The following is a 54,871-nucleotide window of genomic DNA, read 5'->3' as shown; positions in this document are numbered from 1 at the left end:
CCCGAGCTTGACGGCGTGTCGCGGGCTTCTCGGCCGGATCTCCCGGCCGGCGAGGCACACGCGCCCCCGCCACTGCCCGGGCGTGCCCGCGCCGAACAGCGTCTCCAGCAGTTCGGTGCGGCCCGAGCCCAGCAGGCCGCCGAGGCCGACGATCTCCCCGGCGCGCACGGTGAGCGAGATGCCGTCGGGTTCGCGGCGGCCGGGCCGGTGCCGTCGCGGGCGCAGCGCGAAGTCGTCGAGGCGAAGCAGCTCCCCGCCGGTTTTCCCGTGCTTGACGCGAAAGAGCGCCTGCACCGGGCGGCCGAGCATCGCTTCGGTGACCTGCTCGACGGTCAGGTCGCGCGCGGTGAACCCGGCGGCGACCCGGCCGTTGCGCAGCACGGTGGCCCGGTCGGCGATCCGCCCGATTTCTTCGAGGCGGTGGGAGATGTAGACGATCCCCACGCCCGCGTCGCGCAGTTCGCCGATCACCTCGGCCATCCGCTCGACCTCGGCGCCGGTGAGCGCGGACGTCGGCTCGTCCATGATCAGCACGCGGGCGTCGAGGGCGAGTGCCTTGGCGATGGCGACGAGCTGCTGCTCGCCGGTGCGCAGCTCGCCGACCGCGCGTTTCGGGTCGAGCGCGATCCCGGTGCGGGCGAGCAGTTCCCGCGTCGCGCGGTGCGTCTTCTGCCGCGCGAGCGTGCCGGCCTTCGTGTGCGGCTCGCGGCCGAGGAAGATGTTGTCGGCGATCGAAAGCCCGGGCACGAGATCCAGCTCCTGCGGGATCATGGCGATGCCGTGGCGTTGCGCGTCGGCCGGTCCGCCGAAGACGACGGGCTCGCCGTCGATTTCGACGGTGCCGCGGTGCCCGGTGACGTCGCCGGAGAGGATCCGCATCAGCGTCGACTTGCCGGCGCCGTTTTCCCCGAGCAACGCGTGCACCTCGCCGCGGCGCACGGTGAAGTCGACGTGGTCGCAGGCGAGTGTGCCGCCGTAGGCCTTGCTGACGCGGCTCATCGCGACCAGCGGGGTACCCGGCTCTTCCATGACACCCCTCGCGTCGGCGGAAGATGGGAGTAATCGATTACTCGACGCTAGGGTGGGCGGGGTGGTGTGTCAAGCGTCACTTCGGGCGGACCTTCGGGCCGGCTCAGCGGGTCGAACTGGCCCGGACGATGAGCTGGGCCGCCATCGTCGTCGTGGTCGCCGGGCGGTCACCGCCGTCGGCGACGCGGTCGAGCAGCAGGCGTGCCGCCAGCCGGCCCATCGCGTAAGCCGGCTGGGCGACGACCGTCAACGCGGGTGAGATCAGGGTCGCCCACGGTGCTTCGTCGAACGAAACGATCCCGACGTCGCGGCCCGGGCGCAGGCCCAGTTCGGCCATCGCCTGCAGCACGCCCACCGCCATCGTGCTGCTCGACACGAGGAGCGCGTCCGGCCGATCGGGTCTCGCCAGCAGCTGGGTCGCGGCTTCGCGGCCGCCGGTTTCGCGGAATTCGCAGCGCCGTACCCACTTCGCCGAGTATTTCCGGCCTGCCTCGCGGAGTCCCTCGCGGTAACCGTCGAGCCGCTCGTCCGCCGTGGTGACGCCCGGCGGGCCGGCGACGCAGCCGATCCGCCGGTATCCGCGGGAAACCAGGTGCCGGACGGCTTCCCGGGCCGCGGTGTGCGAGTCCACGAGCACCGCGTCGCAGTCCGCCGAACCGAGGCGGCGGTCGATCGTCACGATCGGCGTGCGCTGCGCGATGAGCGGTCCGACATCGCTCTCGCGGGTGGTCGGCGACATGATCACGCCCGCCAGCCGCTCCTGCGCCGCCACCTCGACGTACCGGCGTTCCTTGGCGGTGTTCTCGTCCGAATTGCACAGCATCACCGAGAACCCCGCGGCCTGTGCCATGTCTTCGACCCCGCGCGCGATGGCCGTGAAGAAGGGGTTTTCGACGTCGGAGATGATCAGTGCGAGCACCGCGGTTTCGCGGCGGCGCAGGCTGCGCGCGAGGCCGTTCGGCGTGTAGCCGAGCTCCGCCACCGCGGCGGCCACCCGCTCGGCCAGTGCCGGGTCCACTGTGGACTTGCCGTTGAGCACCCGCGAGACGGTCGCGGTCGAGACCCCGGCCAGCGCCGCCACGTCCGAGATCGTCGCCACCGCGTCCTCGTTCGCTCTCGTCGTCCTCCGTGTTCAGGACCACCATAGCGCGTCGGTAATCGATTTCCCGCTCTGGTTCGGTGGAGAACCTGTCCGGCCGGATGACGGGCGGTGCCGAGCTGCTGGGCACGGGCGCGGCGATCGCGCTCGTGTCACTGGGCCGACCGGCGGCCGGTGGCGGCGCCCCGCCACCCGCGTCCCGCGGCGAGGCCCCGGTAGTGCTCCAGTGCCGCCACGGACTCGGTGACCTGCTCGAAGCTGGGCAGCGCGCGGACGTTCGCTACGAGCGTCATGTCCTTGCGCGGGATCTGCACGAAGCACACCTCGACGCCGGACCGTTCGGCCTCGGCGGCGACGAGCTCTCGCCAGCCCTCGAGGTCGAAGTCGTCGCCGAGCCATTCGTGCAGGTAGACACACCACTTCCCGCGCAGCAGCTCGCCCGCGATGGCTTCGACGCCGACCAGGTACGGCTCGGTCACGTGGTCGGCCATGACCGTTCCCCGGTACACCAAGGCACTGCAATCCCTCCTGCACCCGGCGGTGACCCCTACCGCCGGAAAGCGCTCTCTGGAGGGAGTCTCCCGCTCCCGCCGAGCAGCGCGAACCCCGGTGACCGATGACTGGCACCGGGGTTCGCCAACTTACCGGTGGATTTGGTTCACAGCAACCATTTCGCGAGATCACCGGAAAGCGCGTGCACAATCCGCGTGCGGATGCACGTGCCGAATCCGGTCACCGCAGGCACGTGCGCAGCAGGTTGGGCGAGCCGCCGAAGTAAGCGCTGTCGGCGACGTACAGCGTGTCACCGCGGACCGCGACCGACGTCGGGTTGGCCAGACCATCCGAAGTGGACAATATGGTGCGGGTGCCGTCGCGACCGACGGTGACGACCCGGTTCTCCTGGTTGACGGCCGCCACCACGGTGCCGCCGTGGAAGGCGAAGTCGTCGACCGGGCCGAGCCCGGTGACGACGACCCGGCCCGGTTCTCCGGTGAGCGGGAACCGGACCAGCGTGCCGCGGTCCAGGTTGGACACCCACACCGCGCCGTCGTGGACTTTCACGCCGTTCGCGCCGAAGCCGGTCACCGGGGCGAGCAGGTCGCCGCCGGCCCAGTCGGTGACCTGCCCGGTGCGCGGCGAGACGCGCCGGACGACCGAGCCGAACGAGTCGGCGACGAAGACGTCGCCACTGGCGGGATCGAGCGCGACGCCGTTCTGGAAGCCGGACGGTGGCAGCGCGGCCACCCGCACCGGCGCGGTTCCGGGCCGCACCCGGTAGAGACCCGTCGCCGCCGTGCCGGTGGAAACGGCGACGTACAGGTCGCCGCCGGGAGCCCGCACGATGCCGCCGAGGAACAGCTTCCGGTGCACCACCGGGACGTCACCATCGGCGGGGACGGGAATCCGGCCGATGACACTTACTTGCCCGCCGGGGGTTACCCGGCCGATTTCGCCGGTGTAGGCGAAGGTGAGGTCGGCGGAGCCATCGGGCTCCAGCGCGATGTTTTCCGGTTGCTGCCCGGCGGCGAGGTCGAGGGGAACGATCCTCGACGTCGCTTCGGCGGGCGCGGCCGGCAGGGCGAACACAGCGGCCGCGGCCAGCGCGACGCCGATCTGCTTGATATGCAAGGGAAACTCCGGTTCGTGAAGGGAACGGCGAAAAGAACCCCAGATCGCCGTGCCTTCGACCGTAGGCCTCTCACGTGTGCCGCCGCCAATAGCCCGGCTTGGGGCGGCCATCGGAAAACCGATCACAGGTCGCGCGCGAAGCAGCGCGAGAGCGGTTCTCCGCGGTAGGGCCCGTAAGCCTCGATCGGTTCGTAGCCTTCACGCTGGTAGAAGCGGATCGCGTCCGGCTGCCCGGTGCCGGTCTCCAGCAGCAGCCGCGTGACGCCGAGATCGCGCGCGTGGTCTTCGAGTGCGCGCAGCAGCGCGGCCGCGACGCCGGTGCCGCGGGCCGCCGGCTCGACGTACATGCGCTTGACCTCGCCCGATCCCGGGCCCAGCAGCCGGATCCCGCCGCAGCCGACGGCGGTCCCCGCCGTGTTCCTGGCGACGAGGAACACCGCGACGGTCTCGGCGGTCGGCAGGGCCCCGGGCTCGTGGTCGTCGGTGCCGTAGCGGGCGTCGAGCTCGGTCCGCTGGGCCTCGCGCAGGCGGACGGCGTCGGGATCGCCCCAGGTCACCGGGGTGATCGTCAGTGTGCAGTCGATCATCGGGTCGCACTCCCTGTTTCGTAACAGTCGTTACCGTAGCACCTGTTACGCTTCCCGGGAAGGAGGCTCGATGCCGAAGCAGCGTGACGTGCGGGCACAACGGGAACTGCTGTCGAACGCGACGTGGCAGGTGCTCGCCGAAGACGGCCTGCCGGGGTTGACGCTGCGCGCGGTCGCCGAGCGTGCCGGCTGCACCACCGGGCTGGTCATGCACACGTTCCCGACCAAGAAGGCGCTGCTGCTGCACGCGCGCGACCTGCTCTACGAACGCACCGCGGTCCGCGCCGACGCGGCCGAAGCGGCGAGCGCTGACGCAGCCGGCGCGTTGACGGCGGTGCTCGGCCAGGCCGTCGACCTGCCGCACGGCCACCACGAGGAATCCCGCGTGTGGGTGGGTTTCCTGGCCGCGGCCCTAGCCGACGGCGACCTGGCCGACCGCCACCGCGCGGCGAACCACTCGTTCCTGGCCCGGATCCGGCGGCTGGTCGCGGCGGTCCGTCCGGAATGGACAGACGACCGCCTCGAACGGGCGACGAAGGGCCTGGTGGCGCTGGTGGAAGGCCTGAACGTCCTGGCGGCGGCCGACCCGGAGGCCTACCCGGTGCCGGTGCAGCGGGAGGTGCTGGCCAGGGCGCTCGCCGAGATCACGCCGCCGGGCCGAAGCGGCGGCGGTAGGCGCTCGGGCTGAGACCGGTGTGGCGCCGCAGCTGCAGGCGCAGGTTCGCCGCCGTGCCGAAGCCGCTGGCCGCGGCGACGCGGTCGAGGCGGAGTTCGCCGCGCTCGATGAGGCGGCAGGCCAGCGTCACTCGTTCCGTCGTCAGCCACGCCAGCGGGGTGGTGCCCAGCTCCGCGCGGAACTTCCGGTGCAGCGTCGCCGGGCTGGCCGACGCGCGGGCGGCCAGGTCGGTGACCGTCAGCGGCGTGTCCAACCGCTCGAGCGCCCACGCGAGGACCGGCGCGAGTGACGTCTCCGGCACCGCGGGCACCGGCCGCGCGATGAACTGCCGCTGCCCGCCGTCGCGGTGGCCGGTGAACACCAGGCGGCGGCTGACCGCGTTGACGACTTCGGCGCCGTGGTCGCGGTGGATGAGGTGCAGGCCCAGGTCGAGCGAAGCCGCGCTGCCCGCCGCCGTGAGGACGGTTCCCTCGTCGATGAACAGCACGTCCGGCTCCCAGTGCACGCGAGGGAAGCGCTCGGCCAGCGAAGCGGCCCACTGCCAGTGGGTCGTCGCCCGCTTGCCGTCGAGGACGCCCGCCTCGGCGAGGGCGAACGCTCCCGTGCAGAAACTGACCAGCCGGGCGCCGCGGTCGGCGGCCCGCCGGATCGCCGCGATGATCGCCGGCGCCGTCGGCACGTGGGTGTCCGGCCGGGCGGGCACGATCAAGGTGTCCGCGGTGTCGGCGGCTTCGAGCCCGGCGACCCCGGACAGCGTGAACATGCCCAGGTTCATCCGCACTTCCGGCGTCGCGGCGCAGAGCGTGAAGTCGTACCAAGGGCGGTTCAGCTCGGGGCGCCGGAGCCCGAACAGCTCGGTCGCCACGCCCATCTCGAACGGGTTCGACTGTTCCGTGACGATCGCGACGACCCGGTGCGAGAATTCTTGCGGCATGTGCGATTCCTAGCACTCCCGGGCCGGGCACGCCAGGACGAGCATGGCGGCATGAACCCGATCGACCTCAACGAAGTCCTGGCGAGCTTCGACGCCGCCTGGAGCCCGCGGATCGTCACCCGCGTCAACGACTACGACATCCGCCTCGCCCGGTTCGACGGCGAGCACGTCTGGCACGTCCACGAGAACACCGACGAGTTCTTCCTGGTCCTGGACGGCGAGATCGAGATCGGCCTGCGCGATCCGGACGAACGCGTGGTCACGCTGGCCCGCGGCCAGGTCTTCGTGGTGCCGAAGGGCACGTTCCACAAGCCGTCGTCGAAGACCGGCGCGAGCGTGCTGCTGGTGGAACCGGCGGGGACGCTCACGGTCGGCGACGAGCACGACGAAGTGCCCGACCACGTTGACGTCACGACGGGCCATCTGGTCTAACGTCGGGGAATGCTCACTGTCGTACCGGTCGACCAAGCGTCCTGGGCGGATCTTCAGGCGATCTTCGGCGACCGCGGGGATCCGGCCCGCTGCCGGTGCCAGTACTTCAAGGAAACGCCCGCGCAGTGGCGGGCGGGCACCCCGCCGGAGCGCGCCGAGCGGTTCCGGGCGCAGACCGCCGAGCGCGCCACCGGGCTCATCGCCTACCTCGACGGCGAGCCCGCCGGCTGGTGCGCGGTCGAGCCGCGCACCGCCTACCCGCACCTGCTCGGCAGCCGCGTCGTCTGGGCCGGCCGCGACGAGGACCCGGGCGACGACAGCGTCTGGGCGGTGACCTGCTTCGTCACCCGCAAGGGCTTCCGGCGCCGCGGGGTGAGCGCCGCGCTGGCGAAGGCGGCTCCGAGCTTCGCTCGCGAGCGCGGGGCCCGCGCGGTCGAGGGTTACCCGATGCTGGTCGCGCCCGGGCAGCAGGTCGCCTGGCCAGCGGAACTGTTCGTCGGCACGGCCGGGATCTTCGCCGACGCGGGGTTCTCCGAAGTCAGCCATCCCACCGCACGGCGCGTCGTCATGCGGCTGACCTGCTGAGTCTCTCTCTGAAACGGCGTACTCTCGGCCGAATGAAACGGACATCGTTCGCGCAGTGGCCGTGCTCGATCGCGCGCACCATGGATCTGCTCGGGGACTGGTGGACCCCGCTGGTGCTGCGGGACGCCTTCTACGGCGTGCGCCGCTTCGACGAGTTCCAGCACGCGCTAGGGATCGCGCGCAACACCCTCGCCGACCGGCTCAAGCGGCTGGTCGACGAAGGGTTGCTGGAGAAGGTGCCCTACCAGGCCGAGCCGGTGCGCTATGACTACGTGCTCACCGAGAAGGGCCGCGACTTCTTCCCGGTGCTGCTCGCCATGACCCGCTGGGGTGACAAGTGGCTCGCCGCCGACGCCGGCCCGCCGATCACCGTGCACCACGTCTCCTGCGGGCACGACACGCACGCCGAAATCGCCTGCGCCGAGTGCGGCGAGCCGATGACGCCGGACGACACGCGGATGCGCCGGGGCCCCGGCTTCCCGCCGCGGCTGGCGCGCCGCCCGGACGTCGAGGACCGCTTCGCGCGGCAGGAGTGACGTTGACAGGGTAGGTCTATCTACGCAACTATCGTGGTCAGACGGCTCTTCGAGAGGAGTGCGACCACGATGGAGTGGACCGGGGCGAGGTACGCCGACCTGCCGACGGCCGAGGTCTCCACGTGGATCGACGCCGCGCCCGAGGACGTCTGGCCGGTCGTCGCCGACATCGGGCTGATGCCCGAGATGAGCGCCGAACTGCAGTCCGTCGCCTGGTGCGACGGCGCGGTCGGCCGCAAGTTCGTCGGCCGCAGCAAGCACGACGCCTTCGGTGAGTGGGAGACGACCTCCTACGTCGTGGAGTGCGAAGCGCCGCGCGTCTTCGCGTGGGCCGTGCAGGATCCCGACGAGCCGAGCGCGGTCTGGAAGTTCACCCTCGAGCCCGAAAACGGCGGCACCCGGCTGAGCCAGTGGATGCGGATGGGCCCGGGCCGGTCCGGGCTGTCGTACGCCATCGACCGGATGCCGGAAAAGGAACAGAAGATCGTCTTCGTCCGCATGCGGGAGTTCGAGACGGCGATGCAGAGCAACCTCGCCGCGATCAAGGCGCGGGTCGAAAGCCGATGAGAACGGCGACGACAGTCGAGTTCTCGAAAGACACGCGCACGACGCTGGATTTCGTTCTGGAGGCGGAAAAACTCGGTCTTGACGTCTGCTGGGTCGCCGAAGCCTGGGGCTCGGACGCGCCGTCCGCGCTCGGTTACCTCGCCGCCCGCACCGACCGGATCCGGCTCGGCTCGGGCATCGTCCAGCTCGGCACGCGTACGCCGGTCGCGATCGCGCAGGCCGCGTTGACGCTGGCCGACCTGTCCGGCGGCCGGTTCTCGCTCGGCCTCGGCCCGTCCGGGCCGCAGGTCATCGAAGGCCTGCACGGCGTTCCGTTCGCGAAGCCGTTGACGCGGATGCGGGAGACCGTCGAGATCATCCGCCAGGCGTTCGCCGGGGAGAAGATTTCGTTCTCCGGCCGGGCTTTCGAGATCCCGCTGCCCGGCGAGGCCCGGCCGATGCGGCTGTCCACCGCGCCGAACCCGGACATCCCGATCTACCTCGCGACGCTGTCGCCGAAGCTGCTGGAGCTCACCGGCGAGGTCGCGGACGGCTGGCTCGGCACCAGTTTCGTGCCCGAAGGCGCCGACGCGTACTTCACGCACCTCGACGCGGGACTCGCGAAGGCGGGCAGGCAGCGTAAGGACATCGACGTCTGCCAGGGTGCCGAAGTCGCCTTCGCCGACAACGAAGACGAACTGCGCGCCATGGTCGGCGGCCGCAAGAAGGAACTCGCCTTCAGCCTCGGCGGGATGGGCTCGGCCACCACGAACTTCTACAACAACGCCTACAGCCGTCAGGGCTGGGCGGACGTCGCCGCCGAGATCCGCGAGCGCTGGCAGGCCGGCGACCGCGACGGCGCCGCCGCGCTCGTCACCGACGAGATGGTGCTCGGCACGACGCTGATCGGCACCGAAGAAATGGTGCGGGAACGGCTGCGTGTCTGGCGTGACACCGGGATCGACACGGTCCGGCTGTACCCGGCCGGCGAAACGCTCGAAGCGCGCTTGACCACCCTCGGCCGCGCGCTGGACCTGCTGTGAAGGGAACGCCATGGGCGAGTGGCAGCGCACCGCGTGCAGTCTCTGCTACCTCAACTGCGGGCTGGAGGTGCAGCTCGACGGCCGGAAGATCACCCGCGTCCGCGGCGACAAGGCACACCCGCGCTCGGGCGGTTACCTCTGCCAGAAAGCCCAGCGCCTGACCTGGTACGGCGACCACGAAGACCGGCTGACGACGCCGCTGCGGCGTCGCCCCGACGGTACCCACGAGCCGATCGGCTGGGACACCGCGCTCACCGAAATCGCCGCGAAGCTGCACGCCGTCCGGGACGCCGACACCGCGGCCGGGCGGCCCGGCTCGTTCGCGTACGTCGGCGGTGGTGGCCAGGGCAACCACTCCGGTGGCGCGTATGGCGCGTCGCTGCTGAAGTGGATGAACTCGACGCGCCACTTCAACGCGCTCTCGCAGGAGAAAACCGGCGACTTCTGGGTCAACGGCCGGATGTTCGGCTCGACGAGCGTGCACACCGCCGAGGACGTCGAGCACTGCGACCTGCTGGTCGTGCTCGGCTGCAACCCCTGGCTGGCGCACGGGTTCACCAACGCGCGCCACGCGCTCAACACGATCAAGAACGACCCCGCGCGCAGGATGATCGTGATCGACCCGCGCCGCACCGAGACCGCGGAAATGGCGGAGCTGCACCTCCCGCTGCGCCCGGGCACCGACGCGTACCTGCTGGCCGCGATCCTCGCGCTGCTGCTCGAGCGCGGCGCCGAGGACGCGGAGTTCCTCGCCGCCCGCACCGAAGGCTTCGCCGAGGTCGCCGCGGTGCTGGCGAAAGTACCGGTGGACGAGTGGATCGCGCACGCCGAAGTGTCCCGTGTGGACGTCGAACGGGCCGTCGACCTGATGTGCGCGGCGAAGGCGATGACGGTTCGCGTCGAGCTGGGTATCCAGCAGGGCCGGAACTCGACGCTGAACAGCTACCTCGAGAAGCTGCTGTACCTGCTCACCGGGCACTTCGGCCGCCGCGGCACGAACAACCTGCACTCGTGGCTGCTGCCGCTGTGGGGAGCGACGACCGGGCAGCGCTCGGAGATCACCGGGTTCGAGTACATCGGCGGCCTGCTCCCGGCGAACACCCTGGCCGAGGAGATCCTCGCCGGCCACCCGAACCGGGTGCGCGCGGTGTGGGTCGAATCGTCGAATCCCGCGAACACGTTCGCGGGCACGCGGGACGTCGAACGCGCGCTGCGGGCCGCCGAGCTGTCGGTGGTCGTCGACGTCGCCTACACCGAGACCGCGGCGCTGGCCGACTACGTCCTGCCCGCGGCGTCCCAGCACGAGAAGTGGGAGTTCACGCTCTTCACCTTCGAATGGCCGACGAACTACTTCCAGCTGCGCCCGCCGTTGCTGGACCCGCTGCCGGGCACGCTCGTGGAAGCCGAGATCTACACGCGGCTGTTCGACGCGCTGGGCGTACTGCCGCCGTCCGAGGCTCTCGCCTCCTTGGCCGCCAGGCCGCGTCCGGAGCTGCAGGCCGGGATCGCGGCGCTGGTCCAGGAACTGCCGGAGCGGGCGGCGATGCTGCCCGTGCTGCTCTACCGCACCCTGGGCGCGTCGCTGCCCGGCGGCGCGGCGTCGATCGCGCCGCTGTGGGCGGGCTGCCACCGCGCGGCGAAGTCGATGACCGTGCAGGTGCAGCGCGCGCTGGGCAGTGACGCCACCGGGCCGCGGCTGGGGGAGGAGCTCTTCTCGCGCGTGCTGGCCGGCCCCACGCCGTTCTCGGCCCACGAGCAGGACGAGGTGTGGAGCCTGATGCGCCGCGAGCGCGTCCAGCTGGCCGTGCCGGAGCTGCTGGACTGGCTGGCCGCCCTCGACCCGGCCACCGACCGGCCGGCGCCGGAGTATCCGTTTTCGCTGCTCAACGGGCAGCGGCGGGCACACAACGCCAACCAGATCCTGCGTGACCCGCACTGGCGCCGCACCGATCCGGACGGCGCGCTGCGGGCACGTCCCGAGGAGCTCGCGTCGATCGGCGCCGAGCCGGGGGACTGGGTCGCCGTCGTGACGGCGGCCGGGCGGGTCGTCGTCCGCGCCGAGGCCGATCCCGGGCTGCGGCCGGGACAGCTGGCCCTGCCGCACGGCTACGGCATGGCGCATCCGGACGCCGAGGGACGGCGGGTGGTGAGCGGGCCGCGGATCAACCTCCTGACGGACGCCCGGGATCGCGACCCGATCGCCGGCACCCCGCACCACAAGGACGTCCCGGCGCGGCTGGAACCGGCGACGGAGGAGGAACGGGCGCGGGCGGAGTCGGACAGCGCTCGCGTGCGCGAAACCGTCGCAAGTGGACGGTCTTGACGTTTCGGCGGTTTATAGTGGGACCCCTGACCAAAGGGGGCTCATGCGCAAGATCGTCTCGAACCTGTTCATCTCCCTCGACGGCGTGGTCGAAGCGCCGGACAAGTGGTCGCTGCGGTACTGGAGCGACGAAATCGGCCAGGCCGTCGGCAGCGGAATGGCGGCGGCCGACGCGATGTTGCTGGGGCGCGTCACGTACGAGGGGTTCGCGGAGGCGTGGCCCGGCCGGACCGTCGAGGACGACGAAGGCGCCGAATTCATGAACAACGTGCGCAAATACGTGCTTTCGTCGACGCTGTCGGAGGTCACCTGGAACAACTCGACCCTGCTGACGGGCGAACCGGGCGAGGCCGTCCGGGCGCTGAAGGCCGAGCGGGGCGGCGACATCATGACCAGCGGCAGCACCACGACGGTGCGGTGGCTGCTGGGCGAAGGCCTGGTCGACGAGCTGAACCTGCTGCTCCACCCGATCGTCGTGGGCCGCGGGAAACGGCTGTTCCCCGACGAAGGGCCGTCGTTCCCGCTGGAGCTGCGGAAGTCGGCGACGTTCGGCAACGGCGTCGTCCAGCTGACGTACGTGCCGGCGTGATCTCGCCGTTCCGGATCGAAGTCTCCGAGGCCGACCTCGAGGACCTGCGCTCGCGCCTGCGGCGGACCCGCTGGCCGGAGGCCGAGCCGGTGGACGACTGGAGCCAGGGCACGCCGCTGGGGTACCTGCGTTCGCTGTGCGGATACTGGGCTTCGGAGTACGACTGGCGTCGCACGGAAGCGCGGCTGAACCGGTTTCCGCAGTACCGCACCGAAATCGACGGGCTGCGCATCCACTTCCTGCACGTGCGCTCGCCGGATCCGGCTGCGTTGCCGCTGATCCTCACGCACGGCTGGCCCGGCTCGTTCGTGGAATTTTCCAAGGTGATCGTGCCGCTCTCGGCGGAGTTCCACCTGGTGATCCCCTCGCTGCCGGGCTACGGTTTCAGCGACAAGCCGTCGTCGCCGGGCTGGGGCATCGAGCGGATCGCGGCGGCGTGGGCGTCGTTGATGGCCCGCCTCGGGTACTCGCGTTACGGCGCTCAGGGTGGCGACTGGGGGACGTCGATCACGACGTCGCTGGCCCAGCAGGACACGACGCACCTGGCGGGCATCCACCTGAATCCGCCGATCGCCGCCCCCGACCCGGCGACGTTCGACGACCTGACTTTCTCGGAACGGGCCGCACTGGCGGCGCTGGAGCACGCTTCGCGCTGGGAAGACGGGTATTCGGTCCTGCAGTCGACCCGGCCGCAGACTCTGGGCTACGGCCTGCTCGACTCCCCAGCCGGCCTGTGCGGCTGGCTCGTGGAGAAGTTCCACGCCTGGTCCGACGGCTTCCCGTTCACCCGCGACGAGCTGCTGGACGACATCACGCTGTACTGGCTCACCGGCACCGCGGCTTCGTCCGCCCGGTTGTACTGGGAGAGCATCCGCAAGGTCCAGAAGTGGTTCTCGGAGGCGACCGACGACACGGTCGACATCCCCGTGGGGTGTTCGATCTTCCCGGCGGAAATGCCACGCCCGTCGCGGCGCTGGGCCGCGAAGCGGTACACGGACATCCGGCACTGGAACGAGCTGGACCGAGGCGGCCACTTCGCGGCTTACGAGCAGCCCGAGTTGTTCGTCAACGAAGTCCGGACGTTCTTCCGCCTGGTGCATTAGGTGTTCCGTTCCGGCGGGGTGCTGTCGGCGGCGATGAGCCGGCTGATCTGCCAATCGTAGCTTTCCGGCACGTCTCCGAGCGCGATCCCGATGTCCGCCTTCGCGGCTTCGTAGAACCGGCGGCGCGCCTTGCTCACCGCGTCGATGGCCTCGGACCACGACAGTTCGACTTCCCTTCCGGAGGCGATCCGCTGCAACCGGAACGCGCTCTCGTGCCAGGCTCGCGCTGCGACGACGGTGCTACCGGTTCCCAGCAACAGCACGGTCTCCCACTTGACCGTGCGCTCTTCTTCGGCCGCGGCGAGGGCGGGCAGGCCTTCCTCGGGCGGCAGCGCGTCGATGTCGGGGTGGATCCCGCGATGCGCCGCTATCCGGACCGAGAGGCTGATGACCTTCTTGACCGCGGAGGCGTACTCGGCGTACGCGGTGAGCCGCCGTTCGTCCCAGCGCACCGACTGGGTCCTGCGCCAGCGCGAGCGTTCGGCGGCCGAGGTCGCCGCGAAGGACGCGAGCGCGCCGATGACGACCCCGATCAGCGCCGGCAGTTGCTGGAGGAACGCCTGCACGTTGGTCCGCCTCTCGTCGTGGCAATCTGGTCGGTCGGTCGCCGCGGCGCTACACCTGCTTGAAGCCCTTCGGGCCGGCGAGCTGGCGGTCGAGTCCGGGATCCTCGTGCAGTTCGCTGAATCCGTCCTCGATCTCCCATGTCGGCCCCAGTTCCGCGCGCAACCGGGCCAGTGCGGCCCGGACGTCGGCGTTGAACCGCTCGCACCGCGCTTCCCGCCACGGCCCGGGGTCCGGCGGGTAGTCCCAGTTCATCGACTCGTCGTACTGCGCCGCGAGGTCGTCCAGCTCCGCGCGCAGCGAAGGGCTGATCGGCAGCTCGTCGAGGTCCGCGGGACCCGGCCCGCCCCAGAGCACCGTGTCCGAGCCCGCGTCGAAGAAGAACCGCAGCTCAGTTGACCTGCCTCGACTGACCGCGCCAGAACGGCTCGCGGAGCTTGAACTTCTGGATCTTGCCCGTGGCCGTCCGAGGAAGCTCATCCAGGAACTCTATCCGTTTCGGGCACTTGTACCCCGCCAGATACTCGCGGCAGTGCGCGATCAGCTCCTCGGCCGTGACCGCGGAACCGTCCACCACGACCAGCGCCGTCACCAGCTCGCCCCACTTCTCGTCCGGGATGCCGATCACCGCGGCCTCGCGGATTGCCGGGTGCGAGTTCAGCGCGTCCTCCACCTCGATCGACGACACGTTCTCGCCGCCCGAGATGATCACGTCCTTCTTGCGGTCGGCGATCGTCAGGTACCCCTCCGAGAACGAACCGCCGTCGCCGGTGTGGAACCAGTTGCCTTCCTGTACCCGAGCAGTCTCCGAAGGGTTCTCCCAGTAGCCGTCGAGGTTGTGGTTCGACTGCGCGAGCACCTCGCCGTCGGTGTCGACGGAGATCCGGACGCCCAGCGCGGGGGTGCCGGCGCGGCCCAGCAGCCGGGCCTGCTCGTGCGGGTCCAGGTCCGCCCACTCACTGCGCATCCGGTTGACCGTCAGCAGCGGCGCGGTTTCGGTGAGCCCGTAGATCTGGAGGAACTCCCAGCCCAGTTCCGCCCGGACCCGCTCGATCGTGCGTGTCGGCGGCGGGGCGCCGGCCACGACGATCCGGACGCGGTCGCGGCCCGGGATCTCACCTTCCCACTTCGCGGCGGCGTCCAGCGCGGCCGTGACCACTGCGGGAGCCGCGCAGAGGATGGTCACGCCGTGCTCGGCGATCCGCCGCAGGATCTCGGTGCCGTCGACCTTCCGCAGCACGATGTGCCGCCCGCCGAGCCCGGTCACCGCGTACGGCATGCCCCAGCCGTTGCAGTGGAACATCGGCAGGGTGTGCAGCAGGACGTCGTTGTCGGTCAACGTCGTGTGCAGGCCGAAGACGACGGCGTTCAGCCAGATGTTGCGGTGGGTCAGCTGGACGCCCTTCGGCCGGGCGGTCGTGCCCGAGGTGTAGTTGATCGTCGCGGTGGCCGACTCGTCGCCCGCCCACGGCCGGGGTGTTCCGTCGCCGCCCCAGATCGCCTCGTCGTCGCGGCCCAGGACGAAGACGTGCTTCGCCGTCACCGTGTCCAGCAGGTGCTCCAGCTCGGGGTCGACGATCAGCACCTCCGCCCCCGAGTGCTCCACTATGTACTTGACCTCGGCCGCGGCGAGCCGGAAGTTGACCGGTACCAGGACCCGGCCCCAGCCGGACACGCCGAAGAACGAAACCAGCAGGCGCGCGGCGTTGTGCGACACCATCGCGACGCGCCCGCCGGCCGGCACGCCCAGCGCGTCGAGGTTGGCGGCCTGCGCGCGGGCCCGGCGCGCCACCTCGCGGTAGGTGAGCGAACCCCAGCTCGGGGCGGGCTGGTCCGGCTCGTCGACCACCGCGACGCGGTCCGGGTACACCGTTTCCGCGCGGTCGAGGAAGTCCCGGACACCCAGATCGAAGAACATGCCCCCGATGATGACTCTTCGCAGGTGCTCACACCAGTCCGATGTGGTTCGCTGGAGACGATGGACTTCGACACGGTGGCCGGCGAGCTCTACGGGGGCGACCTCGCGGAGTTCGTCAGCGCGCGCAACGCGGCGGCGAAGGCGGCGAAGGCCGAGGGCGACGCCGAGCTCGCGGCCAAGATTCGTGAGCTGCGGAAGCCCACGACGGCCGCGGCGATCGTCAACCGCCTGGCCCGGGCGGACGCCGGCCCGCTGCGTGAGCTGGCGGAGCTGGGGAACGAGCTGCGGGACGCGCACACCCGGCTGGCCGGCGACGAACTGCGCGCGCTGACCCGCCGCCGCGGCGAACTCGTGCGGCGGATCGTCCACGAGCTGCCGCCGATGAGCGACTCGGTGTCCCGCGAAGTCGAAGCGACGCTGGAAGCCGTCGCGGCCGACCCGGGCACGGCCGCGCTCGCCGTCGCCGGGCGGCTGACGTCGGTGGCGCACCAGGACACCGACCAGTGGTTCACCCTGGCCGCGAGCGTGCCGCCCGCCACCGGGAACCGCCCGGGGAAGCTGGTCGACAAGGCAGAACCGGCGAAGCCGAAGCGGGACTACCGCCGCGAAGAAGAGGAGCGGGCGCGGGCCCGCGCGGAACGCGACCGCTTGCGCAAGGAAGCGGCCGAGCGGGCCAAGGACCGCGCGGTGGCCGAGCGCGACCTCGTCCGCACCGAACGCACGGCCGAGCAGGCGACGGCCCGCGTCGAAGACCTGCGTGAGCGCCTGGCCGAGGCCGAGGAACGCGCCGAGCGCGCGACCGCGGAGTTCGAAAAGGCCAAGGAGACCTACGAGCAGGCCGACGCGGCCGCCGAGGAAGCGCGGAAAGCCGCCGACGCCGCTCGCTGATCCCGTGCCGGAGCGCCCCGGACGGGCCTGCTCACGGAGGTGGTGGCTCTTCAGCCCCCTTGAGATCGACACGTTCTGCGTTCTGGACATCGACGGCCGGCTGGTTGTCGTCGCTTCGGCGATGGGCTCGCCGAAGCATCCCGCGTGGTATCACAACATCCGGCACAACCCGCTGGTCACATCAGCGCAGCCGCAGCTGGAGGTTCCGGAGCGCGGCGAACGCGTCGAGGACGGCCGGATCGGTCGACGCCGCGGCCGGGCGCACCGACCGGTAGCCGTCGAGCAGCGCCTCCCGCAGTTCCTCCCGCTGCGGCAGGCGCCCGAGCGCGGCGTGGGCCACGGCGAGGTCGTAGGCGTAGTGCCCGAACCCGCAGCCGTCGAAGCCGACCGCGCCGACCCGGCCGCGGTGGAACAGGTAGTTCTCCTGGTGGAAGTCGCCGTGGACCAGTCCGAAGACGTCGGCGCCGTACCCCAGCTCGGCTCGGACCGCGCGGGCCCGTGCCACTGTCTCGCGGATCCCTTCGTCGCCCCCGGCCAGTGCCACCGCCCGGTCGACGACCGCCGCGGAGAAGCCGTCCACCTGTGTCCGGCCGAAGTCGGTCAGGTCGTCGACGCGGCCGCGGTCGAGGCCGTTCATCCGCGCGCCGTGCAGGTGCAGCCGCGCGGTGAACTCGCCGACCGCGTACAGCTGGGGCGCGCTGAGCCGCTCGTCGACGAACCGGCCCTCGACCCAGTGGGAAAGCACGCAGGTGCGGGGTTCGGGCACCGCCGGGTCGGCGACCACGGTGACCAGGTCCCGTCCGCGCGTCGGCACCGGCAGGGGGACGACGAGGTCGGTTTCGCGGCGCAGCGCGGCGAGCCAGGCCAGCTCGGACCGCACCTGCACGGCACCGGGGCCGTCCGGCCGCTGCACCCGCAGCACGTACCGGCGGCCGTCCGCGCCGTCGACGCGGAACGTCGTGTTGAGCCCGTGCCCCAGCGGGGTCAGCCGGGCCACCGGCACGTCGTAGGCGGTCAAGGCCGCTTCGGCGAGCCGGCGCAGTCGCCGGGTGCGGCCGGAGCGGTCGAGCTCGGCGAACGGCCGGCTGTTCGCCTGGAAGTCGGCCATCGCCCAGGTGCTCAGCTGATCGGCCGTTCGGGTTCGCGGGCGTGCGAGACCAGCTCGACGGCCACAGAGAAGAACGCCGGACCGGGGGCCTGATCCTGCCGGAAAAGGGCGCTGGTGGTCATACCGTGCCGCACGCGTGGTCTCCGTCCGCCGCATTACCGGCCCCTTGCCTTCCCAACGGAGACACGAGGGAATCGGACGGCCGGTTCAATGCCGGACAACGCGTAGATCCCGCTGCCGGCGAGCACAGCGGTGGCCAGCACGGAAAGGGCGATAACGGGCAGCGGCGCGGCCAAGGGCGAGATGCCGGTGAAGGACTCCACGCCGATCACTGCGGTCAGCACGGCGTCGGAGACGACGGCGAGCAGCACGACACGCATCCGGTGCGCTTCGGGCCACCGCGTGAACTGCAGCAGCCAGGCCACGGCGGGGAGCACGAGGATCGCGTGCATCGCCACGGCGTGCAGCGGCTTGAGCGCGCCCGCTGTGGTGTAGGCCAGCTGCGGGTCGCCGCCGCGGGCCGCCACGACCCCGCGGCCGATCATCACCGCGCCGGTGGCCAGCGCGATCAGCAGCACGACCAGGCCGGCGCGGAGGGCCAGGCGCAGGCTCGGCGCGTCCGGTCCCGGCTCCACCAGTGCGGCGGCGGTGAAGCCGATGACGGTCAGGATGATCACCCCGCCGCCCGCGGCGAGCGTCATCGAGACGGCGTTGTCGAACGGGGTCTCGAAGTTGAAGTGCGACGGCACACCGCGCCACACCTGCGTGCTGACCAGCGCGACCTCGACGACGCTCGCGGCGGTGAACGCGCCCAGCAGGGCGTTGCGGAGGCGGCGGCGGAGGGTGAGGAACGACGTCGCCCAGGCGACCGACGCGAGCGTCAGCCCGAACGACAGGCCGAAGGTGACGGCCTTGCGCATCGACAGCGGCCCCAGCCACGAACCGCCGGTGGCGATGAGCACGATCGCGTGCACGGTGCCGCTCAGGAACAGCGCCGCGCCGACGGCGTAGGCGATCCGCTCGGCTCGCCTGCCGTCGTGCCAGATCCGGGTCAGTGCGTTCATGGCGCCGAGTGTCGCCCCGCGGACCGGGGCACCGCGTCGGCCCGGCGGCGACACCGCGACGTACGACGACGCGCGTACGGCAGCCGGTGAGAATGTCGAAAAAGCATGGGTAAAGGAATTCCATCGTTCTTGACGGAATATTAACGGTGCCCGTGTCCGGTGCCACTCTGCAGGCGGATGCGAGGTCGGCGGCGGAGTTCTACTCTGCGAACATGTACATCGCACTGCTGACCTACACAGCGCCCGAAACGGAAGTCGACTACGCGCTACCGGACCATTCGGACTGGCTGCGCAAACAATTCACGAAAGGAATTTTCCTGGTTGCCGGAAAAGGTGACGGCCGGGCGGACCAGGTGATCCTGACGCGCTCCTGCCTGCGCGGCAAGCTCGACGCCGTGCTCGCCACCGATCCGTTCGTGGTCCAGCGGCTCGCCAGGTACGACGTCATCGAGTTCACCGCCACGCGCACCGCCCAGGAGCTGCTGGCGATCAACGAGGCCATCGCCTCCTGAGGAGTCCGCCCACGGCCGGGTGGCCCGGCGACGACGCCCCGCCACCTGCCGGCGAAGAACGCTCACCCGCTGGTCCGTGCCGCTTTCGCTTATGATCGCGAAGCACGGATGTCCAGCAGGGAGAGTGCGATGAAGACCCCCGACCTCGTTCTCCGGGGCCGCCCGTTGAGCGGTGACCGCGCGCTGGTGCTGGCCGCGGTCGACGGGCTCCCGGACCCGTCGGCGGCTCAGACTGCCGCACAGGTTGCCGCCCGGAACGCCGTCGCCGACGGCGCCGACCTCGTGAGTTTCGCCGGAACCGGGGTCGAACCCCTGGTCGCGTGGGCGCGGGAGACTTTCCCCGGCCTGTTCGTCGCGGTCGACACCGCGGACCCTTCGCTCGCCGCCGCCTGCTGCGAAGCGGGCGCCGACCTGATCGTCGCGCGAGCCGACCTCTCCGGCGTCGCGGCCCGGTTCGGCACGGGCTACGCCGCCTCTTCGGTGCCCGGCTCGGCCGGCTTGCCCGCCGACGGCACCGTCCTGGACGCCGGGGTGTTGCGCACGGCGCCGCCGCCGCCGGGTGACTTCCCCGTGCTGGCCGAGGTGGCCGGAGACGGGACGCCGGGTGGTCTGGCCCTGGCGGCGCTCGCCGCGTCGGCGGGGGTGGCGGTCATCCGGACCACGCACGTGCGCCAGGTGCGGCAGGTGGCGGAGATGGCGGCGAGCATCGCGGGCACCCGCCCGCCGGCGAAGGCGGTCCGATGGGAGTGATCCGGCAGGTCTGGCCGTCCGGGCGCGATCTCGGCGACGAAGACCTCGAACAGCTGTACCGCTACCCGGACGGCCCCCGCTGGCTGGCGGTGAACTTCGTGTCGAGCACGGACGGCGCGATCACGGTCGAGGGCCGTTCGGCGGCCCTGTCGACCCCGGCCGACCGGATCGTCTACCGGCTCGGCAACGACCTGGCCGACGTCGTCCTGGTGGGCGCGGGAACGGCGATGGCGGAGGGTTTCGAGGGCATGCGCCCCGACGAGCGCACGGCCGCCCGCCGTCACCGGTTCGGCCTGGCCCCGATCGCCCCGGTGGCGGTGGTGACGACGGGCCGTTCCCTGCCCCCGGACGCCCCGGTGATCACGAAGGCAACGGTCCCGACGCTGGTTTTCACGTGCTCGGCGGCCTCCCCGGCGTTGCGTGACGCGTGGACGGCCAACGGCGCCCGGGTGTTCGTCGTGGGCGAGGCGGAGGTGTCGGCCGAGCGAGTGGTCGAGACCCTGGCGGCCGAGGGACTCGCCCGCATCGACTGCGAAGGCGGGCCCAGGCTGTTCGGCTCGTTGATCGAGGCGGGCGTGGTCGACGAGTTCCGGCTGACGGTGGCCCCGTTCCTGGTGGCGGGCACCGCCGGCCGTGCGGCCGTCGGCGGGGCCGGCGATCCGGTCGTCGATCCGACGGAGCTGGAGCTGGCTTCGGTGCTCACCGACGGGGCCAGCGTCCTGCTGCGGTACTTGACTCCCCGCCAGGGCCGGTGACCCGGCCGGCGCACCGGGTTTCTTGCGGCTTCCCGCCGTGCCCGGTGGCGTTCGGCCATCTCAGCCGCGGTCGTGGAGAGTGACCTGGTAGCCGTCGGGGTCGGCGAAGGTGAACGTCCGGCCGAAGGGGCCGTCGATCGGTGCGGAGACGATGGTGTGCCCGTCGGCGACGAGAGCGTCGTGAATGGCCTGGACGTCCGTCGCGTGGAGCCAGATCGCGGCACCGATGCCCGGCTGGGCAACGGAAGCGAGGTCGGTGCCGGGAACGATGTCGCGGAGTGCGAACGCGATCGGCTTCGTCTCGAAGACGACGGCGTGCGGAGGTCCGGCCGGCGAGCGGACGAGGCCGAGGTACTGCTCGTAGAACGCCTGCGAAGCGGCGAGGTCGCGCGCCTGGAGCGAGATGAAGTCGGGGCCGGTGGCGGGCATGGTGGTGCTCCTTCTCTTCGTGTCAGGTTCCTGACATGACCCACTGTATGTCAGGAACCTGACATGGGTCAAGGCGGGCCGATGTCGCCCGAAGGCTCCCGGCCCGTCGCGAAGGGATCACCCGGTTCAGCGATGATGTTCGCACGCATGTTCGGATACGGTCGGAGACATGACCATCACACGAAGACCTCCGCGGCGCCCCGGAATGGCGCTGCGGCAAGGAAAAAACCTAGAGCAACCGCCGGAAGTGGTCCGGCAGCGGCAGCTCCCGGGCCTGCGCCCGGGTCAGCCACGCGAAGTCGTCGTGCTCGGCGGGATTGAGCACGACCTCGCCGGTCCCGTCTTCGTCCACTGTGTACACATAGGCGTGGATCCGCAGCGCGCGCCCCGCGATGTCGGGCCACGAATCCCGCGCCCGCTCGCCGGTCACCCGGACCGTCAGCCCGGTTTCCTCGGCCACTTCACGCACCGCCGTGGTCTCGAAGGATTCACCGGGCTCGGCGGTCCCGCCGGGCAGTTCCCACCGCCCGGCGAGGAACACGCCGGCCCCGCGGCGGAGGAACAGCACCCGGTCGTCACGAGCGATCCAGCAGTAGGCCAGGTGCTTGTGCGCGATCTCCGTCATGCGCGCGATTCTCGCTCAGTTGGTCTTGGACGTCGGCAGGTGGGCGCCCAGGTACCCGACGTACACCGTCCCCGTGCCGTCGGTGTCGTCGAGGAAGTGCAGGCGCGGCGCCGGGGACTTGAAGCGCTCCAAGGCGATGTGGGCGCCGAAGTAGTCGCGGCCCACCGGGTTCGTCCGGGGATCGACGCGGAACGTGCGGGCCTGGCGGAGCCGTTCGTTCGTGGTCACCGTGTCGGATTCGGCCAGGGCGATGATGTTGGCACTGATCAGCGAACCCGGCTGGCCGGTGCGGGCGAACGCGAGCACGTCCGAGAGCTCGGGCCCCGGGTCCTGGCCCGCGGCGAGCAACGACGTCCGCGCGCCGGCGTAGGCCTCGAGGGTGCGGAGCGCGTCCCATGCCTTGCGGCGCCAGGCAGCGGCTTTCGGGTGGTGGTCGAGGATCGCGGCCGGGGCCGGTTCGGCCGTGATCGCGAGGTGCTTGAGCGTCGCCGCGGCGGTGCCGATCAGCTCGGCGAAGCTGGGGAACTCGTCCGGCGGACGCTCGGCGGCGGCGACCTCGTCGTCCGCGTCGTGGTGGCGGGCGAGCCTGCCCGCCAGCAGCCCGTTGACGCGCCTGAGCTCGTCGCGCTCGGCCTCCGTCTCCTCGAACGCGCGCGCGTAGTCGTCCACTTCCTCTTGCAGCTGCGCGAGCTGGTTCCGCAGGCACGCGACATCGGTGGCGCACGCGTCCTCGAGGCGGCGGCGGAGCGCCTTCACCTCGCAGGCGTGCCGATCCCGCGCCTCGGCGTGGGCCTTCGCCTTCTTCCGCAGGATCGTGATCACGCCCCGCGCCTCCGCGAGTTCGCGCTCGGCGCGGTTGAGTTTCTCGGTCAGCCCGGCGTCGGGCTCGTGCTCCGGCGAAGCGAACGGATCGGCCTCGTACCAGGCTCGCACGCTCGGCACCTCCGCCCACTCGGCCGGCAGGGGCGTCCGGCCGCGTGCCTGGATGAGCTGCGTGATCGCGCCTTCGAGGGCCTCGCCGGAGACCGGGCTGGCGGTCTCGACGAAATCCGGGAGCTGGTCGCACGGCGGCGCGTACAGCCGCGCGCCCAGCGGCACCGCGCAGCCGAGCGGGAGGTGCCGGTTGAGGGTGCGGCGGAAGCGGTCGTCGACGTCGAACACGTTGACCAGGCCGGGCCAGCCCTCGACCGGCACCGTAGGCGGCTCGGTGAGCACCAGCACCGCCGACGTCCGCCACGGCGCCACCAGCGCCTCGCCCAGCAGGTCGGCGAGGTGGTCGCATTCCTTGCGCGACCAGCCACGCATCGCCAGCACCGGCGTTTCGATCGGGATTTCGTCGTTGCCGCTGGCGCCCAGCTCCTCCAGCCCGATCCGCTGCGCGGGCGCTTCGTGGCAGCTGCGCCACGGCCGCGTGCACGCCGCGGCGAGCAGCCACGCCACCCGGTCCTCGCCGGCGTGGTAGCACAGCGAAAGCAATACCTGAACGGAGTAGCGGCCCCCGCTGCCTTCGTAGGCGAACTTCAGGTCGCACCGGCGCGATCCGCCGTCGTCGGACGAGCCGAGGTCGGTCACCGTGTAGCCGTCGTGCTGCCGCTGGCGGGTGATCAACCTGCTGCGCAAGGCGTCCAGGGGGCGTTTTCCCTCGGTGGGGACCAGTCCGTGGTGCCAGATCCGGTGCACCCCCACAGGACTCAACTCCGTTCGCCGGGAACAGGGACCTCTGGCGAAGATAGCGGATCCTGTGACCGTTCGAACGCGGGGCGTCACGTCACGCGCGCGTCCACAGGCAGAACGGATGCCCGGCCGGGTCGAAGCACACGCGGACGTCGTCCTGTGGCTGGAAATCCGCGAGGACGGCGCCCGCGGCGGTCGCCGCCACCGTCGCCTCCTCGAGGTCGTCGACCTCGATGTCGAGGTGCAGCTGCATCTGCTGCGCACCGTCGGCCGGTGGCCACACCGGCGGGACGTGCCCGGTCTCCAGCTGGAACGACAGGCCCGCGCCGCCGTCGTCCGGGCGCAGCGTCACCCACTCCGGTTCGTCGGTGCGGATCGGCCAGCCGAGCAGTTTCGAGTAGAACTCGGCGAGCGCGCGGGGTTCCGGCGTGCCGAGCACGGTGGAGGTGAGCTTCATGATCGGGTGATACCCACCCGGGCCGATCCCTGCCGGGGTGATCCGGTCTGCGTGTCGAAGTAGGCGACCGGCGGGCCGACGTGCCGCCACGACGTCGTCGCGAACACCGCGGCACCCGCCAACGCCAGCAGCGCGGTGACGACGGCCAGGGTGGCGCCGATCCGGCCGAAACCCGGCCGGGTACGCGCGCCGGCGCAGACGCCGAAGACCAGCGCCAGCACGCTGATCGGCAGCAGGGCGAACCACAGGGCGCCGAGAACCAGCACGAACGCCTGCGCGACCCAGGAGTACACCCACGCCGACACCAGCTCCGGCCGGATGATCAGCCAGGCCGCCCAGGTCGCGACCGCCAGCGTCAAACCGGACGCGCCGATCGCGAGCGACGCGATCGCCAGGCCGCGGCCGGGCCGGGTGGTTGTTTCGGTCTCGGCTTCCGGTGCCCCCATGCCGGGAACATCCCGTCCGGACACACCAGCGTTACCGACCGGCGACCCAGTGTCCACAAAGGACCGTTCGCTGACCGGCGGTCACGGCCCGTGCCCGGATCGCCACGGGGCTCCGGGGTGGACTTGGGTGGACTTCGGGTGGACTTCGGGGGTGACCCCGGGTGGCTCCGGAGCCGTCCCTCGCATGGCGGGATGCACGTCCGTAGTGGACGTCGTTACAGACTTCACTCTTTAGGACGTTCCGATCGGGACATCGAGCCTGCTCACGAGGGTCGGACTGACTTTCCGTAGCAAAAACTCTCCCGATCATTGCTCCGTTGTGAAACCATTGGGCCGTTCGCGGGGAGAGGGCCTCGCGAGGGGGACTCACCGTCACGGCCTGCGTCCCCATGCAGATCCCCAGGGGAGAGGAGATCGACCATGTCGACGCCCACGGATACCAAGCCCGAAGAAACCCCGGAGCCGGTCGAGGAGCCGGCCCAGCCGGTGGTCCAGTGGACCGATCAGGACGGCAAGGTTCACGACCACCCGGTCCACACCGACTGCGCGGCCGGCTGCTACCAGGTCGTCAAGCCCTGACCGCACCCGGCTTCGCGTCGCCCGCCTGCTGATCTTCGACCGGTAGGCGGGCTTCCTTTTGCCAACGGCTGTGCTGTCATTAGAGAGTGCCTGTGACGAACCCGGACCCCTCAGACGTCATCGAGTCGGTCCGCGCGCTTCAGCAAGCCGCCGTTGACGCGTCGTGTCTCGGGCGTTTCCACCAGGGAGTCAAGCACCTGCGGCGGGGCATGAGCCTGCTGGACTCAATCCACCCGGTCGCCGGCGAGCACCGCACCGACTGGCTGGTCACCCGGATCAAGGTGGCGAGTACCCTGGCCGGGATGTCCTCGGAGATCACGGGGGACACCGCCGCCGGCTTGGCCGGGCTGGACGACGTGCGGCTGCTCGTGGACGCCGTCGCCGACCCGGCGCTGCGGGCCGAGCTGAACAGCGCCTTGAACCACAACTACGCCATGCGGCTCATGACGGCCGGGCGCCACGAGGGCAGCCTCGCGTCCTTCGACGCCTCCCTCGAGGACAAGGAATACCTGCTTGCCCAGGGCGGCGATCCGGCGCCGCAGATGCGCGCTTTCGTGGTGACCCTGTCGTCCCGTGGCTGGGTGCACACCAAGCTCGGCAACGTGAACGAGGCCCGCGCGGACTTGGTCCGGGCACTGGAGCTGGCGGAGAAGTACGAGGTGCGGGGCGAGGCCGCCGACGTCCGGCGTGTCCTCGGAACGCTCGCGCTGCGGACCGGCGACGTGCCGGAGGCTCTGCGGCTGTTCGAGGAGAGCGAGCGGACGTACCGCGCGCTGGACATGGAGACGCCGGTCCTGCTGCCGATGGAGCAGGCGAAAGCCCTGCTGGCCGCCGGGCTGGCCGACGAAGCCGGGAGTCACCTGGACGACCTGATCTCCCGGCTGACCGCGGACCGCGGCATCGTGGGTCACCTGGGCGTTGCGGAGCTGCTGCGCGCTTCGGCCGCCTTGTTGAGCGATGACGTCGAATTCGCCCGGCAAACCGCCTCCTCCGCCCGCCGGCTCCTGTTGCGGGTGGGCTGCCAGACCTGCGTCGCCAACGCGACCGTCCTCGGTCTGCAGGCCGACGTGCGCGACGCGGTGTCGAGCGGGGCGCTGCCCTCCGCCCTGCCGGTGAGGGCGTTGCGGACCGCGGAAAAGATGCAGCTTCCCCGGCTGGCCGAGCAGGCAGGCACCGCGCGGATGCTCGCCATCCGGCTGGACATCCGGCGCGGGAACCTCAAGCGTGCTGTCGAGACCCTCCGGAAGGTTCCGCGCCCCGGGCAGCTGACGCCCATCGACTACCGGATGCTTCGCCGGCTCTGCCGGGCCGAACTCGCCGTCGCTCAGGGGAACCGGGTCAAGGCGCTCACCGAGATCCGGTCCGGGCTCACCGAGCTGGACGCCGTCCGTGATCGGATGGGTGGGCTCGATCTCGTGTCCGGGACCGCTCTTCACGGCCAGGAGCTCGCCGATCTCGCCGTCAAGCTCGTGCTCGAACGCAACGACGCGCGGCGCCTGTTCGTCTGGCTCGAACGGACCCGCGCCCAGACCTACCGCTACGAACCGCTGTCCGCCGGGACCGATCCGGCGCTCGCCGCCCGCGTCGCCGAGGTGCGGGGGCTCGGCCAGGCGATCCAGGAAGCCCAGCACGACGGGCACCCGATCGCCGGTCTGCGGGCGAAGTACAACGAACGCCTGCGGGAAGCTCAGCGGCTCGGCTGGCACACCGGGCGCTGGGGGAGGCCGCGGCCGTTGGCCGGCCTCCACGAGGTCGTCTCGCGGCTCGGCGAGCGGGCCATGGTCAGCTTCGCCGCTTCCGGTGACGACCTCGTCGCCGTCGTCATCGCCGGGGGTGAGTGCCGGCTCGTGCGGCTCGGGTCCGCCGAAGCCGCCGCCGAGTCGGCGCGCGTGCTGAACGTCGACCTCGACGCGCTCGCGCCCGACAACCTGCCCGAGCGGCTGGCCGAGGTCGTCATGGCTTCGGCGCGCAAGCAGGCGGACAAGCTCGACGCGCAGCTGATCCAGCCGCTGGCCGAGCTGTTCGGCGACCGCGATCTGGTCATCGTCCCGACCGGGCCGCTCTACGCCGTGCCGTGGGGGGTGCTGCCGGGCCTGCGGGGGCGGCCGACCGTGGTCGCGCCGTCGGCGACCGCGTGGCTCGCCGCCGAACTCACGAAGTCGCCGCGTGCCCGCAAGATCGTGCTCGTCCGCGGGCCGGGACTGGCTGGCGCCCGCGGTGAGCTCGAGAAGCTGACCACGCACTACCGCACCGCGACGACGATGACCGGCGCCAAGGCCACGGTGAAGTCCGTGCTGCGCGCGATGGACGGGGCGAAGCTCGCGCACTTCGCCGCGCACGGCGCGCACGAGCCGGAAAACGCGTTGTTCTCCCGGCTCGAACTGGCCGACGGCGCCCTGTTCGGCCACGAGATGGCCGGGCTGCGCCAGCCGCCGCGGCAGGTGGTGTTCGCCGCGTGCGAGCTGGCGCTGAACCGGATCCGGCCGGGCGACGAAGCGCTGGGGTTCGCCAGCGCCTTGCTGGCGAGCGGCTCCCGGACGGTGATCGCGCCCCTCTCCCGCGTCGGGGATCTCGCCTCGGCGGCCGCGATGGACGACTACTACCGCGCGCTGGCGATCCGGGACAGCCCGGCGCTGGCGCTGGCCGACGCGATCGCGGTGGATCCGTTCCGGCGTCCGTTCGTGTGCCTCGGCGCGGGCTGAGCCGAACCGGTCGCCCGGCCGGCGCCGGCTCTAGGCTGCCCGGCATGACCGGACTGCTCACCGAGCGCCTGCGGCAGGCTTCCGACAACGCCGTCGCGACGTGGACCGCCCTCGCCCGCGCCCGCGGTGACGACGTGCTCGAACGTCCCGCCTTCACCGCCATCGACGGGCGCCGGTTCCGGATCATGGTGCGGAGCGCCGATCCCGGCGAGGCCGCGGTCGTCGAACTGACCGAACTCGCCCGCGCGCGCCGGGAGGACGGGCGGACCGTCGTCGTCGAGGATCCGTTTCGCGTGCTCGACCTCGGGGCGCTGGGGATGACCGCCGGGCAGCTGCCCGTGCTGGTCTGGGAACCCGCGCCGGTGCCGGACCCCGGCGGGATCTCCCGCGTGACCACGGCCGAGGCTCTCGGGAAAGCCGAAGACCTCATCGTGCACGGCTTTCCGCTGGAGGAGTACCAGCCGCTCCGGGCGGGCGCGGTGTTCCCGCCGGCGTTGCTCGCGCAGGACGGCCCCGCCTTCTTCGCCCACGGGCACGTCGGCGCCTGCCTCACGATGGCTCACGGCGGGGTCGGCGGCGTCTACTGGGTGACGACGCTGCCGGAGCATCGCTCTCGCGGCATCGGCCGCGAACTGATGTACGCCGTGCTGCGGCACTTCGAAGACGTGCCCGTCACGCTCTCCGCTTCCCGGTCCGGCCGCCCGCTCTACGACAAGCTCGGGTTCGTCCACCTCGGCGACGCGAACTGGTGGCGCTGACCGGGGAGCTTCGGGCTGTAGTCGCCCAGTAGGGTGACCCCGCACGACGCCGACAGGGTGGAGGTCGTTCGATGGCACGCACGGGCGGTGAGGGAGAGCTTCCCTCGGTCGCCGAACTGGTGGACCTCTCGCAGACGAGGCCACTGGTGATCCGCGGCGAACTCGACGCGAAGCTCGCCGAGGAATCCGAGCCCGCCCCCGACCTCCTGGCCGTGCTCGACGCCGAACTGGCCGCGGAAGAGCCCGGAGAACGTCCCCAGGAGAGCCCGCCCGCCGACCGGTCCCGCCGCGCCAAGCCGTACGTCCTCGCCGCGGGCGCGGCCGTCGCGCTCGGATTGGCCGCCGTCGTGCTGTTCCAGCCGCAGCAGGTCGGCGGGACGGCCGTCCCGCCGCCGGGGGCGTCCGTCCCGGCCCAGCCGCCGGCTTCGAGCGAAGCGGTGGAGACGATGAGTGCCTCCGCGGCGCCGCCCCCGCTCACCGCCAAGGTGCACGACTCTCCGGTCGAGACCACGCACGCGCCTGCCGCGGCGGGACGCAAACCCGCGCCCGCCGACACGACGACGGCGCCGTCGACATCGTCGCTGTCGCCGGAGGACCAGTGGCGCGCGTACATGAGTTCGGTGGTCAGCTCGTGGCAGCAGCACGGCCACGGCGGCCGGAACCGCTGATCGGCCGTTCACCCCCACCCGGGCCACGCGCCGAACGTTCAGCGGGGCCTGAACATCAGCACGAAGCCGGCGCCCGAAAGGGCCAGCGCGGCCAGGAAGAACCCGCCGTGCACCGCGTTGCCCGTCACGGCGTCCCCGACCAGCTGCACCACCAGGTCCACGATGCCGAGCGCGCCTGCGATCCCCAGCGCGACCCGGGCGCCTTTCACCCCGCGGTGGACGCCGTGGACGAGCAGCGCCCAGAGCCCGGCGCAGACCGCGAAGAGGAGCACCGCGACCGGCAGCGGGACGGCTCCGGTGATCGCGGTGGCGCTGCCCGTCAGCCGGCCGGCCAGCGTGCCGAGGAACCAGCACGCCGTCGCGCCCCACCAGGCGAGGGCGGCGCGCGGCGCCGGGGTCGCGGACATGGCCGGAGCGTAGGCCCGGATCGCCCGGCTCCGAGACAGTCGTGAACCGAACCGTTACGCGCCCGGTGTCACACCGGAGTGCTATAAAGCGCTACCTCAGTGGGACCGGTTCCGCAGCCGGTGCCGCTAGGGTGATCGTCTGGATCCGCTGACTCGAGAGCAGCCGAACGGGAGAAGCCGGTGACCGCCGCGCACGACCTATCGTGGGATCCCGGCACCCGCCTGCGGGTGCTGCTGATCGAGGACGACGACGGCGACGCGCTGCTGGTCGAGGAGATGCTGGCGGACACGTCGGTGGAGTACTCACTCGAACGCGTCGAGACCCTTTCCGCCGCGCTCGGCGGCCCGCTCACCGCCGACTGCGTCGTGCTCGACCTGCAGCTGCCCGACGCCATGGGCCTGTCCGGCCTGACCAAGCTCGGCCAGCACGCGCCCGGCGTCGCGGTGGTCGTCCTGACCGGCCAGCACGACCAGGCCACCGGCGTCGCCGCGGTCGCCGCCGGCGCGCAGGACTACCTCGTCAAGGACCAGGTGGACGGGCCGCTGCTGGTGAAGGCGCTGCGCTTCGCCCGCGAACGCAAGCGTGCCGAGCAGGTCGAGCAGCAATTCCTGCAGCAGCAGCTGCTCGCCCGCGAAAACGCGCGGCTCGAACGCGGCCTGCTGCCCAGCCCGCTGCTGCGCGACCCGCACCTCGACCTGGCCTCCCGCTACCGGCCCGGCCGCAACGGTTCCCTGCTGGGCGGCGACTTCTACGACGCGATCGAGCTCGCCGACGGCGCCGTGCACATGATGATCGGCGACGTCTGCGGCCACGGGCCCGACGAGGCCGCGCTCGGCGTCGCGCTGCGCATCGCGTGGCGCTCGCTCGTGATGGCCGGCCTGCCGATGGCCGACGTGCTGAGCATGGTCGAGCGGGTCCTGGTGCACGAACGGATCGAGCCGCTGTTCGCCACCGTCTGCATGGTCGTCATCGCGCCGGACCGGAGATCCCTGCGCCTGTCGCTGGCCGGGCACCTCCCGCCGCTGCTGCTCACCCCCGGCGACGGGCATCTGCTCACCGGGAGGAGCCTCGGCGTCCCGCTCGGCATCGTCGACGGCGCCAAGTGGGACGCCGTCGAAGTGCCGCTGGAGCCCGGATGGTCGTTGCTGCTGTACACCGACGGCGTGTTCGAGGGCCGTGTCGGCGCCGGCTCCGAGCGGCTCGGCCACGAGCGGATGGCCGCGCTGGTGCTCGACATCAAGCGGGAGACCGGGATGCACGGCCGGGACCTGCTCGACGAGCTGATCGCCCGGGCCGAACGGCTCAACTCCGGACCACTCGACGACGACGTCGCCCTCGCCCTGCTCAGCCACGATCACGGAGACCCGGCCGATGAGCGTTGACGTCCGCCGCTGGCCGATCGGCCGCTGGCTCGCCCTGCTCGCCGTCGGCGAGACCGTGCTGCTGCTCGCCGCGCTGGTCGGGGGCGGGATCGCGCTGAACAACCTCACCGACGCCCGCAACCGCCTGCTCGACGTCATCGGGCCGCAGCGGCTCGGTGCCATCCAGTTGTCCACCGCACTGCTGAACCAGGAAACCGGAGTCCGCGGCTACCAGCTGGGCCGGCAGCCGGACTTCCTCGCGCCCTACACCGACGGCATGCGGGCGGAGGCCGACGCCGTGGCTCAGCTGCGGCAGTACGGCGCGGTGCCGGGCACCGGAATCGGCGACGATCTGGAAGCCGTGCTGCGGGCGGCCGCGACGTGGCAGGCCACGGCCGCGCCCACCATCGCGCCCGGCGCGCCGCCGGTCACCCCGGCCCAGGTCGAGCGCGGCCGGGTGCAGTTCGTCGCGGTGCGCGCGGCCCTCGACACCCAGCTCGCCCACCTCGCCGCGGTCCGCGACACCGGGCGTGCCGAGCTGGACGCGGCGGCCAGCTTCCTGAACGCGATGCTGGTCGCCGTCGCCGTACTGGTCCTGCTGCTGTTCGCGGTGCTGTTCCTCGGCTTGCGGCAGGTGATCACCCGGCCGATTCTGCGGCTGGCCGGTGAGGTCCGCCAAGTCGCCGAGTCCGACGTCCACCACCCGGTGCACGGGAGCGGGCCGCGCGAGATCGCCCAGCTCGGCGCCGACGTCGAGGCGATGCGGCAGCGCATCCTCGACGAGGTCGCCGAACTCGAGCGGGCGCACGCGCTGCTGGACCGGCGGACGCGGGAGGCGGAGCAGTCCAACGCCATGCTGGACCGGCGGACGCGCGAGCTGGAGCGGTCCAACGCCGACCTGGAGCAGTTCGCCTACGTCGCTTCGCACGACCTGCAGGAGCCGCTGCGGAAGGTGGCCAGCTTCTGCCAGCTGCTCCAGCGGCGGTACCAGGGGCTGCTCGACGAGCGCGGCGAGCAGTACATCGAGTACGCCGTCGACGGCGCGAAGCGGATGCAGGTGCTGATCAACGACCTGCTGGCGTTCTCCCGGGTCGGCCGGCGGCCGGGCGAGCACGTGCTGGTCGACGCGGGCGCGCTGGTCGACGACGCGCTCGGGAACCTGGACGTCGCGCTGTCGCTGAGCGGCGGCAAGGTCAGCCGCGGCGCCCTGCCCGAGGTGCGCGTCGAGCCGGCCCTGATGACGGCGGTGTTCCAGAACCTGATCGGCAACGCGCTGAAGTTCAAGGGCGAGGCGCCGCCGGAGGTGCGGGTCACCGCCGAGCGCGACGGCGAAGACTGGGTGTTTTCCGTGTCGGACACCGGGATCGGCATCGACGCGGAGTACGCGGAACGGGTGTTCGCCTTGTTCCAGCGGCTGCACACACGCACCGCGTACCCGGGCACCGGCATCGGCCTGGCCCTGTGCCGCCGGATCGTCGAGCACCACGGCGGCCGGATCTGGCTCGACACCGAGGCTTCGGACACGACGTTCCGCTTCACCCTGCCGGCCGGCGAAGACAAGGGGGACGCATGAGCCAGGCGCCCGCCCCGATCGACATCCTGCTCGTCGAGGACGATCCCGGGGACGTGCTGATGACCCGGGAAGCGTTCGAGCACCACAAGATCCGCAACGCGCTGCACGTCGTGAGCGACGGCGTCGAGGCGCTCGAGTTCCTCAAGCGCGAGGGCCGCTTCGGGGAGGCACCGCGGCCGGGGCTGATCCTGCTCGACCTCAACCTGCCCCGCAAGGACGGCCGGGAGCTGCTCGGCGAGATCAAGCGCGACCCGGGGCTGTGCACGATCCCGGTGGTCGTGCTGACCACGTCCGAAGCGGAGGAGGACATCCTGCGCAGCTACGAACTGCACGCCAACGCCTACGTCACCAAGCCGGTCGACTTCGAGAAGTTCATCGAGGTGGTCCGGAAGATCGACGATTTCTGGGTCACCGTGGTGCAACTGCCCCACCGGTAGCCGTTTGGCGGGGAGTCGGGCACGATAAGTGGCCGTGACCTCTTCATCACGGGACCTCCCCGCCACCGAGCTGGCGGTCACGCTCGACTGGCGGGGGCGGGCCGCAGTGCTGGGCGTGGCGGGGGAGATCGACCTGCTCAGCGCGCCGGAGTTCGCCGACGTCGTCGACGCGGTGCTGGCCAGGGAGCCGGAGAAGCTGGTGGTCGACCTGCGCGAGGTGACGTTCTTCTGCTCGGCGGGCCTGCAGGTGCTCGCGGCGGCGCACCGCAGGCTGGCCGAGCGCGCGCTGCGGGTGGTGAGCGACTCGGCGGTGACGTCGGGACCGCTGAAGACCACCGGGCTCGACACGTGGATCGGCCTCCACGCGACGATCGACGAGGCGCTCCACCCGTGACGGGCGCCGGACGAGCTCCGATGGCCGAACCGGCGGGTCCGTTCCGCTGCCACGGCGTGGAAGCGGTCCCGCAGGTCCTGCGGCGGCTTCGCCACGACCTGATGGCGTGGGTCCTCGCGGCGGGCGTCGACGAGACCCGGGCCCAGGACATCGTGCTGGCCAGTTACGAGGCGCTGGCGAACGTGGCCGACCACGCTTACGACGGTTCGGGTTCGGGAGTCGTCGACCTCGACGCCGCGGTGCATCCGGACCGGATCGAGGTGGTGATCCGCGACCACGGCCGGTGGCGGATCCCGGTGGCGGACCTGCGGCCGGTTTCCGTGCGGGGACGCGGGTTGCTGCTGCTGCGGGCGAGTGCCGACCGGGCGGACATCACCTCCGGCGACGAGGGAACCGTCGTCACCCTGGCCTGGGACCTCCGCCGGGCGTCGTGAACGACTCTTTCCTGTCGTCGGAGGGCCTGTTGTTTTTTGTGTTGGCTGTCTGGGGGGGGCTGAGACGTGCCGTCCCGGTGTGCGGGCCGGGGTGTCCGGCCTGGTGCTAGGTGGTGCGGAGTCGGGTGGTGGTGATGCCTTTGGTGCGGAGTTTGAGCAGGTTGGTGACGGCGGCGGCGAGGGAAAGTTCGGCTTGGACGGCGGCCAGGCCGCGTCGGGCGAAGCGGCGGAGTCCGCGGCGGTCTTTGACCCAGGCGTAGGGTGTTTCGATCATCGGGGCGCGTTGTTTGTAGAGGGCGTGCCCGTCGGGGGTGCGGAGCCGGTGGTTCATTTTCTCGCGTGGGGTGGCGTTGTCGGGTGGGTCGCCGGTGGCGGGGTCGGTGACGGCGCGCCGGTCGATGACGTGGCGTTTGGCGTCGGCGATGAGCCGGTCCGGGCCGTCGGTGGTGAGGTTGGTGTCGGAGTCGTAGCCGGCGTCGCCGACCATGGTTCCCACGGTGAGGTCGGTGCGGCCGGTGCGTTCGGCCAGGTGCGCGGCGGTGGCGGTGACGTCGTCTTTGGTGGGGATGAACTGTTCGAGGTCGTTGGCGTCCTGGGTGGCGCGGGCGGAGATCAGGAACTCGTCGGTGCTGGCCGCGGTCTGGCAGTTGTAGCCCTGGACCCAGCCGTTGCGGGTCTTGAGCAGCCGCGAGTCCGGGTCGGTCAGGTTCGCGGTCAGCCGGTCCTTTCCGGCCTGTCCGGGCACTGCCGATGCGGCGGGCTGGCCTGCGGCGGGTGCGGTCTGTCCGGCGGCGGTCCGCTCGGTGTGAGCGCGTGCTGCCTCGTAGGCGGCGCGGGCCGCGCGGACCTTGTGGTGCTCGTCCGGTGCCACCATCCGCCCCGGCGGGCGGGGACGGGCCAGGAACTCGGCATAACGGGCCTGGGCCTCGGCCTGCAGGCGTTCCCAGCGGGCCCTGGCCACCGCCACCCGGTCCGCGCCCTTGGGCGGGGCCCCGGCCCGGGTGGCGCCGTCGGCGACTGCCTGGTCGTAGGCCCGGGTGGTCTCGGCCTGCTCGGCCGCGGCCCGCTCGGCCTTCTCGCGCCGGGCCTGGATCTGTTCCAGCGCCTGGCTGATCCGCTGGTCACGGTGCGTGCGGTCCATCCCGGGCGGTGGTTCGTCCCCGCGCCGGTCGGCGCCGAAGCGGGCGTCCTCGGCCGTGTCGGTCTCCGCGACGGTGGCCAGGAACTGCTCGGCCTGTGTGCGCAGGTAGTCCTCGCTGCGGTTGGTGTCCTTGCTGGCGTTCGCCGCGATCTTGGTGCCGTCGAAGGCGACCACCCCGAGTGACACCATGCCCAGCTGCGCGGCCAGCACCAGCGACTCGGTGAGCAGGTCGGTCAGCGCGGCCTCGTGGTGCTGGCGGAACCGGGCCAGCACGGTGTGGTCTGGCACGTCTTGGGCGCAGATGATCCGGAACGCCACATCCGTGTGACACAGCCGTTCGATCTGGCGTGAGGAGGACTCCCCATGTGCCATGGCATACACGAACAGGGTGAGCAGCATGTCCGGGTCGTAGCCCCGCCGCCCGACACCGCCGCGCTTCGCGCGGCGGTGAAACGCCGTGGTGTCCAGCCGTGCCACCGCCGCGATCACGAACCACACCAGATGATCTTCTGGCAGCCACTCTGTCATCGACGGCGGCAGCAGAAACTCCTGCCCACGATCAACCGGCCGATAATCCCTTGCCACACCACGATCATCCCCGCCGACCACCGCTACCAGCAAGATCATCACCACGTGTCAGGCAACCAAAAAGCAACAGGCCCCGGACGACAGGAAAGAGTCGTTCACGACATCGCACTAGCCCTTGACCACGGCGCCGGTCTTCGGGTCGAGCGTCACCCGGCGTGCCTGCGGCCACCAGAAGTTGAACATGCCGTTCAACGAGCCGGCCCGGGAGTCGAACGACGAGTCGCCGATGCCGCCGGTGCACCAGTTGTCCTCGATGAACTTCAGGATCGAGGTCTGGTCCGTCACCGTGTGGTCGACGTGGTTCACCTTGCTGTACGGCGAAATCACCAGCAGTGGCAGCCGCGGGCCGTAGCCGCAGCGGTCGGCGTAGGCGCCCACCTTCGTCGGCTTGGCCGTGCAGATCGCCTGGTCCTCGGCCGCGTCGTGCGAGCCGTTGACGGTCGGCGACTTCTGGTGGTCGTACCAGCCGTCCGAGTCGTCGTAGGCCAGGACGATCGCCGTCGACTTCCAATCCGGCGACTGCTGGATCTTGTTGATCTCGCTGACGACGAACTGCTGCTCGTCCAGCGGGTCCGAGTAGCCGGCGTGGCCGTCCTGATAGTTCGGCGCCTTCAGGAAGCTCACCGCGGGCATCGAACCGGCCTGCAGGGAGGCGTCGAAGTCCGCGATGTCGTACTGGTGGTTGGCGCGGTCGGTCTGGCCGATCGCCGCGACCGACGACGGCGGCAGGTGCTTCGGGTTCGCCGTCGACTTGTAGTACTGGAACGGCTCGTGGTGCGGGTTGTAGTCGGTGGCCGTGTTGCCGCCGATGTTCTTGTGCGTCTGGCCGCACACCGCGAACCCGTTGGCCGTGCCGGTCGGCTTGAAGCCGCCCTGGAACCAGCCCCACGTGACGTGCCGGTCGTTGAGCAGGTCACCGACGTTGCGGCCGCTCATCGCCGCCAGGTTGTCCGTGCTCGTGTGGTTCTTGTCCGAGCAGTCGTCCCACGCCGGGTCCGGGTCGTTGATGACCGTGCCGACCCCCTTGGCGTCGGGCGAAGCCACCACGTACGTGTCCGAAGTCGGCTCGTGCGTCACCGGAGTGACCGCCTGGACGCCGTGCGTCTGGCCCGAGATCAGGTTCAGCGCACCCGGCGTCGACGGGCCGAACACCGTGTTGAACGAGTTGTCGTTCATCGCGTAGTGCTGCGCGTAGTTCCACATGCCGGTGACGGTGTTGCCGTCGTAGTAGTCCATCACCAGGCCCGGCTCGCCGAACAGGATCGGCTGGCCGGTGCACTTGTCGGTCTCGGTCTTCTCGACGAACTTGTCCATCTTGCCGCCGTTGTAGGCGGCCTGCTCCGCGCTGTACTCGTGGTTCTGGTCGCAGGTCAGCGCCTGCTCGTGCGTGAGCCGCTTCGGGTTGTACGCGTTCGGGTTGTCGGTCAGCAGCTTGTGGTCGAGGCCGTTGACCTTCGGGGTGCCGTGCGCGGCGGTGAACGGCGTGCCGTCGGTGTTGGCCGCGTTCGGGTAGGTGCCGAAGTAGTGGTCGAACGAGATGTTCTCGCCGAAGATGACCACGACGTGCTTGATCGGCGTGGCCGTGGGGATCCAGTGCGCGGGGAACAGGTTCAGCGGCTGGGCCTCCGCGGTGCTCGCCGCGGAGCCGGTGACGACGGCCAGCGTGGCGACCGACGCGAGCGCCCCGGCGCCGAGCAGGCCCCGCCGTCGCCGTCGTGTTCTCTTTTCCACAGTGGATTTTCCTTTCCTGGTGGGTTTCGCCTTCAGGCGAGCAGGGAGCGCCCGAAGTGGTCGTCCGGGCCGGTGACGCCCGGCAGCGCGAAGAAGTAGCCGCCGCCGAACGGGGAGATGTAGTCGGTCAGGGGTTCGTCGGCCAGCCGCTTCTGGACCGCCTCGAACTGGCGCTCCAGGTCCTGCTGGTAGCAGACGAACAGCAGGCCCATGTCGAGGTTGCCGTTGCTGTCGATGCCGCGGTCGTAGTTCACCGCGCGGCGCAGGATGCGGCTGGGGTCGGTCTCCGGGGTGCGCGGGTTCGCCTTCCGGATGTGGCTGGTCAGCGGGATCACCGTGCCGATCGGGTCGTCGGCGTACCGGGGGACGTCGGTCTCCTCGGTGCCGTCGAGCGGGGCGCCGGTGTCGCGGCGGCGGCCGAACATGTTCTCCTGCTCCGCCAGCGAAACGCGGTCCCAGAACTCGACCAGCATCCGGATCAGGCGGACCACCTGGTAGCTGCCGCCGGCGGTCCACGCCGGTTCGCCGCCGCCGTTCGTCCACACCAGACTGTCCACATCGGACCCGGTCGGGTTGGCGGTGCCGTCCTTGAACCCCATCAGGTTCCGCGGGGTCCCTTCCGGGCGGGGCGGTGAGCTGAACCCGGTGAGCTTCCAGCGCAGCTGCATGCCGCCGCGGGTCGCGCGGGCGATGTCGCGCAGCGCGTGCAGCACGGTGTCGGTGGAGTTCGCCGACAGGGCCAGGCTGAGGTCGCCGTGGCACTGCGCGGGGTCCAGCGCGTCGTTCGGGAACGTCGCCATCGGCTTCAGCTTGGCCGGCTTGAGCTTCGCCAGGCCGTAGCGGTCGTCGAAGAGCGACGCGCCGACGCCGAGGATGACGCCGAGATCGCCGCCGGGCACCACGGGCCCCAGCACGCCGGAGTCGGCGGGCGGCGCGGTGATCCCGAGCGCGGCGGGGGCGCCGCCGGCGGTCAGGAACCGGGCCCGGTCGGTGATCGCGCGGAAGAGATCGGTCAGCTCGGCCTTGGAGTCGGCGACGACGTCGAACGACGCGACGATGGTCTGCGTCGGCGGTTTCCGCAGGATGGCGGCCTGGTTCGGCCCGTGGAACGGGACGGGCGACCTGCTGTCGGTGACGGCGGCGGAGGCCCCCAGTCCCGCCCCGGCGGCGACGGTGAGTCCCGCGCCCATCGCGGCCCGGCGCAGGAAAGAACGGCGAGGCAGGTCCGTCATGACACCCTCCTCGGCTCGGCGATCGCGGCGATCGGGGCCAGCAGTTCGGTCAGCTCGCTCACGTCGGCGTTCAGCTTCTGCCGGTCCCGCGGAGACAGCTGGGCCAGCGGTGTCCAGCTGCCGTCCGGCCGGTGCGCGGCGTCCAAAGCGGATTGCGTGCGCGTCAGCCAGGAGTCCACCTTGGACAGATCCGGGTAGCGCGGCGTCAGCAGCGGGCGCAGGACGTCCAGCACCGCGCGCGTGCCGTCGAGGTTCGCGCGGGCCGTGGCCAGGTTCGTGCCGCTGCCGTAGTCGGTGCGGCCGGTGAGTTCGAACTGCAGCGTGTTCTCCATGATCTCGTGCGCGCGCAGCGCGAGGTCGTTGCCGTCGACCTGGCTGTCGGCGAAGGACGCCTGCAACGCGCGGGCGCCGGTGTCCAGCTGGTCGGCGACGGCCGCGAGCGCGCCGAGGTCCTCGCCGTGCCAAAGCCCCTGCTCCAGGCGGTGGAAGCCGGTGAAGCCCGGGTCGGCCGGGCCGCCGGGCAGGCCGTCGGCCGTGCCGTTGAGCGCGCCGTCGGAGTCGCCGAACGCGTCGTAGGCCGCGCCCAGCCCCTCGTAGGTCAGGTGCGCCGTCAGCCAGGCGGCCTCGCTCGCCGCGCGGTCGCCGCCGTGGACGGCGTTCTTCAGCGCGCCGGTGTTCGAGACGAACTCGCCGAGCCCTGTCGTCACGTGCTGCTGGTAGGCCTTGAGCGGGCCGAGCAGGTCGTCGTGCGTCACCGGCGCGACGCCCGGCCCGGTCCGTTCGGCCCCGCCGGTGACCCGCACGGCCGGCCCGACGATGGCGGAGGCGTCCTCGGGCAGGCAGCGGAACGCGTAGCTCCCGTTGCCCAGGTTGACCCGCAGCGGCCGGGTCGTCGCCGGGCCGAGGCCCTCGACCTCGCCGTAGACGACGCCGGTCGCCGGGTCGATCAGGTCGACCTCCGCGGTCACGGACCCGGTGTTGTGCAGGCGGAACGTCTGCGGACCGGGTTTCGGGTCCGCCCAGCCGGTGCCGCACGCCGAGCGCGACACGGCGATCTCGGGGTCGCCCGCGGCCGCGCTGTCCGGCCAGAACGCCACCACGGCCCCCGCCGCCGCGGCCACGACCACGCCCGCCACGACCCAGCGTGTTCGCACTGACCCCGGCACGCACACTCTCCCGTCACTCGATCGGACCATCGTCGATCCGGATTATGCGAGCCTGGCGCCCGGAAAACCGCATCGGATAGGGCCAAGAGAAGGGAATTCACCGGGACTTCAGCCAGTCGCCCACGAAAGGGGGAGGATTCAGACTTTTCTCTGTGGGAATTCTGTCTGGTTCGACTGGTTTGCCGGGGTCACCGGAGGGGAACGCCGGTCTCCAGGAGCGTCTTCAGGCTGGACATCAGCGCGGGCCAGCCCTGGCTGCACATGGCCAAGACCGTGCTGCCGGGGTCGAAACCGTCGTGCACCACCGTCAGCTTCACCATTTCTTTTATGGCCCCGGCTCCGTGCGGTTCCAGGGTGAAGGTGACTTTCGTACGGCTTTCCCGCCGCAGTTTCGCGAGAGTTTCTTCGTCGACGCCGGCGCCCGCGGCCCATTCCGACGTGAAAGTGTGCCAAGTGTAGGAGAGCCGGCGGTACGGATCCGATTCGAGGACGACCTGCCCGGGGTCGGTGGTTTTCGTCCCGTTTTCGGACCACGCCATCGGCGAGCCCTTTTCCCAGTCGGTTTCGAAGGTGACACCCCAGTACTGCCGGGTGAAGGCCGGTTCGGTAAGCGCTTGCCAGAGTTTTTCGGGGGTCGTGTTGATGTAGGTGGTATAGGCGAATTGGTTCATCGGCGTCGACTCCAAAGCTCGTTTCAGGTCGGCCAGCGCGCCCGCCCGCTGCCGGTCGTAACGGGTCATCCAGCGCTCGGCGATCGCGTTGATCGGCGCGGCGTCGAGGTAGTGCAGTTTTTCCCGGCCGCGCCAGGTCGTCGTGACCAGCCCGGCCGCCTCGAGCACGGCCAGGTGCTTGCTCACGGACTGGCGGGTCATGGCCATCCCCGCGCAGAGTTCGCGCAGGGTTTGGCCGTTGCGCTCGTTCAGCACGTCCAGCAGCCGTCGGCGGCCGGGGTCGGCCAGCGCCTTGAACGCCTCGTCCATCGCGCCTTCCTCGTGCCATGCAGTCATCTGGCTGCCTTTTTCACGATAGGCAGCCAGACGGCTGCATGTCAACCGGGGATCAGCGGAACCGGATCACCGTGCTGCCGGCCAGCACGAAGAACACCAGGATGACCAAAGTGCCGGTCTGGCCGCCGGACGACCGCGTCACGACCTGGTCGACGGCCCCGGTCAGCCGCGCTCCGCACTCGGCGACGACGGTGTGCCGCCCGGCCTCGATGCGGGTGAACTCGACCGGCGCGGTGAAGGCGCCGGAACTGTCGGTCAAGGCGGAGCCGACTTCGGCGCCGTCGGACGTCAGCGTCACCATCCGGCCGGGGACGCAGCCCTTCCCGGAAGCGGAGAGCGGCTCGCCGGGCTTGACGCTCGGCCGGTCGAGCACCAGTTCACCGGGCTTCGGCTCGGTGCTCGACGTCGTGGGGGTGCCCGGTGTGACCGGGGTCGTCGTCGGCGGGGTGCTCGTGGTCGTCGGCGGGGTGGTCGTCGTCGCGGGCGGCGTCGTGGTGGTGCCGGGCTTGCTCGGCCGCGGGGTCACCGGCGGAGGCGGCGTGGTGGTCACCGGGGGCGGCGGGGTCGCGGTGGGGGTGGGGGTGGGGGTCACCGTGAACCGGCTGCCGGCGCTGAGCGGGCCGCCGGTCCGGGCGTTGGTGCACGTGCCGGTGACCGGGTAGGTGCCGGGCTGCGCGCCGGCGGGCACGGTAGCCGCGACCGTGCCGCTCGGGTTCTGCGGATCGGCGTTCGCCGACCACGTCGGCGTGCCGTTCCAGGAAAAGGTGACCGGGCCTTTGCAAGGGTAGAAATTCCACGAAATGGTGAAGGAACTGCCCGCCTTGCCGCTCGACGGTTTCAAACCAACCGACGACGTGTATTGTGCGTTGGCGTTGCCTGCGAACGCGAGCAGAAGCAACGTTCCGGCCACGGCGCCGAAAAACAGCCGAACCACGGATCGCATTGGGACGTCCCTCCCCGGTGTGTGCTCGCTGTAGCATTCCGGACCAGTCGGATAACGCAAGTAGGGGATGCCCAATGGGACGTGTCATCGCGGCGGGGGTTGCGTTGGGTTTCTGCGTGGTGCTGCTCGGCGCACCACCCGCGTCGGCCCAGTCCGGTTCGGCTCAGTCCGGATCGCTCGGCGTGCAGGCGTCGATCGACCGCCGGCCGATCGAGGACGCCACGGTCGCGATCGACCCGGCGAACCAGGTCGAGCTGCAGGTCATCGCCACCAACTCCGGCACCGCGCCGGTGAAGGTCCGCAGTGTCCGGCTGTCCGGCGTCGCCCTGGCGCTCACCTTCTTCGCCTACGACACGACAGCGCCCTTCGAGGTGCCGGCACACGGCTCGGTGAGCCGGACGTTCGTGCTCGACCTCGGCGACCTGACCGGGCAGGCGACCGGGCTGCTGCCGTCGTCGGTCGAACTGCTCGACGCCCAGCGCGGCACGCTCGGCGAGGCGACGACGGTCGCCGACGTCCGCGGCTCCCTCTGGTCGGTGTACGGCGTCTTCGGCCTGGCGATGCTCGTGCTCACGATCCTGGCCTGGGTGACCTCGCTGCTCGCGCTGGCCCGGCACCGGCTGGCGCCCAACCGCTGGCGCCGCGGCCTGCGGTTCCTGCCCGCCGGGTTCGGCACCGGCCTGGTCGCGGTGATCAGCCTGTCGGTGCTGCGGCTGGTCCCGCCCGAGCCGGCGGTCGAGATCCCGGTGGTGCTCGGCGCCGCCGCGATCGCGTTCCTGCTCGGCTACCTGACACCGCACCCGGCGCCACCGGCCGTCGCGGAGAGTGACACCACCGTCCGGCTGGCGGTACCGAACACGCAGGAATTCACCCGATGAGCGCACCGGCCGAGCTGGTCGCCGCCCTGCCGCAGTACGACATCGGGGAGTCGATCGGCGAAGGCGGCATGGGCGTCGTGTTCGCCGGCGTGCACCGGACGCTGGGCCGCAGCGTCGCGATCAAGCAGCTGCCCTGGGACATCCTCAACCACGCGGCGAGCAGCGAGCTCTTCGACCGTGAGGCCAGGGTGCTGGCCAGCCTGGACCACCCGCACATCGTGCCGGTCTACGACTACGTCCGCACCGGCCGCGAGCACCTGCTGGTGATGGAACGGCTCGACGGCGGCACCGTGCACAGCCGGTTCCACGGCGGCGGCGTCAGCGGCGAACAGGCGTGCGCGATCGGCCTGGCGATGCTCGCCGGGTTGCACGCGGCGCACCGGGCCGGGGTGCTGCACCTCGACGTCAAGCCGCGGAACCTGCTGTTCAACCTGCAGGGCGTGGTGAAGGTGGCCGACTTCGGCATCGCCCGGGTGATCAGCGAGGGCGCCACGCTCGTCACGCATGGTGGCGAGATCCTCGGCACCCCGGCGTACATCGCCCCGGAGCAGGCAATGGGCAACGCACTGAGCCCGGCGGCCGACGTGTACGCGGCGGGCACGGTGCTCTATGAGCTGTTGTCCGGTCAGCTCCCGTTCGACAACACCCGTGGCGCGATCAGCATGATGCGCCAGCACATGTTCACCGACCCGCGCCCGATCGCCGGCGTGCCGATGCCGATCGCCGGGGTGGTGATGCGCAGCCTGGCGCGCGAGCTGGACGCGCGTTACCGCGAGGCGGAGTCGTTCGCGGCCGACCTGGCGGCGGCGGCCACCGCGGTTTACGGCGCGGGGTGGCTCGAGCGCGCCGGCGTGCCGGTGCTGCACCTGACGCCCCGGATGATCGCGGGCCTCAACTCGGCCACGGCGCCGGCCCCGCCGGCGGAGTCCCCGACGCGGCCGGTCCGGCGGCCCGGCATCCCGGACCCGACGCTGGTGGGAGCGCCGGGTGGCACTTCGAATCCGCCTCTCGGTCCATCGCGGGGGCAGGACTCGACCAGCGGTCCTACGTCCGCGCCGGGTTCCGGTGCTGCCGTGCTGTGGCTGCGGCTGGCCGCGGGGGCCGCCGCGATCGTGCTGGTCGTGCTCGCCCTGCTCAATCCCGCGCGGCTGCCGCACGAGGCGTCGCCCACCCTGCGCCTCGGCGGCGCGCCCGTGTCCGCGCCGGTCGAGGTCGATCTCAGCAAACCGCTGGTCATGACCGGGACCGGCAATCCGGGCCGGGTCACCCTCGACCTTTCCGCGGCCGGGATCCCGCTCGGGTCGGCGTCGACCGAAGCGAAGCCCGAGGGAAACGGCTTCACCGCGCAGCTCACCCTGCCGGGGATCGCGCGGTGGATCGTCGGTGGCGCCGTCACCGCCGATGTACGAACTGGTACGTCCACGCAGACGTTCACCCTGCTGACCAGCCAGCACCCGCTGGCCAGCGCCATGGGCGCGGGCACTCTCATCCTGGCGTTGTTCGCCCTCGCCTACCTCGAATCGGGACTGCGGACGATCCGCAACGGCCACCGCTGGCGAGGCGCGGCGGTCGGCGGCCCCGTGCTGGGGCTCCTGTTCGGCGCCGCGGTGTGGCTGTGCGTGTCGGTGCTGCGCGTCCACGAGCCGTCGCCGGGGTTCGGCGCCGGGTGCGCGGTGGCGGGCGCGGTCGCCGCCGGGTTGGTCGTCGCGGCGGCGCGCCGCCGAGCGTCCACAGTGGTCAGTCGACCATCCGGACGGTGACGTGCGGGCTGTAGCTCTTGCGCCGGCTCCAGCCCAGTTCGGCGCACAGGCTCAGCTGGATGGCGCGGTCGGCGGGGGCCCAGTACCCGGTCCGGACGAAGTAGCCCTCCATGGTGTTCAGCGCGATGAGGCTCTTGCGGGCCGAGCACATCTCCCAGCCCCACTGGCGCCCGCTCTTCTCGACGCCGTTGCGGCGCACGGAGATCCGCGGGTTGCCGACGGCGCGGATGTCGGCGTCGCCCTCGGTGACGTAGACGACGCCGTCGATCTTGTAGAACCGGTTGTTGTCGAGCAGGGACACCTGCCCGGAGAGAGCGACTCCGACCCGGGCGCCTTCGTCGCCCGTGAGCGTCCAATCGAGACAGAATTCCTGGACCGGGAGTTCCAGCGACTGGGTCATGACGAGTTCCCCTGTTCTACCGAGCGTCCCTTTCAGAAGATAGGGATTTTCCGGACGCCGGGAAGGGGACGGCGTGATCTTCACCCGAAGCGGTTCCGGTGGCCGGATGCCTTGGCGCGCATGGGTTTTCAGGCGAGTGGGTGACGTGGGGCACGGGGTGTGACAACCGGGATTCCGGTCGGGTGGTGTTCGCGGCACGGGTGGTTCGGCGCGGCTCGCCGTCACCCTGCGTGAGTCGAAGGTAAAGGAACCATTACTTTCGCCGGGACGTTGGGCAGTCATGAGCGAGCCCACTGTCATCGAGCTCGGCCCGCGCGACCTGCTCGTCGTGGCGGGGCTGCCCGGCGCGGGCAAGACGACCATGCTCCGGCACGCCGCCACCGGGCTGCCGGTCCTGGATTCCGACCAGGTCCGCGTCCGGCTGGCCGCGGCGGCCCCGGCGGTGCCGTACCGGTGCTACCGGCCGGTGGTGCACGCGTGGCACCGGCTGCGGATCCTCGGACGGGCGATCGGGGCGGCGGGCCCGATCGTGGTCCACGAGCCGTCGACGCGCGCGTCCACCCGGGCCCTGTTGGCCATGGTCGGCGCGGTGAGCGGCCGCCCGGTGCGGCTGTTGTTCCTCGACGTGACGGCTTCGCAGGCGCTGGCGGGCCAGTGCAGCCGTGGTCGTTTGGTGCGGCGGCGGTCGTTCGCGCGGCACGTCCGGCGGGTGGGGAAGTGGCGGGAAGACCTGCTCGCGGACCAGGTCCCGACGGGGTGGCGCAGCGTCCAGGTGATCGACCGTGCCGCGGCGACCCGCACGCGTCTGGTGGCCAAAGTCCTCGTGGACTGCTGAGCGCTCGCGGGGTCGGCTTGCGTGCCCGGCGGGGCGGCCCGCGTGATTTGGGCCGGGACTCGCGTGATCCGAGGCGGATCTCGCGTGTCTGGAGGCGGATCTCGCGTGATCAGGGGGCGATCTCGCGTGATGGGAGGGGGCATCACTCGTATCGGGCGGGTCGCGCGAGGGGGTGGTGAGGGTTGGTCTGGACATTTCTCGTATTGGTCCAGACAATTAGGGTCTCTCCCTGACTGGAGGACCCGATGAGGCGTTCCAGACTGTCCGTAGCCCTCGCCGCGTTCGTGCTGGCGCTCTCCGGTCTGCCGGCCGGCCCCGCCGAGGCGGCCAACCTCCTCGCCAACCCCGGCTTCGAGGCCGGTTCGCTCTCGGGCTGGACCTGCGCCAACGCCACCGCCGTCACCAGTCCCGTGCACTCGGGCGGCTACGCGCTGGCCGGCACCCCCGTCGGCGCCGACTACGCCCAGTGCGCGCAGACCGTCTCCGTTCAGCCGAACACCACCTACACGCTTTCCGCGTGGGTGCGCGGCAACCCCGTCTACCTCGGCGTCACCGGCGGCGTCTCGACCTGGTCCGGCAACGGAAGCGCCTACAACCAGCTGAATCTCACCTTCACGACCACCGCCGGCCAGACCTCCGCCCAGCTCTACCTCCACGGCTGGTACGGCACCGGCACCTACTACGCCGACGACGTCGTCCTCGACGGCCCCGGCGGCAACACCCCCGGCACGCCCGGCGCGCCCGGGACGCCGTCGGTCACCGCCGTCACGTCCTCCTCGATCGCCCTGAGCTGGGGCGCGTCCGCCGGCACCGTGACCGGGTACCGCGTCTACGAGGGCAGCACCGCCGTCGCGACCGTCACCGGAACGAGTGCCACCATCGGCGGCCTGAAAGCCTGCGAAACGCACAGTTACTCCGTGGCCGCCTACAACTCCGCCGGTGAGTCGCCGCGCAGTGCCGCCGCCACCGGGAGCACCACCGGCTGCGTCGACACCGGCCTGCCGAAGCACGCCCTCATCGGCTACCTGCACGCCAGCTTCGCCAACGGCTCCGGCTACGTCCGGCTGGCCGACGTCCCCGCCGCCTGGGACATCATCGACCTGGCCTTCGGCGAGCCGACGTCCGTCACCTCCGGGGACATCCGCTTCGCCCGGTGCCCCGCGAGCGAATGCCCGAACGTCGAGAGCGACGCGGACTTCATCGCCGCCGTCAAGGCGAAGCAGGCGCAGGGCAAGAAAGTACTGATCTCCATCGGCGGGCAGAACGGCCAAGTCCAGCTCACCACCACCGCGGCCCGCGACAAGTTCGTCAGCTCCGTCTCGGCGATCATCGACAAGTACGGCCTGAACGGGCTCGACGTCGACTTCGAGGGCCACTCGCTGTCGCTCAACGCCGGGGACACCGACTTCCGCAACCCGACCACCCCGGTGATCGTCAACCTGATCTCCGCGCTCAAGTCGCTCAAGGCCAGGTACGGCTCCGGCTTCGTCCTGACGATGGCCCCGGAGACGTTCTTCGTGCAGGTCGGCTACCAGTTCTACGGCGGTACGAGCGCCGGCGACGCGCGGACCGGCGCCTACCTGCCGGTGATCGACGCGCTGCGGGACTCCCTCACCGTGCTGCATGTCCAGGACTACAACTCCGGACCGGTGATGGGCCTCGACAACCAGTACCACACCATGGGCGGCCCCGAGTTTCACATCGCGATGACGGACATGCTCAAGGCCGGCTTCAGCGTGGCGAACACCGGCCGGTTCTTCCCCGGCCTGCGGCCGGACCAGATCGCGATCGGGCTGCCCGCGGCCGTCAGCGCGGGCAACGGCTACACCTCGCCCGCCGACGTCCAAACGGCGGTGAACTGCCTGGTCAAGGGCAGCGGCTGCGGCTCGTACGCGCTGCGCGGCGGCACGTCGACCGCTTTGCGCGGCCTGATGACGTGGTCGGTCAACTGGGACAGGTACTACAACTGGGAGTTCCAGAACAGCCACGAACCCTTCCTCAATGGACTGCCGTGACACACTGCTCGGCGTGGTGAAACCGCCGCAGGGCGAGTCCGTGCTCTCGCGCGTCGTCCGCATCTTCGAGACGTTCGGGCCGGACACCCCGGCGTTGCGCGTCACCGACATCGCGCGGCGGGCCGGTCTGCACGTCGCGACCGCGTCGAGGCTGGTCGACGAGCTCGTCGGGCACGGCTGGCTGCGGCGCGATCCCGACCGGCGGGTCCGCGTGGGCGTCCGGCTGTGGGAGCTGGCTTCGCGCGCGTCCCCGACGCTCGGGCTGCGCGAAGCGGCGATGCCGTTCATGGAGGACCTGCACGCCGTCGTCGGGCATCACACCCAGCTCGCGGTGCTGGAGGACCGCGAAGTGCTCTTCGTCGAGCGGCTCTCGGCACCCGGCGCGACGCTCAACGTGACGCGCGTGGCCGGGCGGCTGCCGCTGCACGCGTCGTCGTCCGGGCTCGTGCTGCTCGCCCACGCTCCCGCCGACCTGCAGGAACAGGTGCTGGCCGGTCCGCTGGAGGCCTTCCGCCGGACCACGCTGACCGAGCCCGCGCGGCTGCGCCGGTTCCTCGCCGACGTCCGCCGGAACGGCTACGCGTTCTGCGCGGGCTTCATCGACGAGGAGACGACCGGTATCGCCGTCCCGCTGCGGGGGCCGGGCGGCGACGTCGTCGCGGCGCTGTCGGTGATCGTGCCCAACGACCGGAACGCGCGGATGCAGATCCCCGCCCTGCAGGCGGCGGCGCGCGGCATCTCGCGGGCGATGGGGAATTCCTCTCACTGAATGAGAATGACGTAGTCGTCGGCGGTGCGGCCGTTCCATGCTCGGGCTTTCCGCGGGAAAGGACGTTCGAAGTGCGCACCCAGGTCGTCATCGTCGGCGCCGGCCCGGCCGGGCTGCTGCTGTCCCACCTGCTCGGTCTCGAAGGCATCGACTCGGTGCTGCTCGAACGGCAGACCGCCGAGTACGTCCAGGCCCGCATCCGAGCGGGCATCCTCGAGGCGGGGACGGTCGAGCTGCTGCGGCAGGCCGGCCTGGGCAGCCGGCTCGACGTCGAGGGCATGGAGCACCGCGGGATCCATCTGCAGTGGCCGGAGAACCGGCACCACGTGGACTTCGTCGACCTCATCGGCCGGTCGGTGACCGTCTACGGGCAGACGGAGGTCACCAAGGACCTCATGGCGGCGCGGGAAAAAGCCGGGCGCCCGGCGTACTACTCGGCGGCCGGCGTCACGGTGCACGACGTGACGGACAAGCCGTTTGTGACCTTTGTGGACGATGCCGGGGCGGCACGCCGGATCGACGCGGACGTCGTCGTCGGCTGCGACGGCTTCCACGGGCCGAGCCGGGCCGCGATCCCCTCGCCGCGGGTCTGGGAGCGCACGTATCCGTTCGCGTGGCTGGGCGTGCTGGCCGACGTCGCGCCGTCGACGGACGAGCTGATCTACGCCTGGCACCCGGACGGCTTCGCGATGCACAGCATGCGCTCGCCGCGGGTCAGCCGGTTCTACCTGCAGGTCGCGCCGGACGAGGACATCGAGCGGTGGAGCGACGACCGGATCTGGACGGCGCTGTCCGAGCGGCTGGGCGTCGCGGGGTGGACGCTGCGGACCGGGCCGATCACGGAGAAGAGCGTGCTGCCGATGCGCAGCTTCGTCGCGACGCCGATGCGGTACGGAAACCTCTACCTGGCCGGGGACGCCGCCCACATCGTGCCGCCGACCGGGGCGAAGGGGCTGAACCTGGCGGTGGCGGACGTTTCGCTGCTGGCGTCCGCGTTGACGGCGTCGCTGCGTGGCGACGACGAACTCGCCGACGCGTACTCGGAGACGGCGTTGCGCCGGGTCTGGCGCTGCACGCACTTCTCGTGGTGGATGACGTCGATGCTGCACCGCCACGGCGACGACTTCGACGCCCAGCTCCAGCTCTCCCAGCTGCGCCGCACAGTGACGTCGACGGCGGCGGCGACCGAACTGGCCGACAACTACGCGGGCCTGCCGCTGTAGCCCGTGACGGGAGGGTCGACACGCGTGATTGCAGGGTCGACACGCGTGACGGGAGGGTCGACACGCGGCCCGCGATTCTCACCGTGCCGTGTCGGCCTTCTGATCACGCGTGCCGGCTGTCTGATCACCGCCGGGGTCGGGTTTCGGCAGGCGGACGGTGAACGTCGATCCGGTGTCCACTTCGGACTCGACGGTGACCGTGCCGCCGTGCGCCGCCACGAGGTGCCGCACGATGGCCAGGCCGAGGCCGCTGCCGCCGGTCTGCCGGTTCCGGGACTTTTCGGCGCGCCAGAACCGGTCGAACACGTGCGGCAGGTCCTCGGCGGCGATGCCGGTGCCGGTGTCCGCGACGGCGAGCGTCATGCTGTCCACTGTGGACGAGACGTGGACCGTCACCCGGCCGCCGGGCGGGGTGTGCCGGACCGCGTTCGTCACCAGGTTGCCGACGACCTGCCGCAGGCGGACCGGGTCCGCCGTCAAGGCGGTCTCGCCGTCGGCCGAGACGGTGAGACCGACGCCGGCCGCGGCGGCCCGGTCGGCGTGCGCGACGGCGACGTGACCGGCCAGCTCGGCCGCGTCGAGGCGCTCCGGGTGCAGGCGCAGCTGCCCGGCGTCGGCCGCGGCGAGGTCCTGCAGGTCGTCGACGATGTGCTGCAGCAGCACGGTCTCTTCCAGCAGTGACGCGCTCAGGGCCCGGTCGAACGGCAGGTGCCCGTCCTCGGCCGCCTCCAGCCGGCCGCGGATGACGTTGAGCGGGTTGCGCAGCTCGTGGGCGATGTCGCTGACCATCGCCTTGCGCTGCTCCTCGATGCGCTCCCGCCGCGCGGTGAGGTCGTTGAACGCGGCCGCGAGGTAGCCGACCTCGTCGCGGGACTTCACCGGCGCCGGCCGGTCCTGCTGCGCCGCTTCGGTCAGCGCCCGCAGCGGCCGGGACAGCCGCCGGGCCACCAGCGCGGTGAGCGCGACGGCCAGCACCAGCACGCCGCCGGTCACCGCGAGGATCCGGGTGAGGTTCTCCCGCGACAGCGTGAACGTCGGCAGCTGCGAGCCGCCCGGGCCGAGGGTGAAGAGCAACGCGGGCGGCGCGACGTACGACGAGAGCTGCTCACGGCGGGCGGAGTCGAGGCAGCCCTGGATCGGCCGCGGCTCGGTGCCGCCGAGGACTTCCAGGTCGAGGCCCAGTTTCACCGGGTCGGTGCCCTGGCTCTGCAGGCAGCGGTTGACGCCCTCGTTCAGGCTCGTGAGCGCCACCCGCTCGGTCGGCGTCGGCTCGGCCAGCTCGTAGATCCCGCACTTGGCCGCGAGGTACCGGACGGTGAGGGAATCGAGCCCGGTGAGCTGCGCGCGTCCGGTCGGGGATTCCCGCACCTGGCTGGGGAAGCCGTACGAGGCGAGGCAGGCGACCGCCTTCCTGGCCAGGATGTCGGTCTCGGCGCGCTCGGCGGGCGGCAGCCGGAACGGGCCCGCCGCGCGCGGGTCGATGCCGCTGGTGCCGGCCTCGGGCAGCAGCACCGGGTCGACGTGCAGCGGGTCGACCGACGCGGTGGCCTTCACCGGCAGGGTGACCGGCGCGCCGCCGGAGTCGCCGAGGACGCGGCGGTCGAGGGTGGTCAGCACGACCCGGCGGCCGGTCTGCTCCGACAGCGTCCGCAGCTTCGGCCCGACCTGGTCCCAGGTGCGGCTGGTCGCCGCGAAGCCGAGCAACTCGGTATAGATGGTCGCGTCGCCGGAGAGCGCCTGGCCCTGCTCCTGCTGGATGGCGCGGGTGGTGGTCTGCACGGCGAGCCACGCGGTCGCCGCGATCGAGGCGAGCGCGATGAGCAGCGAGACCGCGGTGAGCCGGACGACCAGGCTGCGCCGCCGGGGGAAGCTACGTGTCATTTTCGGCCATCAGCTTGTAGCCGACGCCGAACACGGTCCGCAGGTAGGTGGGGTGCTGCGGGTCCGGTTCGAGCTTCTTGCGCAGGTTGAGCACGTGGACGTCGATGATCCGGGTGCTGACGAACCGGTCGTCGCCGCGGGTCAGCTCGAGCAGCTGCCGCCGGGTGAACACCCGGCCCGGCTGCCGGATGAGCGTCTCCAGCAGCTGGAACTCACCCGGCGTCGTCTCCGCCGGGCGGCCGTCGACGGACACCTCGTGCCGCACCGGGTCGAGCCGCAGCCCGCCGGCGCGCAAGGCCGTGTCGGGCGGTTCACGCCGGGCGGCGGTGCGCCGCAGCAGCGTCCGGACCCGGGCCATCAGCTCGCGCGGGCTGTACGGCTTGGTCAGGTAGTCGTCCGCACCGAGGTCGAGGCCGAGCAGCAGGTCGTCCTCGGTGGCGCGGGCGGTGAGCATCAGCACCGCGACATCGGACTCCCCCCGCAGGATCCGGCAGACGTCGAGGCCGTCGACCTTCGGCATCATCACGTCGAGGACGAGCAGGTCGGGCCGGTCGCGGCGGGCCTCGTCGAGCGCCGCCCGGCCATCCGGGGCCAGCACCACGGTGTGGCCTTCGCTTTCGAGGTAGAGCCGGAGGACTTCGGCCTGCTTCTCGTCGTCCTCGGCGACCAGTACACGTGCGCACACGGCGTCGAGAGTAGGCGTCCTGACACCGTTTGGACGCCATCCTGACCGGATCTTCACACCTCGGAGCAAGCCGGGGCCGCGGAAACGAACCGGGCCGGGAGCGGAATCCGCTCCCGGCCCGGTCGCCGTCAGGTCAAGCTCGAACAGGGTTTCGCATCAGGATCCTGCGCTCCCTTCGGCACCCACCGCACGTTCGCGAAGGACGCCTGGAAAGCGCCGTCGGTGTACACGAGGAACGGCGTGTTGATGTGCTCGAAGTCCAGCCCGTTGCTGAAGCAGGACACCGGGATCTTCACCGTCGTCTTCGTGCCGCCCGCCAGGTCGGTGAACAGCTTCGTCGCGTTCACCTCCGAGAAGCACGGGTAGACGCAGTGCATGCTGATCACCGTCCGGTTGGCCGGTGCCTGCTGCACGATCGTGTCGAACTCCAGGGCCGCGTCCGCGTTCAGGTAGCCGCGCAGGTCGTTCGTGCCCGCCGTGTTCTGCATGTACAGCTGGCCCGCGCCGGTGCCCGTCCACGTCGTCTTCAGGCCGTCGGCCTGCACGTTGACGTCCGCCGGGACCACGTTGATCTCGCTGTGGGCCGCCGTGCCGTCCGGGCCGATCACCGTGCCGCCCCAGTTCTCCGCCGAGCCGATCTGGCTCGTGTACGGCGGCACGTCGGTGCGGTCGAACAGCACCAGGTCCTCGGTCGCCGTCCCGCCGCCGCCGGTCGCGCCGCAGGACGCCGGCCCGGCCGTCTCGTCCAGCACGCCGACCGTGGCGCGCTGCCCGGTCTTGAGGCCGTAGCCGAGCTTGAACAGCGGGTCGTAGCCCTCGGACCACGGGTTGAGCGGCGTCTGGCACGCGCTCTTCGGCCACGAGTACGACAGCGTGCCCCGGTAGCCGGTGCCGTCCTTGCCCTTGACCATCATGTCCGCGACGCCGCCGCCCTCGGTGCCGGGCAGCCAGGCCGCCACGAACGCGTCGGAGCGGTTGATCTCCTTGTTCGTGTACAGCGGGCGGCCGCCGACGTACACGGTGACGACCGGGGTGCCCTTGCCGCTGACCTTGTCCAGCACCGCCAGGTCCTCGGGGTAGAGCTTGGACGCTTCCAGGGTCTTGCGGGTCAGGTCGCCGACGCCCTCGGCGTACGGCGTCTCGCCGATGACGGCGATGACCGCGTCGTAGCCCTTCGGGTCCACGGTGCCGGTGGCGTCGAAGGTGACGTTCGCGTCGCCGAGGTCCTGCTTGAGCCCGGCGAGGATCGACGTCGCGTTCGGGAAGTCGGCGTTGGTGTTGCCGGTGCCCTGCCAGCTCAGCGTCCAGCCGCCGGTCTGGTTCTGGATGCTGTCGGCGCTCTTGCCGACCACCAGCACCTTCGACGACGGCTTGAGCGGCAGCACGTTGCCGTTGTTCTTCAGCAGCGTCTGCGACTCGCGGACGGCGTCGCGCGCCAGCCAGTTGTCCTTCAGCGCGTCGCCGGACTCGGCGTAGGACCGGTCGGACGGCTTCTGCGACTCGAACAGGCCGTCACGCAGCTTGACGCGCAGGATGCGCGTCACGGCGTCGTCGATGCGCGACAGCGGGATCTGGCCGCTGTTGACCTGCGCGACGGTGTTGGTGATGAACGCCTTCCAGTCGTTCGGCACCATGATCAAGTCGATCCCGGCGTTGATCGCCTGCGGGCAGGACGAGTTGGTGCAGCCGGGGACCTGGCCGATGGCGTTCCAGTCGGACACGAGCAGGCCGTCGAAGCCGATCTTGCCCTTGAGGATCTGGTTCAGCGCCTTGTCGCTGCCGGTCAGCTTGCCCTCGTTGATGCCGAGGTCGGGGTTGGTCCAGCTGTTGAACGACACCATCACGGTCTGGGCGCCGGCGGCGATGGCGCCGTAGTAGCCCTGGCCGTGGATGTTGATCATGTCGGCTTCGGACGCGGGGTTGACGCCCTGGTCCTGACCCTTGAGCGTGCCGCCGTCGCCGATGAAGTGCTTGGCGGTGGCGATCACACCGCTGCCGCCGATGCGCTTGGTGGCGCCGTCCTGGAGGCCGTTGATGGCCTCGAAGCCGTAGGCGCGGGTGATGCGCGGGTCTTCGGAGAAGCCTTCGTAGGTGCGGCCCCAGCGGTCGTCCTGCACGACGGCCAGCGTCGGCGAGAAGGCCCAGTCCTGGCCGGTGGCGCGGATCTGCCGGGCGGTGGCGCCGGCGACGTCGCGGACCAGGCACGGGTCGTGCGCGGCCCCCAGGCCGATGTTGTGCGGGAAGACGGTGGCGCCGTAGACGTTGTTGTTGCCGTGCACGGCGTCGATGCCCCAGATGACCGGGATCTTCGTCCGGCTGGTCTTGGACGCGGCCCAGTAGGCGTCGGCCAGGTTCAGCCAGTCCTGCTGGGTGGCGTGCTTGTTCGCGCCGGGCCAAGAGCCGCCGCCGTTGAGGACGGACCCGATGGCGTACTGGCGGACCTCGTCGGGGGTGATGGCGGCGATCTCGGGCTGCGTCATCTGCCCGACCTTCTCCTCCAGGGTCATGCCCTTGAGGATCTGGGCGATCCGCGCCTCGTCGTCGCCCTTGCCCTTGAAGCGGCTGTCGACCTTCGGCCAGTCGGCGAGGGTCGGCAGGCTCTTCTCGATCTTGGCGCAGCCGTCCTTGTCCTTGGCGGGCTGGCCGATCACGGGCTGTGGCGGCTCGGCGGCCTGGGCCGGTGTCGCCTGCGCGACCCCGCCCAGCAGGCTCAGGCTCATCAGCGTGACGAGCGAACTTCGGCGCGCACGGGACCACGCGCGGGATCTACTGGCCATGGGTCTGGTCCATTCTGCGATGAACGGGCGGACCGGCTGATCCTCATCGGGCGACGGGGAGGCAGTCAAGAGTTTCGATTGTTTGGAGGGCCTGTTAATTCTCGCCATAAACTAAGAGTCGCTCGTTGGTGAGGCCACGTATAGCGGGCGCCGCTCTTGTGGTCAAGAGCGCTGGCGGGCAGGGCTTTTGCCCCAGCGGACGCCACGAACGACTCTTTCAGTGCG

55 protein-coding genes and 1 pseudogene (1 of these 56 only partly in view) are annotated in these 54,871 nt (G+C 71.2%); 29 read left to right on the top strand and 27 right to left on the bottom strand.

The features are described from left to right. The 5 genes from A3CE_RS0114755 to A3CE_RS0114735 all read right to left on the bottom strand — a co-directional run. Positions 1-1,029 carry the 5' portion of a sugar ABC transporter ATP-binding protein gene (locus tag A3CE_RS0114755; protein ID WP_020640865.1) on the bottom strand. The gene continues 516 nt to the left of window position 1, outside the view, so the window shows 1,029 of its 1,545 coding nt (coding positions 1-1,029); it begins with the start codon at positions 1,027-1,029; the stop codon falls past the left edge of the window. 103 nt (positions 1,030-1,132) lie between these two features. Then, a complete protein-coding gene (locus A3CE_RS0114750) occupies positions 1,133-2,128 on the bottom strand; it encodes a LacI family DNA-binding transcriptional regulator (RefSeq protein WP_020640864.1) in 996 nt (331 codons plus the stop codon). Between the two features lie 152 nt (positions 2,129-2,280). Then, entirely contained in the window at positions 2,281-2,619 is a 339-nt protein-coding gene (locus tag A3CE_RS0114745) for a hypothetical protein (protein WP_020640863.1), read from the bottom strand. Between the two features lie 241 nt (positions 2,620-2,860). After that, the gene (locus A3CE_RS0114740) at positions 2,861-3,757 is read right to left on the bottom strand and encodes an NHL repeat-containing protein (protein WP_020640862.1); all 897 of its coding nucleotides are present in this window, start codon (positions 3,755-3,757) and stop codon (positions 2,861-2,863) included. A gap of 122 nt (positions 3,758-3,879) precedes the next feature. Next, on the bottom strand, positions 3,880-4,344 hold the full coding sequence (locus tag A3CE_RS0114735; protein ID WP_020640861.1) for a GNAT family N-acetyltransferase: 465 nt from the start codon (positions 4,342-4,344) through the stop codon (positions 3,880-3,882). Positions 4,345-4,414: 70 nt separating this feature from the next. Here A3CE_RS0114735 and A3CE_RS0114730 point away from each other — a divergent pair, with 70 nt between their 5' ends. Then, complete coding sequence (locus A3CE_RS0114730; protein WP_020640860.1) at positions 4,415-5,032, top strand: TetR/AcrR family transcriptional regulator; 618 nt, start codon at positions 4,415-4,417, stop codon at positions 5,030-5,032. On the opposite strand, the gene A3CE_RS0114725 is transcribed toward A3CE_RS0114730, so the two are convergent. Continuing rightward, entirely contained in the window at positions 4,989-5,954 is a 966-nt protein-coding gene (locus A3CE_RS0114725; protein ID WP_020640859.1) for a helix-turn-helix domain-containing protein, read from the bottom strand. The genes A3CE_RS0114730 and A3CE_RS0114725 overlap by 44 nt on opposite strands. A gap of 51 nt (positions 5,955-6,005) precedes the next feature. Here A3CE_RS0114725 and A3CE_RS0114720 point away from each other — a divergent pair, with 51 nt between their 5' ends. The 8 genes from A3CE_RS0114720 (at position 6,006) to A3CE_RS0114685 (ending at position 13,111) form a co-directional block, all read left to right on the top strand. After that, a complete protein-coding gene (locus A3CE_RS0114720) occupies positions 6,006-6,386 on the top strand; it encodes a cupin domain-containing protein (RefSeq protein ID WP_020640858.1) in 381 nt (126 codons plus the stop codon). Positions 6,387-6,395: 9 nt separating this feature from the next. Then, positions 6,396-6,971 carry a GNAT family N-acetyltransferase gene (locus A3CE_RS0114715; protein ID WP_020640857.1) on the top strand — a complete coding sequence of 192 codons (576 nt, stop codon included), beginning with the start codon at positions 6,396-6,398 and terminating at the stop codon, positions 6,969-6,971. A 32-nt stretch (positions 6,972-7,003) separates the two neighbouring features. After that, positions 7,004-7,507, top strand: coding sequence for a winged helix-turn-helix transcriptional regulator (locus A3CE_RS0114710; RefSeq protein WP_020640856.1), 504 nt, complete (start codon positions 7,004-7,006; stop codon positions 7,505-7,507). Positions 7,508-7,576: 69 nt separating this feature from the next. After that, a complete protein-coding gene (locus tag A3CE_RS0114705; protein WP_020640855.1) occupies positions 7,577-8,074 on the top strand; it encodes an SRPBCC family protein in 498 nt (165 codons plus the stop codon). After that, positions 8,071-9,096, top strand: coding sequence for an LLM class flavin-dependent oxidoreductase (locus tag A3CE_RS0114700; protein WP_020640854.1), 1,026 nt, complete (start codon positions 8,071-8,073; stop codon positions 9,094-9,096). Before A3CE_RS0114705 ends, A3CE_RS0114700 begins: the two co-directional genes overlap by 4 nt. A gap of 10 nt (positions 9,097-9,106) precedes the next feature. Further along, complete coding sequence (locus A3CE_RS0114695) at positions 9,107-11,419, top strand: molybdopterin-dependent oxidoreductase (protein ID WP_020640853.1); 2,313 nt, start codon at positions 9,107-9,109, stop codon at positions 11,417-11,419. 43 nt (positions 11,420-11,462) lie between these two features. Beyond that, positions 11,463-12,008 carry a dihydrofolate reductase family protein gene (locus tag A3CE_RS58010; protein ID WP_020640852.1) on the top strand — a complete coding sequence of 182 codons (546 nt, stop codon included), beginning with the start codon at positions 11,463-11,465 and terminating at the stop codon, positions 12,006-12,008. Then, positions 12,005-13,111 carry an epoxide hydrolase family protein gene (locus A3CE_RS0114685; protein ID WP_020640851.1) on the top strand — a complete coding sequence of 369 codons (1,107 nt, stop codon included), beginning with the start codon at positions 12,005-12,007 and terminating at the stop codon, positions 13,109-13,111. The genes A3CE_RS58010 and A3CE_RS0114685 overlap by 4 nt, the downstream gene beginning before the upstream one ends. On the opposite strand, the gene A3CE_RS0114680 is transcribed toward A3CE_RS0114685, so the two are convergent. The 3 genes from A3CE_RS0114680 to A3CE_RS0114670 are packed head-to-tail and all read right to left on the bottom strand — an operon-like array spanning position 13,108 to position 15,593. After that, positions 13,108-13,677 (bottom strand): hypothetical protein, encoded by a 570-nt coding sequence (locus tag A3CE_RS0114680; RefSeq protein WP_020640850.1) that lies wholly within the window; start codon positions 13,675-13,677, stop codon positions 13,108-13,110. The two genes, A3CE_RS0114685 and A3CE_RS0114680, sit on opposite strands and share 4 nt — an antisense overlap. Before the next feature lie 49 nt (positions 13,678-13,726). After that, positions 13,727-14,032 carry a hypothetical protein gene (locus A3CE_RS51125; protein ID WP_020640849.1) on the bottom strand — a complete coding sequence of 102 codons (306 nt, stop codon included), beginning with the start codon at positions 14,030-14,032 and terminating at the stop codon, positions 13,727-13,729. Positions 14,033-14,066: 34 nt separating this feature from the next. Further along, positions 14,067-15,593, bottom strand: a complete 1,527-nt coding sequence (locus A3CE_RS0114670; RefSeq protein WP_020640848.1) for an AMP-binding protein — start codon at positions 15,591-15,593, stop codon at positions 14,067-14,069. A 60-nt stretch (positions 15,594-15,653) separates the two neighbouring features. On the opposite strand from A3CE_RS0114670, the gene A3CE_RS0114665 reads away from it, so the two are divergent. Then, positions 15,654-16,481 (top strand): hypothetical protein, encoded by an 828-nt coding sequence (locus A3CE_RS0114665; protein WP_020640847.1) that lies wholly within the window; start codon positions 15,654-15,656, stop codon positions 16,479-16,481. A gap of 64 nt (positions 16,482-16,545) precedes the next feature. After that, positions 16,546-16,662, top strand: a pseudogene (locus A3CE_RS55170) (nitroreductase/quinone reductase family protein); the annotation flags it as partial. Here the strand turns inward: A3CE_RS55170 and A3CE_RS0114660 are convergent. Both A3CE_RS0114660 and A3CE_RS0114650 read right to left on the bottom strand, forming a co-directional pair. Beyond that, complete coding sequence (locus tag A3CE_RS0114660; RefSeq protein ID WP_020640846.1) at positions 16,663-17,589, bottom strand: phosphotransferase enzyme family protein; 927 nt, start codon at positions 17,587-17,589, stop codon at positions 16,663-16,665. A gap of 155 nt (positions 17,590-17,744) precedes the next feature. Beyond that, positions 17,745-18,653, bottom strand: coding sequence for a hypothetical protein (locus tag A3CE_RS0114650; protein WP_020640844.1), 909 nt, complete (start codon positions 18,651-18,653; stop codon positions 17,745-17,747). 212 nt (positions 18,654-18,865) lie between these two features. Between A3CE_RS0114650 and A3CE_RS0114645 the strand changes: the two genes are divergently transcribed. From A3CE_RS0114645 to A3CE_RS0114635, 3 genes are all read left to right on the top strand, one after another. Further along, positions 18,866-19,165 carry a YciI family protein gene (locus A3CE_RS0114645; RefSeq protein WP_026468491.1) on the top strand — a complete coding sequence of 100 codons (300 nt, stop codon included), beginning with the start codon at positions 18,866-18,868 and terminating at the stop codon, positions 19,163-19,165. Positions 19,166-19,294: 129 nt separating this feature from the next. Then, on the top strand, positions 19,295-19,915 hold the full coding sequence (locus A3CE_RS0114640) for a hypothetical protein (RefSeq protein WP_020640842.1): 621 nt from the start codon (positions 19,295-19,297) through the stop codon (positions 19,913-19,915). Continuing rightward, positions 19,912-20,670, top strand: coding sequence for a dihydrofolate reductase family protein (locus A3CE_RS0114635; protein ID WP_020640841.1), 759 nt, complete (start codon positions 19,912-19,914; stop codon positions 20,668-20,670). Before A3CE_RS0114640 ends, A3CE_RS0114635 begins: the two co-directional genes overlap by 4 nt. A gap of 60 nt (positions 20,671-20,730) precedes the next feature. Here the strand turns inward: A3CE_RS0114635 and A3CE_RS0114630 are convergent, their stop codons facing one another. The 5 genes from A3CE_RS0114630 to A3CE_RS0114610 all read right to left on the bottom strand — a co-directional run bounded on the left by A3CE_RS0114630 (position 20,731) and on the right by A3CE_RS0114610 (position 24,301). Then, positions 20,731-21,099: a VOC family protein gene (locus tag A3CE_RS0114630; protein WP_020640840.1), complete on the bottom strand. Its 369-nt coding sequence runs from the start codon at positions 21,097-21,099 to the stop codon at positions 20,731-20,733. A 229-nt stretch (positions 21,100-21,328) separates the two neighbouring features. After that, positions 21,329-21,724: an NUDIX hydrolase gene (locus A3CE_RS0114625; RefSeq protein ID WP_020640839.1), complete on the bottom strand. Its 396-nt coding sequence runs from the start codon at positions 21,722-21,724 to the stop codon at positions 21,329-21,331. A gap of 15 nt (positions 21,725-21,739) precedes the next feature. After that, positions 21,740-23,410, bottom strand: coding sequence for a hypothetical protein (locus tag A3CE_RS0114620; protein ID WP_020640838.1), 1,671 nt, complete (start codon positions 23,408-23,410; stop codon positions 21,740-21,742). Between the two features lie 82 nt (positions 23,411-23,492). Further along, on the bottom strand, positions 23,493-23,855 hold the full coding sequence (locus A3CE_RS0114615; RefSeq protein ID WP_020640837.1) for a VOC family protein: 363 nt from the start codon (positions 23,853-23,855) through the stop codon (positions 23,493-23,495). Then, the gene (locus tag A3CE_RS0114610) at positions 23,852-24,301 is read right to left on the bottom strand and encodes a hypothetical protein (RefSeq protein ID WP_020640836.1); all 450 of its coding nucleotides are present in this window, start codon (positions 24,299-24,301) and stop codon (positions 23,852-23,854) included. The genes A3CE_RS0114615 and A3CE_RS0114610 overlap by 4 nt, the downstream gene beginning before the upstream one ends. Before the next feature lie 420 nt (positions 24,302-24,721). Here A3CE_RS0114610 and A3CE_RS57405 point away from each other — a divergent pair, with 420 nt between their 5' ends. From A3CE_RS57405 to A3CE_RS0114590, 4 genes are all read left to right on the top strand, one after another. Further along, positions 24,722-24,880 carry a hypothetical protein gene (locus A3CE_RS57405; protein ID WP_020640835.1) on the top strand — a complete coding sequence of 53 codons (159 nt, stop codon included), beginning with the start codon at positions 24,722-24,724 and terminating at the stop codon, positions 24,878-24,880. A gap of 209 nt (positions 24,881-25,089) precedes the next feature. Beyond that, complete coding sequence (locus tag A3CE_RS0114600) at positions 25,090-27,582, top strand: CHAT domain-containing protein (RefSeq protein WP_020640834.1); 2,493 nt, start codon at positions 25,090-25,092, stop codon at positions 27,580-27,582. A gap of 44 nt (positions 27,583-27,626) precedes the next feature. Further along, the gene (locus A3CE_RS0114595; RefSeq protein ID WP_020640833.1) at positions 27,627-28,340 is read left to right on the top strand and encodes a GNAT family N-acetyltransferase; all 714 of its coding nucleotides are present in this window, start codon (positions 27,627-27,629) and stop codon (positions 28,338-28,340) included. Positions 28,341-28,411: 71 nt separating this feature from the next. Then, on the top strand, positions 28,412-29,008 hold the full coding sequence (locus A3CE_RS0114590) for a hypothetical protein (protein WP_026468488.1): 597 nt from the start codon (positions 28,412-28,414) through the stop codon (positions 29,006-29,008). Between the two features lie 38 nt (positions 29,009-29,046). Here A3CE_RS0114590 and A3CE_RS0114585 read toward each other — a convergent pair whose 3' ends face one another. Beyond that, a complete protein-coding gene (locus A3CE_RS0114585; RefSeq protein WP_020640832.1) occupies positions 29,047-29,415 on the bottom strand; it encodes a hypothetical protein in 369 nt (122 codons plus the stop codon). Between the two features lie 180 nt (positions 29,416-29,595). Here A3CE_RS0114585 and A3CE_RS0114580 point away from each other — a divergent pair, with 180 nt between their 5' ends. Genes A3CE_RS0114580 through A3CE_RS0114560 form a run of 5 tightly spaced genes read left to right on the top strand, consistent with a single transcriptional unit; the run spans position 29,596 to position 33,615 of the window. Further along, positions 29,596-30,798 carry a PP2C family protein-serine/threonine phosphatase gene (locus A3CE_RS0114580; protein ID WP_020640831.1) on the top strand — a complete coding sequence of 401 codons (1,203 nt, stop codon included), beginning with the start codon at positions 29,596-29,598 and terminating at the stop codon, positions 30,796-30,798. Then, entirely contained in the window at positions 30,788-32,350 is a 1,563-nt protein-coding gene (locus tag A3CE_RS0114575; protein ID WP_020640830.1) for a sensor histidine kinase, read from the top strand. The genes A3CE_RS0114580 and A3CE_RS0114575 overlap by 11 nt, the downstream gene beginning before the upstream one ends. Continuing rightward, complete coding sequence (locus A3CE_RS0114570) at positions 32,347-32,787, top strand: response regulator (RefSeq protein ID WP_020640829.1); 441 nt, start codon at positions 32,347-32,349, stop codon at positions 32,785-32,787. Before A3CE_RS0114575 ends, A3CE_RS0114570 begins: the two co-directional genes overlap by 4 nt. Before the next feature lie 34 nt (positions 32,788-32,821). Further along, positions 32,822-33,181, top strand: coding sequence for an STAS domain-containing protein (locus tag A3CE_RS0114565; protein ID WP_051183911.1), 360 nt, complete (start codon positions 32,822-32,824; stop codon positions 33,179-33,181). Between the two features lie 20 nt (positions 33,182-33,201). After that, the gene (locus tag A3CE_RS0114560; protein ID WP_020640827.1) at positions 33,202-33,615 is read left to right on the top strand and encodes an ATP-binding protein; all 414 of its coding nucleotides are present in this window, start codon (positions 33,202-33,204) and stop codon (positions 33,613-33,615) included. 106 nt (positions 33,616-33,721) lie between these two features. Here A3CE_RS0114560 and A3CE_RS51120 read toward each other — a convergent pair whose 3' ends face one another. From A3CE_RS51120 to A3CE_RS58615, 6 genes are all read right to left on the bottom strand, one after another. After that, positions 33,722-35,284: a transposase gene (locus tag A3CE_RS51120; protein WP_020638536.1), complete on the bottom strand. Its 1,563-nt coding sequence runs from the start codon at positions 35,282-35,284 to the stop codon at positions 33,722-33,724. Between the two features lie 168 nt (positions 35,285-35,452). Further along, positions 35,453-37,075 carry a phospholipase C gene (locus A3CE_RS0114550; RefSeq protein WP_020640825.1) on the bottom strand — a complete coding sequence of 541 codons (1,623 nt, stop codon included), beginning with the start codon at positions 37,073-37,075 and terminating at the stop codon, positions 35,453-35,455. Positions 37,076-37,107: 32 nt separating this feature from the next. Beyond that, positions 37,108-38,307: a Dyp-type peroxidase gene (locus A3CE_RS0114545; RefSeq protein ID WP_020640824.1), complete on the bottom strand. Its 1,200-nt coding sequence runs from the start codon at positions 38,305-38,307 to the stop codon at positions 37,108-37,110. After that, positions 38,304-39,461, bottom strand: a complete 1,158-nt coding sequence (locus A3CE_RS0114540; protein WP_026468487.1) for an EfeM/EfeO family lipoprotein — start codon at positions 39,459-39,461, stop codon at positions 38,304-38,306. Before A3CE_RS0114540 ends, A3CE_RS0114545 begins: the two co-directional genes overlap by 4 nt. A gap of 200 nt (positions 39,462-39,661) precedes the next feature. Then, on the bottom strand, positions 39,662-40,453 hold the full coding sequence (locus tag A3CE_RS0114535; protein ID WP_020640822.1) for an ArsR/SmtB family transcription factor: 792 nt from the start codon (positions 40,451-40,453) through the stop codon (positions 39,662-39,664). A 79-nt stretch (positions 40,454-40,532) separates the two neighbouring features. Beyond that, complete coding sequence (locus A3CE_RS58615) at positions 40,533-41,423, bottom strand: hypothetical protein (protein ID WP_245589523.1); 891 nt, start codon at positions 41,421-41,423, stop codon at positions 40,533-40,535. Positions 41,424-41,497: 74 nt separating this feature from the next. On the opposite strand from A3CE_RS58615, the gene A3CE_RS0114525 reads away from it, so the two are divergent. Together A3CE_RS0114525 and A3CE_RS0114520 are read left to right on the top strand one after the other, a co-directional pair. After that, entirely contained in the window at positions 41,498-42,301 is an 804-nt protein-coding gene (locus A3CE_RS0114525) for a hypothetical protein (protein ID WP_084641564.1), read from the top strand. Then, complete coding sequence (locus A3CE_RS0114520; RefSeq protein WP_020640820.1) at positions 42,298-44,061, top strand: serine/threonine-protein kinase; 1,764 nt, start codon at positions 42,298-42,300, stop codon at positions 44,059-44,061. Before A3CE_RS0114525 ends, A3CE_RS0114520 begins: the two co-directional genes overlap by 4 nt. On the opposite strand, the gene A3CE_RS0114515 is transcribed toward A3CE_RS0114520, so the two are convergent. Continuing rightward, a complete protein-coding gene (locus A3CE_RS0114515; RefSeq protein WP_020640819.1) occupies positions 44,039-44,461 on the bottom strand; it encodes a hypothetical protein in 423 nt (140 codons plus the stop codon). The genes A3CE_RS0114520 and A3CE_RS0114515 overlap by 23 nt on opposite strands. Before the next feature lie 280 nt (positions 44,462-44,741). Here A3CE_RS0114515 and A3CE_RS0114510 point away from each other — a divergent pair, with 280 nt between their 5' ends. From A3CE_RS0114510 to A3CE_RS0114495, 4 genes are all read left to right on the top strand, one after another. Beyond that, on the top strand, positions 44,742-45,296 hold the full coding sequence (locus A3CE_RS0114510) for an AAA family ATPase (RefSeq protein WP_020640818.1): 555 nt from the start codon (positions 44,742-44,744) through the stop codon (positions 45,294-45,296). A 245-nt stretch (positions 45,297-45,541) separates the two neighbouring features. Beyond that, the gene (locus A3CE_RS0114505) at positions 45,542-47,311 is read left to right on the top strand and encodes a chitinase (protein WP_026468484.1); all 1,770 of its coding nucleotides are present in this window, start codon (positions 45,542-45,544) and stop codon (positions 47,309-47,311) included. Beyond that, the gene (locus tag A3CE_RS0114500; RefSeq protein WP_020640816.1) at positions 47,298-48,080 is read left to right on the top strand and encodes an IclR family transcriptional regulator; all 783 of its coding nucleotides are present in this window, start codon (positions 47,298-47,300) and stop codon (positions 48,078-48,080) included. The genes A3CE_RS0114505 and A3CE_RS0114500 overlap by 14 nt, the downstream gene beginning before the upstream one ends. A gap of 71 nt (positions 48,081-48,151) precedes the next feature. Beyond that, complete coding sequence (locus A3CE_RS0114495; RefSeq protein WP_020640815.1) at positions 48,152-49,303, top strand: 4-hydroxybenzoate 3-monooxygenase; 1,152 nt, start codon at positions 48,152-48,154, stop codon at positions 49,301-49,303. Between the two features lie 78 nt (positions 49,304-49,381). Here A3CE_RS0114495 and A3CE_RS0114490 read toward each other — a convergent pair whose 3' ends face one another. From A3CE_RS0114490 to A3CE_RS0114480, 3 genes are all read right to left on the bottom strand, one after another. Further along, positions 49,382-51,184: a sensor histidine kinase gene (locus A3CE_RS0114490; protein WP_020640814.1), complete on the bottom strand. Its 1,803-nt coding sequence runs from the start codon at positions 51,182-51,184 to the stop codon at positions 49,382-49,384. Beyond that, positions 51,174-51,869: a response regulator transcription factor gene (locus A3CE_RS0114485; RefSeq protein ID WP_020640813.1), complete on the bottom strand. Its 696-nt coding sequence runs from the start codon at positions 51,867-51,869 to the stop codon at positions 51,174-51,176. Before A3CE_RS0114485 ends, A3CE_RS0114490 begins: the two co-directional genes overlap by 11 nt. A 128-nt stretch (positions 51,870-51,997) precedes the next feature. Then, a complete protein-coding gene (locus tag A3CE_RS0114480) occupies positions 51,998-54,589 on the bottom strand; it encodes a glycoside hydrolase family 3 protein (protein WP_020640812.1) in 2,592 nt (863 codons plus the stop codon). Between the last annotated feature and the right edge of the window lie 282 nt (positions 54,590-54,871).

This window comes from Amycolatopsis balhimycina FH 1894 (assembly GCF_000384295.1).
In the GTDB taxonomy this organism is placed as follows: domain Bacteria; phylum Actinomycetota; class Actinomycetes; order Mycobacteriales; family Pseudonocardiaceae; genus Amycolatopsis; species Amycolatopsis balhimycina.
The sequence above is the reverse complement of the archived record's forward strand: the minus strand, read 5'-3'. Positions and strand labels throughout refer to the sequence as shown.

Bases quoted from the DNA above. Each gene is read 5' to 3' on its own strand.
- A3CE_RS0114745 (WP_020640863.1), bottom strand. From the start codon at position 2,619: ATGGCCGACCACGTGACCGAGCCGTACCTGGTCGGCGTCGAAGCCATC.
- A3CE_RS0114735 (WP_020640861.1), bottom strand. From the start codon at position 4,344: ATGATCGACTGCACACTGACGATCACCCCGGTGACCTGGGGCGATCCC.
- A3CE_RS0114730 (WP_020640860.1), top strand. From the start codon at position 4,415: ATGCCGAAGCAGCGTGACGTGCGGGCACAACGGGAACTGCTGTCGAAC.
- A3CE_RS0114725 (WP_020640859.1), bottom strand. From the start codon at position 5,954: ATGCCGCAAGAATTCTCGCACCGGGTCGTCGCGATCGTCACGGAACAG.
- A3CE_RS0114720 (WP_020640858.1), top strand. From the start codon at position 6,006: ATGAACCCGATCGACCTCAACGAAGTCCTGGCGAGCTTCGACGCCGCC.
- A3CE_RS0114715 (WP_020640857.1), top strand. From the start codon at position 6,396: ATGCTCACTGTCGTACCGGTCGACCAAGCGTCCTGGGCGGATCTTCAG.
- A3CE_RS0114710 (WP_020640856.1), top strand. From the start codon at position 7,004: ATGAAACGGACATCGTTCGCGCAGTGGCCGTGCTCGATCGCGCGCACC.
- A3CE_RS0114705 (WP_020640855.1), top strand. From the start codon at position 7,577: ATGGAGTGGACCGGGGCGAGGTACGCCGACCTGCCGACGGCCGAGGTC.
- A3CE_RS0114700 (WP_020640854.1), top strand. From the start codon at position 8,071: ATGAGAACGGCGACGACAGTCGAGTTCTCGAAAGACACGCGCACGACG.
- A3CE_RS0114695 (WP_020640853.1), top strand. From the start codon at position 9,107: ATGGGCGAGTGGCAGCGCACCGCGTGCAGTCTCTGCTACCTCAACTGC.
- A3CE_RS58010 (WP_020640852.1), top strand. From the start codon at position 11,463: ATGCGCAAGATCGTCTCGAACCTGTTCATCTCCCTCGACGGCGTGGTC.
- A3CE_RS0114670 (WP_020640848.1), bottom strand. From the start codon at position 15,593: ATGTTCTTCGATCTGGGTGTCCGGGACTTCCTCGACCGCGCGGAAACG.
- A3CE_RS0114665 (WP_020640847.1), top strand. From the start codon at position 15,654: ATGGACTTCGACACGGTGGCCGGCGAGCTCTACGGGGGCGACCTCGCG.
- A3CE_RS0114660 (WP_020640846.1), bottom strand. From the start codon at position 17,589: ATGGCCGACTTCCAGGCGAACAGCCGGCCGTTCGCCGAGCTCGACCGC.
- A3CE_RS0114650 (WP_020640844.1), bottom strand. From the start codon at position 18,653: ATGAACGCACTGACCCGGATCTGGCACGACGGCAGGCGAGCCGAGCGG.
- A3CE_RS0114645 (WP_026468491.1), top strand. From the start codon at position 18,866: ATGTACATCGCACTGCTGACCTACACAGCGCCCGAAACGGAAGTCGAC.
- A3CE_RS0114640 (WP_020640842.1), top strand. From the start codon at position 19,295: ATGAAGACCCCCGACCTCGTTCTCCGGGGCCGCCCGTTGAGCGGTGAC.
- A3CE_RS0114630 (WP_020640840.1), bottom strand. From the start codon at position 21,099: ATGCCCGCCACCGGCCCCGACTTCATCTCGCTCCAGGCGCGCGACCTC.
- A3CE_RS0114625 (WP_020640839.1), bottom strand. From the start codon at position 21,724: ATGACGGAGATCGCGCACAAGCACCTGGCCTACTGCTGGATCGCTCGT.
- A3CE_RS0114615 (WP_020640837.1), bottom strand. From the start codon at position 23,855: ATGAAGCTCACCTCCACCGTGCTCGGCACGCCGGAACCCCGCGCGCTC.
- A3CE_RS0114610 (WP_020640836.1), bottom strand. From the start codon at position 24,301: ATGGGGGCACCGGAAGCCGAGACCGAAACAACCACCCGGCCCGGCCGC.
- A3CE_RS57405 (WP_020640835.1), top strand. From the start codon at position 24,722: ATGTCGACGCCCACGGATACCAAGCCCGAAGAAACCCCGGAGCCGGTC.
- A3CE_RS0114600 (WP_020640834.1), top strand. From the start codon at position 25,090: ATGAGCCTGCTGGACTCAATCCACCCGGTCGCCGGCGAGCACCGCACC.
- A3CE_RS0114595 (WP_020640833.1), top strand. From the start codon at position 27,627: ATGACCGGACTGCTCACCGAGCGCCTGCGGCAGGCTTCCGACAACGCC.
- A3CE_RS0114590 (WP_026468488.1), top strand. From the start codon at position 28,412: ATGGCACGCACGGGCGGTGAGGGAGAGCTTCCCTCGGTCGCCGAACTG.
- A3CE_RS0114585 (WP_020640832.1), bottom strand. From the start codon at position 29,415: ATGTCCGCGACCCCGGCGCCGCGCGCCGCCCTCGCCTGGTGGGGCGCG.
- A3CE_RS0114575 (WP_020640830.1), top strand. From the start codon at position 30,788: ATGAGCGTTGACGTCCGCCGCTGGCCGATCGGCCGCTGGCTCGCCCTG.
- A3CE_RS0114570 (WP_020640829.1), top strand. From the start codon at position 32,347: ATGAGCCAGGCGCCCGCCCCGATCGACATCCTGCTCGTCGAGGACGAT.
- A3CE_RS0114560 (WP_020640827.1), top strand. From the start codon at position 33,202: ATGGCCGAACCGGCGGGTCCGTTCCGCTGCCACGGCGTGGAAGCGGTC.
- A3CE_RS51120 (WP_020638536.1), bottom strand. From the start codon at position 35,284: ATGACAGAGTGGCTGCCAGAAGATCATCTGGTGTGGTTCGTGATCGCG.
- A3CE_RS0114545 (WP_020640824.1), bottom strand. From the start codon at position 38,307: ATGACGGACCTGCCTCGCCGTTCTTTCCTGCGCCGGGCCGCGATGGGC.
- A3CE_RS0114535 (WP_020640822.1), bottom strand. From the start codon at position 40,453: ATGGACGAGGCGTTCAAGGCGCTGGCCGACCCCGGCCGCCGACGGCTG.
- A3CE_RS58615 (WP_245589523.1), bottom strand. From the start codon at position 41,423: ATGCGATCCGTGGTTCGGCTGTTTTTCGGCGCCGTGGCCGGAACGTTG.
- A3CE_RS0114525 (WP_084641564.1), top strand. From the start codon at position 41,498: ATGGGACGTGTCATCGCGGCGGGGGTTGCGTTGGGTTTCTGCGTGGTG.
- A3CE_RS0114520 (WP_020640820.1), top strand. From the start codon at position 42,298: ATGAGCGCACCGGCCGAGCTGGTCGCCGCCCTGCCGCAGTACGACATC.
- A3CE_RS0114515 (WP_020640819.1), bottom strand. From the start codon at position 44,461: ATGACCCAGTCGCTGGAACTCCCGGTCCAGGAATTCTGTCTCGATTGG.
- A3CE_RS0114510 (WP_020640818.1), top strand. From the start codon at position 44,742: ATGAGCGAGCCCACTGTCATCGAGCTCGGCCCGCGCGACCTGCTCGTC.
- A3CE_RS0114505 (WP_026468484.1), top strand. From the start codon at position 45,542: ATGAGGCGTTCCAGACTGTCCGTAGCCCTCGCCGCGTTCGTGCTGGCG.
- A3CE_RS0114500 (WP_020640816.1), top strand. From the start codon at position 47,298: ATGGACTGCCGTGACACACTGCTCGGCGTGGTGAAACCGCCGCAGGGC.
- A3CE_RS0114490 (WP_020640814.1), bottom strand. From the start codon at position 51,184: ATGACACGTAGCTTCCCCCGGCGGCGCAGCCTGGTCGTCCGGCTCACC.
- A3CE_RS0114480 (WP_020640812.1), bottom strand. From the start codon at position 54,589: ATGAGCCTGAGCCTGCTGGGCGGGGTCGCGCAGGCGACACCGGCCCAG.